The organism is Polyangiaceae bacterium (assembly GCA_016715885.1).
GTDB lineage: Bacteria > Myxococcota_A > Polyangia > Polyangiales > Polyangiaceae > Polyangium.
The window spans coordinates 115,343-173,013 of sequence record JADJXL010000002.1 but is presented as its reverse complement, the minus strand read 5'-3'; the positions used below and the strand labels follow the sequence as shown (position 1 = coordinate 173,013).

Sequence of the window (57,671 nt, the reverse complement as noted above, 5' to 3'; positions counted from 1 at the left end):
GGCCGATGCAGCGGCTGTCGATGAAGCAGCAGCCGGCTTGACGATGTTCGGAGCCGCGGGACGCAAAGCGACGGGGGCGGGTTTGGCTTGGCCAATAGGTTTGGCGAGGCCGGGTGACGCGGGTTTCTTGTCCGCCGCGGTTGCTGCAGGAGATGCGGGTTTGGCAGGTGCGTCCGCTTTGAGCTTGGGGCCGAGCGGCGCGGGCACTCGAATGGGCGCCTTGGGCGCAACTGGCTTGGGCGCGATTGGCTTGGGCGCGGCAGGCCCGAGCGTGGCTGGTTTGGCAGTCACCACTGGTTTCGGTGCGATCGGAGCCGCCCCGAGCGGCGCGCCAGTTTTGGCGCCTCCGAGCGTTGCAATGGGTTTCGGCGCGCTCGGCGCGGCAACTGCCGGCTTTGGAGCTGCTGCCAGGGTTTTTCCTGCCAAGCTTCCGGCGACGGGCGCTGGTTTCGCTGCTTCCGCCGCTGTCGGTCGTGCCGCGTCGGCGCCGAAACCTGCGGCTGCCGCCTGAGGCGGCAAGTCGACCGTCGTTTCTTCGATGTTCGTGTCGGATTGCGCATGCCCCGGTGGCAGATCCGCCGTTTTTTCATCCTGCGCAAAAGGCGCTCCGAGCATGGCCGGAGGCATTATCGGCGGTGGAGGTTCCGGGGGTGGAGCAACGGGAAGCATTGCTGGGGGTGGCGGAAATACGCCTTCCGGCGGCGGAGGAGGCAAATACCGCTCCTCCACGGGTGGCGGCAGTTTTCCCTGGAACGGCATGTCGGGACCCCGCGACTGCTCCATGGGCGCGGACAGCGTGCCCAATCGCCGACCGCCGCCTGGAACACGCAATGGCGCGGGCGGAATTGCCGGAAGCGGTGCATCGGGCGCTGGAGCTTGGAAAGGCAATGCGCGTAGGATGCTCGATTCACTTTGATTTGCAGGTGCGGCAGGATAACCGCCCGAAGCGGCAGCATCCATTTCGGGCAGAGCCATCGTGTCGCCTTTGGGCGCGGCGAGCACCGTGTCGTAACGCATTTCGAGCGGATGCCTACCGTCGTTCGATTCGCCTTCGATCGGTTCGCCATTTCGTAAAAATCGTTCGATTCGATCGGCGCGGATTTTCTTACCGGCCGAATGCGCTGCCACGACGATCGTGCCCGCACTGGCTCCGTCTTGCGCGTCGACATCCGCGATGCCACGGAACGTCAATATCAAGAGTCCCCGCGGCGCATCGATGCACAACGTGTCGCAACGCAAAATGATTTCGGACGCTTTTCCAGATTGTGGATGAATACGAAATGCCTGAGGTTTTCGCTGCGGCAAGATCGTCTCGGCGCGCGCGTGACCGGGCAAAACGTCACTGAGCACGAGCGGCGAGCCTGGTCGCAAGAGGTCGATCCGTTGCTCGCGCTGCGCCACGTGGAAGAAACTGAAATCGAATCCTTCGGGAGCCGGCCCCGCTGCAATGGCTTCGCCACGAAGCACTGCTGCGGCCCACGCGAGCCCCGCTTCACGCAAAAGCAATCGCCGCGCCGGCGCATAGGGCGGAATGGGACCTCGCGCAGGCATCACGCACGACGATACCTCCACGGTCGCCGTGTCCTCATTGGCACCTCGAAGCACGAGCACATCGACACGAGGCTTGAGCGGCGACAAGTCTTCGATGGCTGCATCCGAATCGTCGGCAAACGCTGTGACTGGCGCCTGCACGGGCGCGACCGTCGCTTCGCCTCCAACGACAATCGTGAAGGTTGCCTTGACGACGACCGTCAACGACCACGCGTTCGGCGCCGACTGCCACGTGAGCGCACCGGCACGAAAGGGACATAGCGACAAGACTTCCACGGCCCGCGGAGTGTAGCGAAAGGGGATTGGGTTGTGGGAAGTTCTTGTTGGTTTGAAAGGACGCACGTCCAGCGCGTCTGCCAAGAGACTACTTTGGGACCTTCACCAAACCCCCGAGCCCAATCGCTTTGCCCTCGCGTTCGATTCGACGCGCCTCGTATTCCTCCCACGTGAGCGGCATCGGAGGATCATCCGAATTCAGGAGAACGCGTTCACCTGTCACGCGCACATCATCGTTCGCCCGTAGCTCGATTCCCCCTGGACGCGCTTCTACGCCAACGTGTCGCGCGACCGTGATCACGTCGCCACTTGCAGCGCGATTGACCGATCCTCCCACTCGCTCCTGCAAATCACCGCCCACATCGATTGAGGCGCCACCCGATGCACGCAGGTGAAACTCTTCGCAATCGAGTGACAAACGCTTGGCCGCACTCACTTCGAGCGACGCACCTTCGACGCGCACGACGGGACCTGCATCGGTGAGATGAATCGTCAGGACACACGCACCGCTCGGAGAACGAAAACGAAGCACGTCGGCGTCCGCCTGCGACTGCACTTCGATCGACCTTCCCGAAGGAAGCACGACCGCACGCGGCGCAAGAGGAGCCGCGCCGCTTTCATTCCCTTGTGATTCGTTCTCGTCACTCATGGCCGGATCCAAGCCGAAGCATCCCGCCCGATCCGAGCGACGCGCTTGCACCTTCCAGCTCGCCGTCACCCTGCACCGCAGCCGCGTCTTCTCGCGCCCGCTCCGCCGCCTTCGAATACGCCACCGAATATCGCATCGATAATCGATACTTCTCCGCCGCCGCGATCCTTTGCCCAGGCGCCGATGCTCGCAGGACTTCGTCTTCGATCCGCTCCGCCCATACTTTTTTTGCATTGCAGAAACGGTCTTCGTCCATATCGAAGCGGCCGAGGACCGCGTCGCGCGGCTCGTCCACGAACACGGCCAAATATGCTTCAATTTCAGCCGTTTGCTCGAGCGATACGCCTTCCGGCGCGTCGTCATCGCCTGCTGCGTGCTCGTCGACTTCGTACTGTCCGCCGGATCCGTGCGTGTCGTGCTGGGACATTGCGAAGGCGAGTTTACCGAGATGCGTGTGGAAGTGAACTCGTATGACGACAACGCGTTCGAATTCGTGGCCATCCGATGTCGATGCAGCTTCCCGTCGTTCGATTCTCCTGAGATGATGTCTGTGGGAAGGACGTCATGGCTGACTACGATTTCCGCTTTGCTTGGGAAGGCGCCGATGGAGCGCCGTGGTCGCATTTGCTCGTGGCTCAGGTTCGTGCGCGTGAGCAAATCTCGTCGCTGTTTCGTTACGAGCTCGTGGTCGTGGCCAAACCTCCGGCCCCCGAAGTCGATCCGACCGATCTCGTCGGACGCCACGGCACGTTGCGCATCAGTACCACGACAAACCCTCCGTGCCGCGTGGTTCATGGCGTCATTTCGGAAGCCGAGGAGCTGTATCCGGTGCCCGAAGGCATGCTCATGCGCGTGGTGCTTTCTCCACCGCTCGTCCGAGCTGCTCATCGCAAGCGATCGCGGATTTTCCTCGAGAAGTCGCTCCGTCAAATCATCGAAGCGGTGCTCGAGACCGACAAGCTCTACAAGCAAGCTCCGGGTATGGTGGTGTCGCCGGATGACGGGACAAACCCTGATTTCTCTGCGGCTCTCGCGCGCTACTCGCTGCGCGTTGCCGACACGACGCGACTCGACGACCCCACCGTTCGTCCGTACGTCGTGCAGTACAACGAGACCGATCTGGATTTTCTTTCGCGGCTCCTCGAAGAAGAAGGCATTTCGTATCATTTCGAGAACGGCCTTGGCATAAGCCTGCTCGTGCTCAGTGATGCCGACGGCGGCCGCGCGCGTCTCGATCCGTTCGATCCGTGCGGCTCCGGCATCATGGGGCGCGATGTGTCGACCATGAAGATCGGAGCGCGGCTTCGTCCGAAGAAGGTTCAGCTCGACGATTTCGATTGGCGCAAGCCGAAGCTCATGCTCGCCACGAACACCGTGGCGCTCGCGGACGACCTCATCGAGCATCACTATCCGGGCGGCTACCAAGATGCGCCCGTTCGCGGCGAGCCGCTCGCGAAGTTCCGGCAGGAACGCTACGGCGTCGAGGCCGAATACGCGGTTGGTCACGGCAAACTCCGGATGCTCGGGGCCGGATCGATCTTCCAGCTCGAGCACAACAAGCCGCGTTACGAAGGCGAGTATCTCGTGACGGCGATCGACATCACGATCGAACAGTCAGGCGTCGCGACGATCCCCGGACAGCCGCAAAACGTGCCGTACGAAGCGACATTCGAATGCGTTCGCCGCGGCAAGGACGGCGTGTCGCAAGAGAGTCGGTACCGGCCGCCGCGCATCACACCGAAGCCGCGAATCGTTGGATCTCAAACGGCTTTCGTCACGGCCGCTCCGGGCACCAAGGGCGTCGAGATCCACGTTGGAGGTCCGCAAGATGGCGAGATCGGCTGCGTGCGTTTGCGTTTCCACTGGGATCGCGACAGCGAGCGCCACAAGAGCGAACCCACTTCTTGCTGGGTTCGTGTGAGCCAAACCTTTACCGGCGCGGGCCTCGGAGCCGTATGGCATCCGCGCGTCGATTCCGAGGTGGTCGTCGAGTACATCGATGGCGATCCCGATCGTCCCATCATCACGGGGCGCGTCTACAACGGTGCCAATCTTCCTCCCGCGCCATCCGTTGGTTCTCCAACGATCAGCACGTTCAAGAGTTTGTCGAGTCCTGGTGGCCAGGGCTATAACGAGTTCATGTTCGACGACGCCGCGGGCGCCGAGCTCGTGCGCATTCACGCCGCGCGCGATTGGAACAGCGAAGTCGTTCACGATCGTAATGAATCGGTCGGCAACAACTCGAGCTCGAGTGTGAAAAACAACCGGACGGAAACGACCGGCGTCAATCGCTCGACCACCGTCGGCTCGAACAACACGGAAATCGTCGGCGCGAGCGAATCGATTTCGATTGGGCAGAACCAATCGACGTCCGTGGGCGTGAACCAGGCCCTGAGCGTCGGGGTCAATCAGAGCACGGTTGTCGGGGCAAACCAGATCACGACAGTGGGGGCAAACCAGACGGTGAGCGTCGGGGCAAACCAAACGACGTCGATCGGCGCATCGCACACGGTTTCAGTCGCTGCTGCACAAACGATTTCCGTCGGCGCATCGCAGACGGAAACGATTGGCGCATCGCACACGATGAGCGTTGGTGGTGCCGACACGGTCAGCGTCGGCGGCGCGCAAACCATCAGCGTGGGTGGAGCACAAACGATGAGCGTTGGCGGCGCGCAAACGCTCACGGCAGGCGGAACGCAAACGCTCACGGCGCCGAATCAAGTGCTCGATGCAGGTGGTTCGGTCACGATTTCCGGCGGCGCCGCGATTACCGCGACGGCACCGTTCACGGCCATTACGGGCGACGGAATGCTGACGCTCACGGGCGCAACGACGATCATGACGGGCGGGTCGATCACCGTCCGTGGTGGCACCATTGCCATCAACGGCGGCGCCGTTTCGATCAACGGCAGTCCCGTCACGGTCAACGGCGGCCCGAGCGTCGACGTATCGGCTGGCGTCATCAAGCTGAATTAGTCCAGCCAAACGATTTCCCCACCAGCAAGCTCAATTCGCTGAGCTCATTCTTCTTCCGGCATCATCTCGCTCTCGTCATGCATGTCGTACTTGCGTGCGACGTCAGGATCCGTTGTCACGAGATACGCATAATCGTCTTCGGTGCCCCCTTTTGGATCGAGCACGACGCCATCCGTCAACATTGCTTCCAATCTCTCCGCCGCTTCTTTCAAGCTCGCGATCATTTCTGGTAGCGTCTTCGCATCAGCCGTGAGCCACTTGTTGCGCCAAAGCAATATGTAACGCCTTACTGCGCCGCGAACGCTGCTCCAAAGCTCTTGATACTTCTCGCGAACATACGGATTGAGCTGATGGGCAAAATCGGAAGACAAGCCTAGAAGCTTGATGAGTTCTTGCACGTCGGTGAGGTCCTTCAACCGATCAGGACTGGTCATGCCCGATGCCAACTTCAATTCGACGAGCGTCGGCAATTGCAGGACTCGAATTCCATCTAGGTCGATCGATACCTGGGATGGTTCCGGAAACACGACGGGCTTGGGTTTGCCGTCCCCAGGATAACCACCGCTCAGCAGGAATTCGATACGAACTTTATTCTCGGTATCTCGCAAATTCTTACTGCGCTCGAACGGAGGAAGATAGCCACGCCCCTCGAGTGCTTCATGAATTCGCTTGATGTCTTCCTTCGAAACGAGGATGTCGACATCCACCGTCATGCGCTGGTAACCGTGCATGAATAATGCCATTCCACCGGCAATTGCGTACGGAATTCCCAACTCATCCAAACGCCTCGCAATCCGGCGAAGCGATTCATGGACCGCACTCTTTTCCTCGAAGTGTAGACTCCCCTGCTTCAATGCCCACCCCAAATCTTCATTGAGCCGATGCTCATATGGCTCGTCCGGCGCTTCACGAAGAGGCAGATGCTTCGGACGCGTAAGCCCTGCCTGATCATCGGAAACCGACTGCTCTGCGAGTCGTCGCGCCATGTGCATGCCTATATAGCAGAAACCGGAAAGTTTGTCACGACCCAGCTATCATCGCCAAGGGCCCCCCGCGTCACCGCTTCTTCCACACGACGCCCAATTCCACGCGCTCGATGAAACTTCGCAGCGCCGGGGCCATCAGGGGAATCACTGCGCAATACGTCAGCGATATGCGCTGCTCGTCCGGCTCGATGCGCACCGTTTGCATCACGGGCGTTAGTTCCAACGCTTTCACGTCCGGCGGCTTCATCGTCATCATCGGCCATTCATTCGGCAGCGTGAATTCGATTCTCGGTGCCGTTTCGTGCAAATTCTCCAGAATCACCAATTCATTGCCGCGCAAGAGCTCCACCGCGAGCCCCGGGGCCGCTCCCGAAAACGCACGCGGATGAACGCCCGCACCATTTGGCGTCCACGATTCCAAGAGGTCCTTTCCATCCGCAAAGCTCGCCTCGCGAATGGGCCTTTCCGGCGGCGCATGCGGCACCATCGATCCCACCATCCGATGCATGCGCGGGTAGTTGCGATGATTGACCCACCCCATCGACGCCGATATCGGTGCGTCAATCCATTGTTTCACCGTCGGAACGAACAGTCTGTCCGGCAAAACCGGATCGCTCGGATCCTCGATTTGTGGCAATGCCGCCCCATCGGCTCGAAATCGATCCACATCGACAAACCAACCCACGCCCAAGTGGTTGCGCGGATATGCATAGAGCCCAGTCAGCGGCTTCGGGACGCTCGCCGCAAGACCTCGCGGCACCGGGTCGAGCCGCTCTTGCGCCCACACGTCGTAACCACCGTACGCGACGCGCGGCGACAGCGGAACACGCGTGAACGATTCGGTCGGCGTAAAGCGCACGGTTCCATCAGGACCAACCTCGACACGCCGCGGCCCGATGACCGACAAGCGCCGCGCCATCTTCCCCACGGCGACCGATACGAACGTCTCCTTTGCTCCAGAAGGCGCGTGCGCATGGCCCATCACGACCACATCGGTTGCAACCTTCTGCGGAAGTAGATCCGTATCGTCCTGTAGCTCCGTCGGGCCCGTGATGTCCATCAGCGGCACTTCACGAAGCGGCACCTGCACATCGGCAAGCTCGAGGCGCGAGCGCGCCAACGCCGCGAACGAGTAGGTCCGTTTTACCACGCCTGCAAGGGCAAACGTCGTGTCGGCCTGCCTGACGAGCGCTACTTTTTGCTCGAATGATCGCACCATGAATCAATTGGCTGCTTGGTTGATCTGTTGCTGTTCGGCACGCAGGTCCATCGCGTCGCCAACGGGTCCCGACACCGGGACGAACTTGTTCAGCACGGTTTGTCCGGCATCACCCCAGTTCCAGTTCATCGAAGGCAAACCATCGCCGGCCATGACGCTCTTGAACGTCTCGCCAAAGTCGACGCCGAAGCCATCTTTGGCCGTGTTTGCCGCAAGCCCGAGCCATCCGAATTTGCTGCCCGGCGGATCGAAGAAGAGCGCGCCGACGAACTCGTCGCGAACGCTCTTGTTGATCGCGTTCGAGATGTTCTGAAAGCCCTCGCGGCCAGCCGTTTCGATGCCCTTGTCGCGCAGCTCGCCGACGATTTCATTCTGAAATTGCCTGTACGCGGGCGCGAGACCGCTCTTCGAAAACGCGATGGGTCCGTCGCCAAACCCTCCGGTCGCGAAGAAGATCACGAGATCGATCGCGGCTTCCACGAGGTACCGAATGACGCCTGCTTTGTAGTCTTCCGGCGATGGTGTCGTCTGCACCGTACCGTCCTGAAAAACCAGCGACAGCGGCAGCATGCAGAATTCCCAGCACTCGGTGTTGATCGAGATCGGTCCCGTGATCGCCGTGGGGGCTGCTGGAGTTCCGCAGATGTGCACGGCGAGGCGCGGGAGCCAGCACTTCTGTTCGCCGAAGATGATGTGGATCGGCGTGAACATGTCGAGCGGATCGGGACTCACGCCGATGTGCGGCCACAAGAACTTCGGGTTGTGTTGATCGACGACCGATGGTCTGCCGCCGTTCATCAACACCGTCGGTTGCTTGTTGCCTCCGAGGATGAAGGGATGAACCGCCGTGATGCTCACGAAGAACGTCGACACCACGAGCGGTGGAAAGTGAAGGCCGACATGGCCATCGACACCGACGACGTAGAGCCCCGCTTGATCGTGGAAGTTGTTGGCCATGGTTTTACCTCGATGCTTCTGCCTGCGCGCGCGGCGGATTCGGCACTTCGGGAAAATGATCACTTGGTTCGAGAAAGACTTCGCGTCGTTCGTGCTGCACGAGGCCGAAGCGGAAGCTACAGCGATACACCATCCGCACTTCGGCAGCTTCGGCGTCGATTTCGACCGTGTCGAGACGCGGCTTCAGTCGAAAGAGCGCTCGTCCGAGGATCGCGCGAACGCTCACGGGCACTTCTGGAATGACGAACGCGAGCGTTTCGCCTTTCGGTCGCATGCCCGTCAAGACGATGTTCGTTCCCGGCTCGATCGCTGGAAAAATGAGCCACGGGGCCGCTCGACACGTCAGCCGTCCCATGCGGTTGAGGTCCACTTTGTCGCCGTCGTTCAGCACCTGCGTGCGCAGTCCGCCGTTCATCGGGTACGGTGCGAAGCACACGGGCTGCGGTTTGTCGTCCCAATTTTTGATGGGCATGTCGGGGTGCTCTAGCTGCGGAAGCGGCTTCTCGATGGCTTCGTGGCGTTCCAGGTAAAACCCAAGGCCATCGGCGTTGAACGGATACGCCGTCGTGAACTCGGGCGCGAGGCATTGACGCCCGTCACGTTCGATCATCGATGTTTTGCGTACCAACATTCCGCCATACGCGGCTTCCCAAGCCATCGGCACGCGATCGAAGGGCAAGGGAGCGGTTGCCGAGAGCGCTCCAAACATGCCGTCGCGCCACACGCGCGGACCGAAAGCACGAACGCGACGCGTTTCGCTTCCCACGCTGATCGTTGCGTCGGCTTTCGTGGCTTTTCCCGATGGCGCGTACACGAATCCCGACGCGGTCACCGAAACGCCTTGTCGGATGAAGATGTCGTCGGCCGGCTCGATCCTCGCCTGCCCTCGTTCGAGCGGCTTTTGTACGTACGAAAGGCGCAGCGTCGGCCCCGCCAGAGTTTTTCCTTCTGGAACGGGGGTGATCGCGAACGTGACGCCTGCCAGCACCAAGGCCGTCAAATCGTCACCGCCTTCGGCGCATGGAACGAGCGCGCTCGGCAGAGGTGTGTGGTTCACGAAGCGCATGGGGAAAAGATCGCCGCGGAAAAAAAGGCGCAGCACCGGTGATCCTAACCGGGTTTGCTCGAAACCCCACTTGCTTTTCTTCGTCCCCGTTATCGCGTTACTATCGCCTCGTGACGTCCTCTGCGCAGCCCGCCACCGAGGCCGCGATCTGGCTCGCCTTCGCTCCCGGATACGGCCATTTCACCGCCGTTGCAATTGGACCGCGTCACTTGCTCACGGTCGCAAGCCTCACGGAGAACGCTCCGTACGTGAAGCTCATGCGCGCCGGCGAGCAGGTGCGCACGGCGGAGCTCGAACGCGTGTGCGCGCCAGAAGAAGGAGATCTGGCCGTCTTGCGCGTCGACGACGAGTTGCCGCATGCGCTCGAGCTCGTTGCCCCGGACGAAAGTGGAGCCACCCAAGAGAACGTCGACGTCGAGCTCGTGGGGTACCGCGACTGCTTGGACAACGCGCTCGAGAAGCGCGCCGTCGTGCTCCATTGGACGAGCGCCAAGCTTCTTCCGGACGAAGAGGGTTTGGCGCCGCAGCTCTCGGAGCCGCTTGGGAACAACGAGGCTGGTGCCCCCATACTCGATGCGCGTCATCGCATTGTTGGGATTGCGTTCCAAGGCGAGGATCTCGAAACGTGTTTGGTTTTTCCCATCAAACGGCTTTACGAGCTGAACCGAAAATGGAAAATACCCGTTGGTTCGGCGGCGCAGAACGAAATCAAGTCGCCAACGACTGCGCAATCGCTCGCGCTCATGCACATCGTCGCGGCACAACACGACGAACAGCGTGATGGCAATCCCGCCGAACGGATCGAACATTACCGCGGTGCATTGCGACTCGATCCTCAATGCGGCGCCGCGCATCTCGGCGTTGCTCGCGACAAGAGCCGCCTCGGCGAGCTCGACGACGAGGTTTTCCATAGTTTGGGACGCGCGTGCGAATTGCTTTCGGCGTCGGAATGGTCACCCCAATGCCGCGATCGAAGCTTGGCGAATCTGCTGTGTTCCTCGAAGCACTTGCACGGCGTCGTCACGGCGGTGCGCGCGGATCTCAAGAAAAACTTGCCGCTCGCCGGATGGGCCGCTCTGGGGCGCGCCATCGATGATCTCGTACAATACCACTATGGCCCCCAAGGAATGCATTTTGCCTCCGAAAGCGAGGACGGCGGGGCCGAAATGCCACGATTGCCAGAAAAAGCGGCTGGCCGTGTGCTGCTATGGACGGGACAGCCGCGAAGCGTGATTGCGATTCCATCGCATGATCAGCCCGACATTCTTCGCGCTGCGGCATTCCTCCTCGTCGACCACGCCGAGCAAGCTCTTTTCTGGCTCGACGATCCCGAAGGCGGCGAGAACGTCGAGGCCAATCGGTTGGAAATGACCCAGCAGCTCGTGGCCGCGATGCGCTGGATCGCGCGGTGCCGCGAACGCATGTACGACAAACCGCTCGAGCGGGAAATTGCCGAAAAATATGCCTCCGTCGTCGGAAAGCTCATGCCGGGCGGGGACGTCTTGTCGTGGCATGCCAATGCGCTCGCCAAAGTCGCGCATGGCGATATCGATGGCGGTATCGAGGATCTCGATCGGGCCATTCGAGGTTTGTCGCCCATTGCACTTCCTGGCCGTTGGTCTCGTGAATTTCCAGGGCTTTTACCGACACCGGCCCAACTCGTCGCCACCTTCGGTGAATTGGTATTGGCCCAGGACAAACCCGAGCTTGCACGGCGGGCACTCGAAAAGCTCCCAATGCCGGCGACGGATGACGTCAACGCGCCGGATTTCACGCGCATCGAGGGAGAACTGCGCGAACGTTGCGGCGTCGAACCGGATGCCGAAGTATCGGCCGACCGAGCTCTCGCACGGGCAAACCGGGAACATCCACATGCCGTGCGGCTCGCTCGAACCCTGGCGTATTTCGCGGTCGCTCCACTTCCGTGTCAGCGTCTCGGCGACTTTGCCACCGCGCTTCCGTACCTCATCAAGCTCGGGTTCATGCACGAAATGAACTACAAGCCCTGGTACGATCCTACGTTCCGCTTGCGCGTGCAGGAGCTTTGTACGGCCGAACAGCGCACGACGGCGCTGCACGATGCGCTCGAGATCATCCTGGCAAACTATGCTGAAAACACATCTCGCGAGCGAGCAGAGCTTCTCCCGCACATCCTCGAAGTCACGCGTGTGGCGGCCGAGCACGAGGTGGATCTGCCGGCGGTGACCGACCTCTTGGCACGCGCAGGCAACCAACGGGCGCGCGAGCTCGCGTACGCCGACGCGCGCGACCTGCTCGAACGCGCTGCTGCGACGGCCGTGCGCGCTTCGGCAAGTTTGGATCTGCGCGCCGAGATCGACATGGACCTCGGATGGGTCGAGCTTGCATCCGGTGCGTTTGTCCCGGCACGCGACTATCTGGAACGAGCGCTGCGCTTCTATACGGAGCTCGCTACGAGCACGAACGATCGTATGCCGTATCGACGCATGGCGCGCATTCACTACAGCCTTGCCAAAGTCGCGCTCGGTACGAACGACACCGACGCCGCTCGCACCCACGCAGCTCGGGCCCTCGAACACGCCGAACGAGGCTTCGATCCTGGCTCGCGCAAAGCGGTCCAGATGTACACGACGCTCACGCACATGTTCATCCAGCTCGGCGATGCGCCGCGCGTGCATCGAGCACATGCGCGCATGCCGGGACGTGAATCGAGTTTGTCGATCGAGGCGTGATCCACGCGGCGTTTGACATTTCGCCGCATACGCGCCATCCCCTGGCCCATGGCCAAGGTTCCGATCGATCAAGCGAAAGTCGACACGTGCCGCGCGGCGGCAGGTTTGATTGCCGATGATGTTCAGCGCTTCATCGACAAACACACGACGGTCGGAGTCGAACGAACGGTTGCACGCGCGTATGGCGTGACGGGCGCGGATCCTCAAGGAACGCCGCTGGCGAATGCGCTCGTCGATCGGATCCACCAGGCTGGTTTGACGGGCATGGGTGTCGCGTACTTCCTGGGTCGAGCGCTCGTCGAAGGAGCGTCGTCGGTGCAAGAAGCGGCCGAGCAGATTGCGTATGGCGGCGCGCCGATCGTCGTGGACGACCAGGTAACACGAGCGGCATGCGCGGCGGCGCTCGAGCAGGAAACCAAGCGAGCGCTCGAACGCATCGACGAAGCGCGCAAAGTGCGTGAAGAGCGAAAAACTCGCTATCCCGCACCCCAAATTCCTCTCAAGTACGTCATCGTGGCGACGGGAAACATCTACGACGACGCGGTGCAGGCAAAAGCTGCGCGTTTTGCGGGCGCCGACATCGTGGCGGTCATTCGAGCCACGGCGCAATCGCTCTTGGATTACGTGCCCGAAGGACCCACGACGGAAGGGTATGGCGGGACATACGCCACGCAGGAGAATTTCCGAATCATTCGTCGAGCGGCGGACGAAGCGAGCGACGAGATGGGCAAATACTTGGCCCAGACAAACTATTCTTCGGGTCTTTGCATGAGCGAAATTGCGTGGATGGGCGCCGTCGAACGGCTCGACATGCTGCTCAACGACGCCATGTACGGCATCTTGTTCCGCGACATCAACATGGAGCGGACATTCATCGATCAATACTTCTCGAGGCGCATCATTGCTCGCAGCGGCATCGTCATCAACACGGGTGAAGACAATTATCTGACGACGGCCGATGCCGTCGAAAAGGCGCATACGGTCCTCGCATCGCAATTCATCAATGAAGCATTCGCACTTCGAGCGGGTCTCGCGGAAGAGCAAATGGGCCTGGGACACGCCTTCGAGATCGACCCTTGGCGCGAGGATGCATTCTTGTTCGAAGTGGCGCAGGCGCAGCTCATCCGGCAAATCTTCGATCGACACCCGATCAAATGGATGCCTCCCACCAAGTTCAAAACGGGTGATGTTTTTCATAGTCACGTCCACGACGCCATGTTCAACCTCGCGGGCGTCATGACGAACCAATCCATCGCGCTTCTCGGGATGTTCAGCGAAGCCATTCATACGCCACTGCTCATGGATCGGTATTTATCCTTGAAGAGTGCTCGCTACATCTTCGATACGGCACGGCATTTCGGCGACGAAATTCAGTGGAAGCCGGGTGGAATCGTCGAGCGTCGTGCAGCGGAGGTCTTGGATAGCGCCACCGAGCTGCTCGAACGCGTGCGTACCGACGGCATTTGGGATGCCATTGGCTGGGGCGCCTTCGGCGACGTCAAGCGCAAACGAAATGGCGGCAAAGGACACGCGGGCGTGGTCGCACGTCATTCCGAATATTTGAATCCAATCCTTCAAATGCTCGAAGGAGGCAAGTGAAATGGCAAAGTGGCTGCGCGCTTATGGCGACCGCGAAGGCGATGGGATGGTCCAAATGACCTTTACGCTCGCGGTTCTTCCGGGTGATCGAGCCAAAGAGGCTGCGAAGCGATTTGCCGAATCGCATGGCCTTCGCGAGCCGCTCATTACGGCGATGGAACAATGCTCGCAACAGCACACGTATTTCGTCGTGTATGGGCATTCCGATCACCGCGTCGACCTTGACGCAATCGACGTTGCCGAACTTCCACGAAAAGAGATGTCGCGCGAAGACATCGAGAACATTGGGAAAAAGCTCGGTCGCAAGATCGTCGTCGTGGGCGCGTGTACGGGCTCGGATGCACACACCGTCGGCATTGACGCGATTCTGAACTACAAGGGGTTTGCGGGCGAAAAGGGGCTCGAAAGCTTCAAGTGCTTCGATGCGCACAATTTGGGCGCGCAAGTCGAAAATGCAGAATTGCTAGAACGTGCCAAGGCGATTGGAGCGGATGCGATTTTGGTGTCGCAGGTGATCACGCAGCGCAATTGCCACAAGGAGAATGCCGCAGCGCTCGTGGATTTGCTAGAAAAGCAGGGCCTGCGGCGCAACGTGCTGCTGCTGCTCGGAGGCCCGCGTATCGACCACAAGCTGGCGCTCGAATTGGGATACGACGCGGGATTCGGCCCGGGGACGAAGCCGTCTGCCGTTGCTGCTTTCATTGCGTCGCATGTGTACGAGCGAGCGCGGGGCGAAGCCCCCAACGGGCGTGCAGCCTCGCGAAAACACCCCCCTACCCCCCCCCCCCCCCGGCCCCCCCCCCCCCCCCCCCCCCCCCCCCCCCCCCCCCCCCCCCCCCCCCCCCCCCCCCCCCCCCCCCCCCCCCAAAAAAAACCCCCCCCCCACAACCAACCAAAAACACCAAAGGACTAGCTGAAAGTTTTTGCGGAGTTGAGCGAATTTTGTCACTTCGCCTGCCCATTTTCGGCCGTCGCTTTCGTGCGATCGTCGACTGATCCGACGCTCTGACTCGATTCTCATTGCGGCACGAGCATTGCACTCGCGCACGCGCATGAGTTACCCCAACCGCCGACGTTTTCTAGCTGGCCTTGGCGCGACATTGATAGCTGCCCCCGTGCTCGGAACACTATCCCGAGACACGCGTGCGGCATCCGTGGCTCGCCGCTTGGTCGTCGTATTCTCTCCCAACGGAACCATTCACAAACATTGGCGCCCGACTGGAAGCGGCACCAATTTCTCGTTTCCCGCCGGCAGCATTCTCGAACCTCTCGCGCCGCACAAGAGCCGCGTCATCGTCTGCGATGGTCTCGATTTCGTAGGCGCCGAAAATCACGAAGCCGGTATGGCCCACATGCTCACCGGCGGCGGCGGTCTCGGTACTGCCACCAATGGCATGAGCCTCGACCAATACGTGGCCAAACAAATTGGTCAAAGCGAACGATTTTCTTCACTCGAATTCGGCGTTCAAACGAGCGCGTGGGGTGGCGGCGTGCAAACCCGCATATCCTACTCGGGCCCGGGGCAATACGTTCCCCCGGACGACAGCCCGAAGAGCATGTATACCCGCATGTTCGGCGACGCCGCGGGAGGCCCCGGACAGCTCGATGCAGCCCTGGCGCGCAAAAAGAGCATCCTCGACCTCGTCGGCGGCGAAATCAAAACGCTAAGGTCGCGCGTCGGCGCCGATGAGCGCGCGAAACTCGACGAACACCTCGAAGCATTGAAAAAAGTCGAAAATGGTCTTCAAGGGCCTTCGTGCACGGCCCCCGTGGCGCCTCCGAGCGTGAGCGTGTACGACAACGACTCATTCCCGACCATTGGGCAATTGCAAATGGACTTGCTCGTCATGGCCTTGACCTGCGGCATGACGCGCGTCGCTTCACTGCAATGGAACCACACCGTCGGCCCGGTCGTCATGAGCTGGACGGGCGTATCGGAAGGGCACCACGGTTTGTCCCACAGCGACGACGGCAATGCGAAGGGCGTTGCCGATTTCGTCGCCACCGAACGCTGGTATGCCCAGCAATTCGCGTACCTCATCGACAAACTCGCCACGACGCCCGATCCCGACGGCGGCAATTTGATCGACACGACCGTGGTTCTATGGTGCAAAGAACTCGGCGACGGGCGCATGCACGACTGCAAGTCCGTTCCCTTCGTCCTCGCGGGCGGCGGCTTGGCCACAGGCCAATACCTGAATTTCGGCGGCAAATCGCATACCCACCTCTTGGTATCCATCTGCCAAGCTTTGGGTTTGTCCAACACCTCGTTCGGAGATCCTGCAAAAGGCTCCGGACCGCTCGACCAACTCTTTGCGTGAAACCCTGGCAGAAAATACGAGAGGACCAAACCCATGCGTACTATCTTCCGCTCTGCCAAACCCTTGCTCCTCGGAGCTGCCGTCACGCTCGCCGCATTCGCCGGTTGCTCGGATGACGATAGCGGTACGAACAACCCCGGTCTCAATGCAGGTTGCCCGGACGACCTCGAGTTTTTCCAGGCCAATGTCTACGAGCCTCTGCTCGACAAGTATTGCTTCTTGTGCCACCGCGAAGGAGGCCTTGCCGGCAATAGCCGCCTCAAGCTCGTGCCGAAAGACGAAGCCGGCGCGCTTCAGAAAAACTTCGATATGGTCAAAGCATTGGCCGCCGAAGAAGTCAATGGCACGTCCATCATGGTTCTTCGTCCGTCGGGCAAACACCCGAATGGCCATCCCGGTGGCGTCATCTTCCAACCCGGCAGCCCCGATTATTCGACGCTGTCGCTCTTCGTCACGCGCGTCACGCGAGGCCAAGGGTGCGCGGCGCCCGTCGAAACCTGCACGTCCGTCGAACCTGGGCCGCGCGTCTTGCGTCGCCTTTCACGCGAGGAATACGACGCGACGATCAAAGACCTCTTCGGCATCGAATCGCATTGGGGGCACGCATTCGTTCCCGACATCGTCATTGGAGGATTCGACAACAACGCCAATGCTTTGCGCGTGAGCCCATTGCTTGCCGACCAAATCGCTCGCGCCGCAGAAGAAATTGCCACCGAGGTCATGAAAAACCCGGCGAGCGTGCTCCCGTGCGATCCGGTGGCCGAAGGTCCCGTGCCTTGCGCCACGAAGCTCATCGAAACCGTGGGCAAACGAGCATTCCGGCGTCCGCTCGCCACGACCGACGTCGATCGCTACCTGGCGCTCTTCCAAAAAATCTCTGCAACGGAAGGGTTCAACGAAGGCATTGAAGCCACCATTGCCGCCATGCTGCAATCGCCGCATTTCTTGTATCGCGCCGAGCTTGGCGATCCAAACTTGGCGGCTTCGCCTTCACGCATTCGCCTCACGCCGTACGAAATTGCCACCGAGCTATCGTACATGCTTTGGGGCACGATGCCCGATGCGGAGCTCATGGCGGCCGCCGATCAAGGCAACCTGGAAACGGAAGCTCAAATTGAAGCGCAAGCCAAGCGGCTCTTGCAAGACCCGCGTAGCGACGCCATCATCGAGCGGTTCGTATTGGGCTGGCTCGAGCTCGATAGGCTCGATGCGTCGCCCAAGGATGCCGCGACGTATCCCGAATGGAACGAGCAGCTCCGCAATTCGCTGCGCACCGAAACGCTCACGTTCGTGAAGCACGTGATTCGTAATGGCAATGGGACGCTGCCCGAATTGCTCGATGCAGCCTACACCTTTGCCAACACCGAAGTCGCGGCGCATTATGGAATCCCGGCCCCCGCGGTGCCTCCGGGCGAGTTTGGCCTGGTCGACCTTACCGGGACGAATCGAGCCGGCATTCTCACGCACGGGAGTATTCTGGCGACGCACGGAAAGCCCGCCGGGTCGTCGCCGGTTCATCGAGGTAAGGTCATTCGCGAGCGTCTGCTTTGCCAGCCGCTTCCTCCGCCGCCTCCGGGTATCGTCGCGCAGCCTCCGCCCATCGATCCGACGAAGAGCACGCGTGAGCGATATGCGGCGCACACGACCGAATCGCTCTGCCGAAGCTGCCACGAGCTTGCCGATCCCATTGGATTTGCTTACGAGCATTTCGATGGCATTGGTCGCTACCGTGCTGACGAAAATGGTTTGCCCATCGACGACACGGGTGAAATCCTTTCGACTTCGAGCACCAACACCAAATTCGAAGGCGCACCGGCGCTGGCGACGATTCTTGCCAACAGCCCCGACGTGCAAGGATGTTACGCTCGGCAATGGATTCGATATGGCTACGGGTTGCTCGACGAAGGACCGCTGTCGTGTCTTTCGAACAGCGTCGCGAATGATTTCCAAAGCGGAAACCTCAAAGTGCTCGACTTGCTCGTAGCGCTCACCAAGACGCCGCATTTCTTGGAGCGACGCGCCGATCCCATCGATCCGGGTTCGGTCGATCCGACGGGCGGTGCTGGCGGCATGGGCACTGGCGGCGCTGGATCTGGCGGCGAAGCAGGCGCTGGTGGCGATCCTGGTTCCATGAGCCCCGTTGCGTTTTCGACCAATGTCGATAACGATTGGGGCACCGGCTATCAGCTTTCCGTGCAGGTGACGAACATCAGCTCGGAAAAGATTACGTGGACGGTGTCCTTCAAGGTCGATGGCAAAATCGACAATTTGTGGAACGCCACTTCCACCGTATCGGGCGACGTGACGACGTTCAAGGGAATGGATTACAACGGCACGCTCGAGCCGGGACAATCCACGTCGTTCGGATTCGTCGCCACCCGCTGATATTCTGTACCGCCCTACCAATCACCTACCCTTCTTGAAGCGTACGCCATTGAGCGTGTGCGTGCAGCACATGCAGGTCGGCGTCAGATCCTGCGGCCCGAGATCAGGGTCGACCATCTGTAGAATGCCGCTTTCGTCGACGAATAGCCCACTGTAGTAGCTCGTGTCGCCAATCAAAACGACGGCACGTCGTTCCTCTTCGCGCAGCGCGACGAGCCAAAAGATAGGCTCTGTGCGGTCCAATCGAGCAACGGCCTCACGATGGACGCTGTCCCATTGGGAACCTACCTTCGACAGGAGGAACATGAACAGCGGCGTATAATCGAGGCCGCGCTGCTGTTTGCCGTGCATGGAGCCTTGGCTTCGCTCGGGCGATTCCTGCTTGGCATTTCGCTCGTGGCGGAAGTCGCCGCCAAAGCGGTGATGAACACCGCGCGCCGTGGTGTTTTTCTTTCTATAGAGCGGCTGTTTTCGCGTGCGGTCCACCATGCGATTGTATCATGCGTCGTGCGGCATGAGCGTTTCTCGCGTCATGCCTTGCAGCGCATGGTCGACGAGAAAGACCCTGCGGCCGAGAAGATGGCAGCCGCGATGCTCGTGCGCCGACGAGAAATCGATCGACGAAATTCCGTCGCAGGTGCATCATGGTCCCTGCCCCTTCACATGCCACTGCCCTTCGAGATTCTCCTTCAAGCTGACCACAATATCCTCGTTCGGACGGGCGCGGCGATCGTTCAGGTGCGAAATGGCCCTCTGACCTTCGGCGTAATGGAACGCATGGAGCAACAGTTGCGGCTTTGGCGAGCACGTCAATCGGGTCCAATCGTGTTCATCATCATACTGGAAGCGGGGGCGCCACCCGCGACGGGTCCACTTCGCGAACGTCAGCGTGAAGCCATTCAGTCAATGATGAGTGGAGATCGAACCTACATTGCCACGGCGCTTCTGGGATCAGGGGTCATCTTGTCCCTGCAACGTACCATTGCGCGAGGATTGGCCAAGACGAGCCCGAGAATCAACGTCACCGGCTCGGTGCAGGATGCAGTGCGTTGGGTCGTCAAGACGGTACCCGGTGGTTTCGAGGAAACTCGGTTGCGCGAAGTCGCCGAGGAGGCTCGCGCGTTGCTTCGGGATCGCGATCCACCCGTGCCATTGAGTACTCGGGCGCTCATCGAATGATGGGCGGTGGCGGGGAATGCGTCGAGATGCGATTACGTGTGATTTGCGAAAAAAGCGAAGATACGCTGCCAAGCTTGTTCGCGAATACCAGCGTCCCGAACGGGGTCGACGTCGAGGAGCGCACGCGTGAAAAACGAAGCGATGGGGTGATTGCCATCGCATAAAAAGGCGTGTCCAGCGCTCTCGAATACGTGCACCTCGGGCTCGACGCCGACCGCGGCGAGGCGTTCACGGAGCAGATTCGGGGCTTTGCGGAAGGCTCGGTCGCGCCCGGCATAACAGCCGATGGTCGGGCCAATGCCGCGCAAAACTTCGGTGGGGGGAATGTCGCCATAGTTGGTGCTCACGGCGGCGAAGGCGTTTCCCACGGCCAATGCGAGGCCTCCGCCGAGGCAAAACCCGATGACGGCGGTTTTTTCGCGCGGCGTGCCGGCACATTTGGCGACTTCGTCACCTGCTGCGCGCAATACATCGATCATTTCGCCACGGCCCGCCGCGAGCTCACGCATGGCCTGCGAGATGCACAGCGGCTTGAATCGTTGCTCGAACAAGTCCGGCATCAATGCGGCATAACCCTGCTCGGCGATTCGCTGCGTCGCGCGTTCGATTTCCGGTGCGCGCCCGAATATTTCGTGCACCACCACAATGGCCCCTCGGCATTGTCCAGATGGCATGACGAGGTATCCGGTCCGCGTTCCGGATGGCGTGGAAAAGCGGATGTCTTTCGTCGTCAACATACACCCATTTCCTTCATCGGCAGCAATTCGTCACGCCCCGAGCTTATTTTTTCTTGCCAATCGCTCGCGCCAGCTCTTCTCTATCGATGGTCGCATTCCACGTTTCGATGCGGTACATGTTCGCGTCACGCAAGATGGCGCCACGTAAATTGGCATCGCTGAGCGATGCGCTCGTCAAGTTCGCATTCTCGAACGATGCGCCCACGAGACGTGCATACCGAAGACTGGCGCTCGTGAGGTCCGCCTGAGCGAAGTTCGCGCGTTCCGCAATGGTGCGCTGAAAACTCGCTTTCGCCAACTTGGCCTCGCGAAATTGCGCATCGCCGAGCGTTGCGCCATCCCACACGGAGCTCACGGCATCGATACGCTGAAATGATACGCGATTGACACGCATGGCATCCGCATGCGCGCCCGTCATGACGGCATCGTCGAACGTGATGCCTTCACCCGATACATCGTAAAGCCATGCTTCGACGAGCTGCGCTGCAATGAAAGACGCTCGATCGAGCACCGCGCCCGTAAAGTCCGCACCACCAAGCTCCGCTCGATCGAATACGGCGCGCCGAAATGCGCCGCCGGCGAAATGAGCTCGTTCGCAAATAGCTCCGACAAACACCGCACCATCACCGCGTGCCCCCGTGAGCTCGGCTTTCACGAACGATGCACCGGACAATTCCGCGCCGTCGAAGGTGGCTCCCGTCAAATCGGCTCGATCGAATTTCGCCGATGCTCCACGAATACCTGAAAAAACGGCTTCCGCTGCGTGCACTTCGGTCAAGTCGGTCCCTTCGAGCCGCGCGCCGCGCAAGTTTGCTCCGCACAAATTCGCCTTGGAGAGGTTTTTCCGGGATAAATCCAGGCCCGAAAGATCGGCATCGCGAAGGTCGAGCCCCTCGAGCGATTCGCCTTGCGAAAGACGCATTTCCACGCGACGTCGCGCAGTCATCGTCGGCGCTTGTTCGCGCGCCGGAGCAAACGGAGACGCATCGGGTTTGCCCGCCGCAAACAATTCCGATTGCGACATGATGACCGTACGCTCTTCCGTCAAAGCCGGCTGCGCCGCGGGCGTCGTCGAATGCCCCGGCGGCAAAGGATTCGATTCGACGTAGGCCGGCATCGGCTGCGTGCCAAACGCTCCTGCCGGCGGTCCCGCGGGCGATGGAAACCCTTTCAGCGTCGTTTTGCGCTCAAACAATGGTTTGGCCGGTGCAGGCACCTTGACCTGCACTGGTTGCGTTCGCGCGGCAGCCGGCGCGGGCCGCGGAGGCGCAGCGGGAGGCGGCGGAACCGATGCGGGACGAGGCACCGCGGGCATGGTGCCTGGCACTGTGGTGATCTGCTTCCTCGAAGAAGTATGGGCGATCGGAGGAGGTGGAGGCACCGATGCAGGACGAGGCACGGTGCGCTCGGGCGTTCCAACACGTGCAGCAATCGGTGCCGGAGGAGGCGCTGCAGCGGCTGGATTCATCGCTGGAACGGGCGGCGGCGGAGGCACCGATCCTCTTCGCGGCGCGACCTTATCATCCCCAACCTTCACCGTCGGAATGGGAGGCGGCGGAGGAACGGAACCTCGGCGAGGCACGGGGATCGTGGGCGGCTCGGGCAAACTCTCCGGCGGCGAGTGCTTTTCGGTGATTGTCGGAAAAGGACGCCTCACGGATGCAGGCATCGGCACCGATGCAGGCATCGGCACCGATGCAGGCGGCACCGACGCAGGCGCGGGCGTTGAAGGCGGCGGGCGATCAAAGGGCTTGGTGATGGTGTTGCCCGATAGCTCGCGACGCTCGTTGTACACTTCGATCGCGTCATCCGACACGTCGAGCGTGGGTTCATCCAGGATGAACCCTCCACGAGGCATCTTCACCGCGTGCGCTCCTGGCTTTTCGTGCAGCGCCGCTGCCCAGGCATCGCGGCTCAGAACCGTCGTCACCGCTTCGAATGCAGCGTCGTCGTCTTCGTCCTCGTCACCCTGCATGCGACGTCGAATGTACCGCGCAAGCGACGCGATCGCCAAGGTCGAATTTTTGTTTTTCGACGGTGGAAAGTCCGTGTTTGCAGAGCCCAAATCAGCGATGCTGTCATGGGCTCGCTTTCGCGAATCGACGATTGTTCACGCCTTACTTTCTCGCTCGAGGTGCACAATGAGCGCAGTCAAACCCATCGCCGCACTTCTGTTATCGCTCCTCCTGGGATGCTCGGGCGGCGCATCTGCATCAGGTACCGATGCAAATGACATCGATCCGAACAACCCGGATCCGACCAACCCCGACCCGAACAATCCTGATCCCAACAATCCGGATCCAAACAATCCGGACCCGAACAATCCTATGCCGAACGCGTTGTGTCCGGCAGGCGCGGGAGGGATCACGGTGGCTGGAGACAAACGTTTTCTCTTCGGCATGAACTACGCGTGGGTTGATTTTGGCGCCGACTTTGGCGGGATCGCGAGCTGGGGCCAAAGCGGCGTATCGAGTCGCGCTGGCGAGCACGCGAAGAATCTCGAGACGATGCGTGCAAACGGCGCGGGCGCTGTGCGGTGGTGGATGATGCCGGACTTCCGCGGTGATGGTGTCGTGTTCGATGGGAGTGACAAACCTTCGGGGCTCGGCGGCACGATGACGAAGGATCTCGAAGAAGCGCTACGTATCGCCGACGAGGCCGATACGTACCTCATGCTCTGTCTCTTCTCTTTCGATGCGTTTTTCCCGACGCGCGACGTTGGAGGTCAAAAGATTCGTGGAATCTCGCCCATCGTGCGTGACGCATCGTCGCGTGCGATGCTCATCGACAACGTGATCCGGCCGCTCGCGAAGGTCGTGAAGAGTAGCGCATACGCGCATCGCGTCGTTGCTTGGGACGTGATCAACGAGCCTGAATGGGCGATGATGGGTTCGAATCCGTATGGGGATCCGAACTACGATCCGATGTCGGGCATCGATCCTGTGACGCACGAGCAAATGGAAACGTTCGTGTACGAAGTGACGAAGGCGCTGCATGAAGAAACGGATTCGCCCGTGACGGTGGGCAGCGCTGCGGTGAAATGGGCGAACGCTTGGAAAAACGTGGGGATCGATTTCTACCAGCCGCACGTCTACGACTGGATCGATCAATATTGGCCTTACGACAATCCGCCATCGGTGTACGGGCTCGACGACAAACCCGTCGTGATTGGTGAATTCCCCGTGGAGGGACTTTCGAGCGCTTCGCTCGGGACGATGCTCGAAACGCTGTATCAAGTGGGTTATGCGGGGGCGATGCCGTGGGATTTTCATCTCGCAGGGTCGCACGACTGGACGACGATGTCGGCATTCGCCGCTAAGCACGAATGTGGTGGGGTGATGAATACCAATCCGGACCCGCCGGAAGAATGTGTCGATGTGCCCCCGGACAACATGTACACGTGCGAGCAGCAGGCGGGTTGGGGCAAGTGCAACGAGCCTTGGATGCAGGGCTTTTGCCTCGAAACTTGCGGCAAGTGCATGTAGCGGTCGTTTTTCTTTGGCCAACTTCTTGGCCCTCGGTGCTTGCGGCTGATAACAGCCGGGCGCATGCCGAGCCCCCTGCCCGTTCTACCAACGTCGTATAGCGGCACCCTTTTTGTCGGGGACAATCTCGACATCATGCGCCGACACTTACCGAATGGTTCGGTGGATCTGGTCTACTTGGATCCTCCGTTTCAGAGCGGGAGGACGTACCACGTGTACACGGGGGTGACGTCGAAAGTAGCGGGTGCGATGGCCTTCGACGACACGTGGACGTTCGGGAAACACACGAAGCGAGCGCTCGATGTTATGGTTTCGGACGACGAACCCATTGGCCGTGCTCTTTCGGGTTTGTATGGTTTTCTGGGTCCTTGTGACATGATGGCGTACATCACGACGATGGCCGAAAGGATGGTCGAAATACGACGCGTTTTGCGCCTGACGGGGAGTGTGTTTCTACATTGCGATCCGACGGCGAGCCATTACTTGAAAATCGTCATGGACGCGGTCTTCGGGCCGGATTGTTTTCGTAACGAGATCGTATGGCGGTATCGTCGCTGGCCTGCGAAAGCGCGAAGGTTCCAGCGGATGCACGACGTGATTTTGTTTTATAGTCGCACGGCAGAGAACCATCACACGTTTCATACGCTGTATGGATACGAAGAGCTCGCCGAATCAACAAAAAAAACGTTTGGCAATAAAAAACAACGCGCGGACTTTTCTGCTGGGCATCGTAAGCCGGGGTTGTCGGATGAAGCGACGCCTGGGCCTCCGCTTTCCGACGTCTGGGAAATTGGCGTCATTGCGGCCAAGGGCAAAGAGCGGCTGGGATACCCGACGCAAAAGCCCGAAGCGCTGCTCGAACGGGTGATTTTGTCCGCGAGCAACGAAGGTGACGTGGTGCTGGATCCATTTTGCGGATCGGGCACGACGCTCGGGGTCGCGGAACGATTCGGGCGAAAATGGATTGGCATCGATCGCAGCCTCGAAGCGCGACGCACGGTCGAGGAACGCATGAAACGGTCGTTCGGCAAAACGCCCCGATGGATCGTCGTGGACGACGCCGCGACCAAGACGCCGCTGCGACCGCTCGCGAAGATTACAAGTTCGAGCGTACGAATTACGAGCGAAGTGGCTTGACATGGCGGGTGCACTTCGGGAACTGTTCTTGGCATGCGCGTCACTGCATTGGCCACGGGAGCGCTTTTTGCCGCGTTGATGGCTGGGTGTTCGGGAACTCCGGCTGCGCGACCGTACCCGGTTTGTCCGCCGCCTGAAGCACCCAAAACGACGTCGGCACAGACGCCGGCTGCTTTGCCCTCAAAGGAAAAAAGCGAGCATCATTTCAACATCATACCGGCGCTGCACAAAGGCGGGATCGATGTGACGGTGACCGTTCAGCCATCTCTTTCGGCGAGAGCGCGTTCGTATTCGATTCTGACGCCGGATGAAGGGGCTGTACAAATCAAAGGCGCAAAGGACGCTCGTGGAAGCATTGAAATGCGCGAAGACCGAGCGCCCGATCGGGTGACGTGGACGCCTGTTCGTGCGGTGAGTGGGGAGCTGTCGATTTCGTATTTTGCTCAGTCGCGCATTGCAGAGGGCAAGTTGCCGTGGATGGTGTCCGACCCGGATCGGCTGGAAATCATGGGCGATGCATTGCTCATGCCCGACATCGACGACAATGAAAAGATCAAGGCGTCGGTGCATATCGATTTGTCCGTGTATGGAACCACCGAGCAAGGAGCGTCCGTCAGTGGTGCGGCATCGAGCTTTGGGATTGGCGGATCGCGTGAAATGCAGGCGTCGACGAAGGAGCTGCGGAATGCGGTATTCGTTGCGGGACGGATGGGGACGGCGGTATTCGACACGCTGGAGGGGCACGACGAAGCTGCGTGGTTTGGTTACACGGCGTTCGATCCGCGTCCGGTTTCGGCGGATACGGCGGCATTTCGGACGGCTGCGGCGGAGTTTTTCGGGGAACGTAGCTCGGCGCCCCAAACGCTGCTCATCGTGCCCGTGGCGGGCCCAGCCGGAGCATTCGTTGCGACGCGTCGCACGCATAGCGTGCTCGTACATGTAGCCGTTGCGGATACGTGGTCGGGGCCGCTGCGTATTGCGACGGCGGTGGAGACGCTGCACGCGTGGATCGGGGAGCGATTGTGGATTGGTCCGGAAGAGCCGTCGCGCGTATTCGAAGGCTCGTGGTTTGCCGATGGATTTGCCCGCCATTTGGCGCGGGACATGCTTTTCCGTTTTGGCCTCGTCACGCCGCTGGAGGTTGCTGCGGAGGTCAATTCGCTGGAATCGACGCTGTCGATGTCGCCTTTTGCGAATGAAACGAACGCAGCGCTTGCGTCGCGCACGCGTGAAGCGGGCGTGGTGCAGACGATCGTCGCGCGCGGGGTGCTTTACGCACTGCACGTCGACGCAGCCATTCGGCAAAAGAGCAACCAGAAACGAACGCTGAACGACGTCATCCGCGCGCTTTATGGGAAAGCGAAAGAAAAGCGGGGACCCCTTTCCACGAGCGCTTGGACGGAGGCATTGCAGGCAGAAATTGGAGCTCGCGGGCCGGAAGCATTCGCGGCGATCATTGAAAAGGGTGGCGCCATTGAATTGCCGAGCCATGCGCTGGGGCCGTGCTTTCGTAAAGAAACGAGGCGCTACGCGCAATACGATTTGGGATTCGACGACGTTGCATCACGCGCGGCAAAACCACCCAAGGCGGTCGGCGTGCGCAAAGATGGCCCGGCTTATCGGGCGGGATTGCGTGACGGTGACGAGATCGTCAACGTGCAACGAACGGCGGGGCGAAGCGACGTACCGGTCACGGTGATTGTCGCGCGAGGCGAAAAGAACGAAGCGCTTCGATATGATCCGGCAGGAAAAGCGGTCACCGGTCGAGCCTGGGTACGCGTCAAGGACGTGCCGGACGAGAAGTGCACGAAATGAGTGACGATTCGAAATTGGAGAAGCCGGTCAAACTGGCGCTCATCCGGCGCAATCCCTGGATACTTGGCATTTCCGCATTGCCGCTGCTCACGGCGTTCGCTTTTCTGGGCATTGGGCTCTATTCGACGCAATGGATTTTCTTGCTGCTCATCCCGCATCTGCTCATCATGGCCGGAGCGCTCTTCGCCATGTTGTGGATCCGCAATCCCCGGCCGCGGGAAGTGGAGGACGCGGTCAGCGTGAGCAAGGAGGGAGTTCGATTTGGTCAAACGTTGGCGCTACCTCGCGAGCGGATCGAAGCTGGGTTTGTCGTACCACGTCCGGGCAAACGACCCATCGTACGTATCGAAAAAAAGGGAATCGGCCTGCCCACCGAGATTCGGGTCGAAAACGAGGACGAGGGTCGCGAAGTGCTTCGCGAGCTTGGGCTCGACGCGTCCCAAACGATTGCTTCATTTGCATTGCCTTCCAGAATTCATGCTCGCATTCGCACGCAGAACATTTTCGCGGGCATATTCATCATTGCTTTCGCGCTGCTATTCTTGATCATATTGATCACCGGGTCGAAATTCAACACGGTTGGGCCATTCCTTGGAGTGCCTGGGTTTGCATTTTTGCTTTTTGCGTTGTTCACACGCACGCATTTGCGCGTAGGTGCCGATGGCGTTGCGCTGCGTTGGTTTGGACGTGAGCGCTTCATTCCGTACGACGAGGTTGCCGCGATCGAACCGTATGAGGAGCAACGAACGCAATGGCGTCACTGGGCAGGTGTGCACTTGAAGCTGCGTTCTGGCGAGGTGATCACGTTGCCCATCGCGTCGGTGGGTGACGTTGGTGGTCCGCGTACGCGCCTCGTCACGCGCCGCTTGCAGGAGGCGCTCGCGGACCATCAGCGAGGTGCTCGCGCGTCTGCGGAAGCACGTCTTGCACGCGGCGAGCGCCCGATGCTCGCTTGGGTGCGCGAGCTGCGTCAAGCGGGCTCGGGCGCGGCTGCAAACCATCGCGTCGCGCCCGTGCCGACCGATCGGCTGCTCGAGCTTGCGGAGGATCCGCGTGCGGATCCGGTGACGCGAGCAAGCGCGGCGGTGGCGCTCGGGGCTGCCGCCGAAAGCGACGACATTCGGGATCGGTTGCGTGTTGCTGCTCGAGCGACGGCGGCGCCGCGACTGCGCATCGCAATCGAAAGAGCGGCCCTTGTCGATGACGAGGCACAGCTTGCCGAAGCGCTGGCTGAAGTCGAGGCAGAAGCGAAAAATTCGGATAAAAATCGACGCGTTACGTACTAGATTGTAGAACGACCTGTATTCGTGCAATATAGAGCGTTCCTGTTCCCATGACGCGTCTCGTTCAACATCTCGTCGAATCCCCGCGCCCGTGTTCGTACATTCCACCCGAGCTCGCATCGCTCGAGCATCGCATCATGGTGGATGTCGACTCCGAAGAGCTCGACTGGTTGCTCGAGCATGGGTACCGTCGATTTGGCCCGGACTATTTTCGCCCCGCGTGCTCGATGTGCACGGCTTGCATTTCAACGCGGATCGTCGTGGGGGAATTCGAGCCGAGCCGCAGCCAGCGTCGAGCTCGCAATCGTTCGGCGCATTTACGGATCGAGGTAGGTCCGCCGCGGATCGACGACCAGCGCTTGGCGCTTTATCATGTGTGGCATTCGCAGCGCGAGGTGGCGCGCGAATGGGCACCTTCGACGCTTGGTTCACGGGAATATTTTTATCAATTTGCCTTTCCGCATCCGTCGGCGCGCGAGGTTGCGTATTATGACGACTCGGCCGGCGGGCGGCTCGTAGCGATTGGCATTTGTGATGAAACGCCGCTGGCATGGAGCGCGGTGTATTGTTTTTACGATCCGGCTTATGCGCGTTTGTCTCTCGGAACGGCCAACGTGCTCACGCTGGTCGAGCTTGCCCGAGAGCAAGAGAAGCCGTACGTGTATCTTGGTTTTCGCGTGAATGCGTGCCCATCGCTACGTTACAAGGGGACGTTTCATCCGCAGGAAGTGCTCGTCGGAAGGCCGCTCGATTTTGAAGAGCCTCGCTGGGAGCGGCGAGCGGCGATGTAGGGATTCACGGCGTTCGGTAGAGCAGCCCTCAATCGATGGGTCTCGCCGACGGGTCCGGCGTTTTGGGATATGTTTTTCTCGTCATCGGATCGGCTGCGGTCAGCGTGACCAAGAGGACGATGAACAGAAATGTCACGATGACGATCAGTCGATTGGCGAATCGCTGCTCGATGAGGTGCATGAAGATGAAGAGCACGATGAACGTCTTCACGATGGATATCGTGAGCGCTGCGGCGAGCTCGGCTCCTCCGGTGAGCCCCACACGCGAAATGCCGAACGATATGAACGTCAGCACGAGCAAGGCAATCCATGAGACCAGCATTTTGGTTCCCGTCACGTGCGCGCGAATCATGTCGTTGCCTCATTTCACCAGGTAAAACAGTGGCCAGAGGAAGATCCAAACGATGTCGACGAGGTGCCAATACAGGCCCGAGTTCTCGACGATGATGAATCGGTGTCGACCATAACGGCGCCGAGCGCATCCTATGGCCGCGACACCGAGCATGATCATGCCGGCGACGACATGCAGGCCATGCAGCGCCGTCATGAACCAATACAGCGTTTGTCCCATGACGGCGCCTGCCGGCGGGGCATTGGCCATGGTGTACATTCCCGCTGGAAGCGCGTGGTGGTGAATGTGATCAGCATACTCGACGAATTTCACCACCAAAAATGTCATGCCGAATGCCACGGACAAACCGAGCAAGAGGGCTGCGAGACGCGACTTGTCTTCGCGCACGTAATGCACCGCGAGGGCCACGGTAAAACTCGACGTGATGAGCACGACGGTATTGACCGTTCCGAGCACCGTGTCGTTGTGCGCAAGTGCCTGGTGGAAATCGGCAGGGTACATGACGCGGTACGCCGCATACAGGGCAAAGAGCCCAGCGAAGAGCAGCGTTTCGCTTCCCAGAAAAACCCACATCGCAAGGCGAGCAGCATGTTCCTGCTTCTCGATGGTCTCGAATTGCTCAGCTAGCTCGACTGCGCGCACGGGCATCCTCCTCGCTGAGGTGGTAATCGTAGGGCGTTCGTTCGATGATTGGCGTCACGTCGAAGTTGTGTTTCGACGGTGGTGAGCTCGTAATCCATTCGAAGCTGCGTGAGCCCCATGGGTTTGGCCCAGCGCGACGGCCCCATTTCAATGCAACGACCAAGTTGATGAGCGCCAAGATCAGCCCCGCTCCCAAGAGCCAGGCGCCTCCGGTCGATAGAACGTTCAGCCATTGGAAATGAGGCGGGTAGCTGTAGTAGCGTCGCGGCATGCCCGCATTACCGAGCAAAAATTGCGGGAGAAACGTAAAGACGAATCCGATGAACACGGCCACGGACGTGAGGAGTCCGACGCGTTCGTCGTAGAGTTTACCGAACATTTTGGGGAACCAATAATGCGCCGCGGCCAGGAAGGCCGTGAGGGCGCCGCCCACCATGATGAAGTGAAAATGGGCAACCACGAAGTAACCGTCGTGCCAATGGACGTCGAGCGATTGCGTTGCGACGGCCACGCCCGTCATGCCGCCGAACACGAAGAGGAACAAAAACCACAGGAAGTAGAGCATCGGCGTGGAGAACGCAATGGATCCGCCCCGTAGCGTCGCGACCCACGTAAACACCTTGATGGCGGAAAAGATCGCCACGAACATCGACAAACCGCCGAAAACGCCGGCATCCCATTCGCTCATGCCCGCCACGAACATGTGGTGGCCCCAGGTAAAGAAGCCGATGAAGGCGATGCCGAGTGACGAATAGGCAATGGCTCGGTAACTTGCGGGCGGCCTTTGCGAAAAGGTGCAGACCACCTCGCTGATCACCGCAAACGACGGCAGGATCATGATGTAAACGGCCGGATGCGAATAGAACCAAAAGAGGTGCTGGAAAAGCACTGGATCGCCGCCATAGCGGGGGTCGAAAATGCCGAGACCCAAACCGTGATCGGCCGCGACGAGCAGGAGCGACAAACCGAGCACCGGCGTCGCAAATAAAATGATGATGCTCGTACCATAAATGGCCCAAACGAATAGAGGCAGCCGGTGCCAGCGTAATCCCTGCGCCCGAAGCGTATGTGTCGTAACGACGAAATTCAGCGCCGTCATGATCGACGATACGCCATTGACGAAGATCCCAATTCCCATCCACGTCACGGCGGTGGGCGACGTCGAGCTATAGGGTACGTAGAATGTCCATCCCGTATCCGCACCGCCAAGGACCATTGCGGTGAGAATGATGATGGCACTCGCCACATAGACGTAAAAACTCGCCAAGTTGATGCGCGGGAATGCGAGATCCTTTGCCCCCAGCATGAGCGGCAAGACGAAGTTCCCAAATACGGCCGGAATGGATGGGATCAAGAAGAGCCACACCATCGTGACGCCGTGGAGCGTAAACATTTGGTTGTACGTCATCGGATCGATGATCGTGGTTTCGGGTGTGAGCAGCTCGGTGCGCAGGATGAGTGCAAAGATTCCCCCGAGCATCAAGAATGTGATCACGGCGCCGTAAAACATGAGCGCAATGCGCTTGTGGTCTTTCGTGAGCAGCCACGATCGCACGCCGCTTTCGGCACGCATATAATCCGGATGCGTCGCGCCGACACCTCGAGGGTCCATTGCCGCATCGCCATCCATCCCGATCGTCGCGTCGCTCATGGTTTTACCTCCGGAACCTGCTCGATCGTGCCATTGGGCGTAATGACGATTCCCCCGGGGAGCCCACCACCAGGCGGGGGACGAACGTCTCGCAAGCTTTTGATCAATTCGACGATGGCCGCTGATTCTGCAGGTCGCATGCTACCGAAATAGCTCGGCATGATTGGCTGAAAGCCCGCGTGAAGCTTGGCCATGGGGTCCATGATGGATTCCGTGATGTACGCCTCGTCCACGAAAACGGTGCCACCTTGGGCCAGGGGAACGGTCGAACCGTACATCCCCGCCCACGTAGGACCGAGATGCTGGCTGCCGTCGAGGGAATGGCATCGCAAGCAGCCCAGTTGACTCGCGGCAATTTCGCCTTGACGCACCATACTGATCGGCTCGGCGGGCGAGTATCTGCCGACGATGGCCGGTCGCTCGGCGACTTGGCCGGCCAACTGCTGCTCGGGAGCCGCACCGCGAAGCCAGCGCTCGTAATCCGCTGGCGATAAGACGACGACCTCGCCGCGCATCGTGGAATGACTCACGCCACAATATTCAGTGCAATAAATATCGTGCCTGCCGGGTTCTTTTGCTTCGAACCACATTGTCGTGAGCCGACCTGGAACGGCGTCTTGTTTCACTCGGAAGTCGGGCACGAAGAAGCTGTGAATGACGTCCCGAGAAGCGAGGATCAGCTTGACGGGCCGCCCCGCCGGCACGTACAACGTCGAAATTGAATTGGCGCCCTCTGGATATGCGAATTTCCACATCCATTGTTTTCCCGTGACATAGATTTCGAGCGCTCCTTCGGGCGCGACGCGTAAGCGCATGTATTGGCGAAACCCTATCACCCACCACGTGATGAATATTCCGAAGAGCCCAACGACGACCATCACCTCGGTCCAAAATGGTATTGGGCTCGGAGGTTTGCGGTGGGTGCCCACGATTCGCCCAAATCGCCTTCGATAACGAATGAGGAAATACCCGCCGACGAGCGTCACCGCCACGGCTCCGAGCATCGTCACGATGATGACGAAGTAATGCAGTCCGTCGATTTCAGCGGCGACGGTGGAGGCTTGAGGTGGCAAAAACAAAATGCGACGGAGCAATTCGTTCATGGCGAATCCTTCCCGCTGTTGCGCCGGCGCTCGATGCGCCAGAGCAGGCCGAGGCTGGTGCCAACGACACACAGAATCAGCAATGATCCAATGCGGAAGAAGCCAGCAATGTAAGGACCATATCGGCGCGTTGCAGGATCGAATCGGTAACAGGTGACGATCACGCGATCGACGATGGTGCCAATCTTGCCATCGGCCGCTTCGAGCAATGCGAAGCGCAAGTCACGCGCCGATGGCTCGACCCCATAGAGATAACGCGATATTCGTCCACCTGCAGAAAGAACCGTAACGACGGCCGGGTGGGAATATTGCGAGCTCGAAGAATCGTACCCGTAACGAAATCCAACCGCATCCGCAACGGCACGGGTGGCTTTTTCGCTCCCGACGACGAACCGCGCCCCGGCATCGACATCGGGCCCCGCTTTCGCAATCAACGTTTCTTTGCGTTTTTTTGCGTCCGTCGGCGTATCCTCGGGATCGATGCTGACGGTAACGAGTCGGTAGTCTTTGCCCATGACAAACCCGGCATCCTCGAGGCCTTTGGAGACGCCGCGGAGCAAGATCGGGCAAAGCATGGGGCAACGGTAATAGGCCATGACGAGGACGACGGGCCGGTCGCTCCCGAAAAGCTCGCCGGTCGTTACGTCTTTTCCGGATTCGTCCTGAAGTGCGATATCGGGCGGAACGAGCGCGCCGAGGTGTTCTTCCACGTCCGCCACGGGAGTAACGGGCGGAGGCAATCGGTCTGCGCCGTCAGCCATCGCTGCACTGGACGCCAAACTTACCGATATCGCGATGGACCAGCCGACTCGAGTTACCATTGCCCCCCCAGGCGTCGATTCAATTTACAGCGGCTTTACATTGCGCTCGCTCAGTGACCGGCAGAATGCACATGAAGCTCGATGGCCGTATCAATCGGCACCCGAACGACGCGTTTCTGCTGATCGACCCATTCAAAACGTTCGAGGGATTGGCGCCCGGCGCGCGCGTCGACCTGACCGAACCCGATGTTACCAAAGAGATCCTCGTACACGTTGGAGCGTTCGACGATGGGTCCCAGTGATTGCTCGGGAAACTTGCCGCTCGGCCTCAATACCTGCTCGCGCGCGCGCAGCATGCCGTGCGAAATGCCCACGAGCAAGAGGGAAAATGCGGTCGCGGCCAAGATGACGTAGAGGATCAACCGGGGCGGCAAAATGTCCTCTTCCTGGCGCACGTTTTCGTGTATCTTGGTTTCGTTCATATCACATGCTCTCGTAACGGAATGCCGCATCGATGGCCGGGTCGTTTTTCGGGAATATCGAATGGCCACGGAGTCGGTATGCACCGAATGCAAACGCCGCGCCCCCAAGGCAAACGAACGCGGCCACGTCGGTCCAATGAATCACGGGACCCATGGGACGAACCGCAGGCATCACGAGCCATTCCATGTCGACCCAATGCGCGAGGAGCACCCAAGCCGCAATGGGAGCCAGCGTTCTGGGACTCTGTTTGACGCGGTACGACAGGAGCACGAAAAACGGCAGCACGAAATGAATCACCGCAAGGGCAATGCTGAACGGAAGCCATTCCTTCGTGGCCCGCATGGTGTAAAAAACGACTTCCTGTGGCTTGTCGGTAATCCAAATGAGGAACAACTGGAAGTATGCTGCATACGCCCAAAAGATGGTAAATGCGAGCATCAACCGTCCGAGGGCGTAATAATGCGATCGGGTGACTCGCGCGAGCATACCGGCTTCTTGCAAGAATGCCGTGACGAGTACGATGAGCGATATGGCGCCGACAAACCCACCGGCAAACCAATACACTCCAAACATGGTCGAATACCACGACGGAGTCAGGGACATGAGCCAGTCGAACGATGCGAACGTGAGCGCAAGGCTGACGGGAAATAGCGCCACGACCGAAAGAATACGCGAACGCGTCTTTTGCTCGATGTTCGGCGCCATGTCTTGACGCAGCGACCATTTCCGGAGCAGCATCCCAGCGCCTATCCATAGGGCGAAATACAAGGCTGCCCGTACGAAAAACGATGGAGTGTTCAAATACGGGCGTTGATGCTCGAGAAGCTCGTGCATGTGCGCGTCATGCGCGGCCTCGGGATGTGTCCACGGAAAGATTCGTTCGACTCCGATTGCGATGGGTATGAAGAGCACGATCGTCAGAGGGAGTATGCCGACGATCGATTCGACGACGCGCCGAATGGCCACGGGCCACTTGGCGTCCATCGCGTGTACGATCATCAGAAAAATGAGCGCTCCGAGTGCCGTGGACAAAATCCACGCAAAAGCCGACAAATAGGCGTGGTACACGTATTGTGGTCGGGTCAAAGCGCCGAATACGAGCGCCGCGCCGCCGAGAACGAATGCAACGAGGCCCCCGGCAATGACGCGGCCACCACCGTAAAACACAGTTCGCTCGGGATTCATTTCAATGCTTCCTCCGCCCGAGCTCGAATGGGCTCCGGCAAGCGATCCATCGGAACTCCAGCGGCGTGAAGGCCGAGGGCTCGCACGTACGCGACGACCGCCCACCGCTCCACGACCTCGAGCTCTTGCGAATACGTCGGCATCAAACCATATCCTTCCGTAATCACCCGATAAATTCTTCCATCGGGAAATTGCTGAATGCGGTCCGAAACGAGGCTCGGCGGCGGGCGCAACGTCATTTTACTTGCGACGACACTGACGCCATTTCCGAGCACACCGTGGCACGAACCGCAGAAAACTTCGAATCGATTTCGGCCCATTTGAACGAATAGCGGCGTCAGCAAGACCGGGTTTTTGTCGACATACGCGCCGTTTACCATGCCTTGCTCGAGGGCCTCAGGCATTTCGATGCGATCGGCGGGCATCGTCCCCTCGGGTGGATGACGCATGGCGCGGCCATCAGGAAAGAATTCGCTCGGCTCGTAGTATTGGTAATAGGGCTGATTCACCATACGCTCCAAATCGCGGCTGGGACCGGAGTTTTCGCATCCCAGGTGGCAAAGCGAAAGCCCAGCTAGGCCCACCATCAGGTATATCGAGTGGTTCACGTGTGGCCTCCCCAAGCATGTTTTTCCGTGAGCCCTGCGGGCACGACGCGCAATGCACCGAGCTCGAAAAGGAGCTGCGGGGTCAACGTCGGGTGGAAAGCCACGTCCTCTTCCGATATCCAAAGGAAAAAACGATCGATGCTCGCACGCTCGAACCCCTGCACTTCGAATACCGGCTGCCAAAGCGCGGGCAATTTCGACCACACGGCGAGCGTGATGACGGCCGTGAGCGCCGAGAAGAGCACGGCCATTTCGAATGTAATGGGAACGAAAGCCGGAGCTGCATGCGCGGGCCTTCCACCCACATTGAGGCGATAATCGACGGCGCTCGTCCACCATTGAAGAACATAGGCCCCGGTTGCTCCCATCAGCCCGCCTGCAAAAGCGAGCCAATTGATGGGCGAACGCGGCATTCCAAGGGCGCTCTCCAATTCTCGCATGGGATACGGCGTGTGCGCATCGACCTTGACGTACCCCTCGGCACGCAGCTCGCGGGCTGCATGTACGATACGTTCGTGCGTATCGAATTCTGCGACGATGCCGGCTTTCAGCTTCGCGGCCATTTCAATGTCCCTCCTCATGCGACATTTCGTGCTTCATCTCTTTGACTTCCGTGAGCGGAACGAAGGGGACGAAGCGTAGAAAGAGCGAGAAGAGAAGGAGGAAGAACCCTATCGTGCCAAGGAAAATGGACCAATCGGTCGGTGTCGGGGTGAAGACGTGCCACGCCGAGGGCAAATAGTCACGCTGGAGGCCAATGACGATGATGACGAACCGCTCGGCCCACATGCCGACGTTCACCAATATCGACGCAAACCAGAGCACCCCCAAGCTGCTGCGTGCCCATTTCGACCAAAACACTTGCGGCACGAGCACGTTGCAGATGATCATGGTGTAAAAGACCCAGGCACCAGGACCGTGCAATCGCGCCTCGAAAAACTGATAAATTTCATATTCATCGCCGCTGTACCAAGCGACGAAGAATTCGAGGATGTACGAGTAGGTCAATATCATGCTCGTCACGAGCAGCATCTTGGCAAGGTTGTCGAGGTGTCTCTTCGTGATGACGTTCTCGAGCTTGAAGAGGCTTCGCACGGGTATGATGAGCGTCAGAACCATTCCGAATCCGGAAAAAATGGCTCCGGCGACAAAGAATGGCGGAAAAATGGTCGAATGCCAGCCGGGCACGAGCGTCGTGGCGAAGTCCGAGCTGACGATCGAATGGACGGACAAAACGAGCGGCGTGGACAAACCCGCGAGCAATCCGTATACGATGCGGTAATGGCGATACGAGCTCGCGGCGCCGGAAAAACCGAGCGCGAAGATGCCGTAGGCGATTCGCTTGGCGCGCGTGGGAGCTCGGTCGCGCGCGGCCGCGAGATCGGGAATCAATCCGGTATACCAAAAGACGAGCGATACCGTAAAATATGTCGTAATCGCAGCAGCGTCCCAGGGCAGAGCGCTTTTGAACTGCGGCCAGACTTGCATGGTGGAGGGATACGGAATGATCCAATACGCAAGCCATGGACGACCCAAATGCAGGACGGGAAAAAGCGCCGCCTGCAAAACCGCGAACAACGTCATGGCCTCGGCAAATCGATTGATGCTCGTTCGCCACCGCTGCTCGAGTAACAAGAGAATGGCGGAAATGAACGTGCCTGCGTGGCCAATACCAATCCACCAGACGAAGTTGATGATGCCAAACCCCCAGCCGACCGGAATGTTGTTTCCCCACATTCCAATGCCGTATGTGACGGTAAGAGTAATTCCCGTCACCAAGGAGATCGCTCCGGCAATACCAATGAGATAAACGATCCATCCCAATTTGCGCCATGGCCGCCAGGCCGTTCCGAGGAGCTGATCAGAAAGCTCGGCGTCCGAGGGCCGACCGATGAGCACGCTTTCGGTCGTCATCATGCCATCTCCGGATTCGGGTTCTTGATCATCGCCAAGTATTGGACGCGCGGCTGGGTACCGAGCTCGTGCAATACGGAATAATTCCTGGGTTCGTCACGCCAAAGGGTCATGGGTGTTTCCTTGTGCATGAGGGATCCGAATTGAATGGCGCGCGTCGGACATGCACCGGCGCAAGCCGGAACCACTTCGCCAGGACGAATGCTCCGACGTTCGATGCTCGCTTCGATCTCGGCTCGACGAATGCGTTGTACGCAGAATGTGCATTTTTCCATGACGCCTCGTTCGCGTACGGTGACATCGGGATTTTTTTGGAGTTTTCTGACGTCGCCATTGAGCGACGCACGTTCCTCCATCCAGTCGAAAAAGTTGAACCTGCGCACCTTGTAGGGGCAGTTGTTCGAGCAAAACCGGGTGCCGATGCACCGATTGTAGACCATCTCATTGAGCCCGTCGGGGCTGTGAACGGTCGCATTGACGGGACAAACGTATTCGCAAGGCGCTTTCTCGCAATGTTGGCAAAGCATCGGTTGATGTACGACCGAAGGCACTTCGGGTGCGCCTGAAAAATATGTGTCGATGCGGAGCCAATGCATTTCGCGACTGAGCATGACCTGCTCGGGACCGACGACGGGAATGTTGTTTTCCGCCTGGCAAGCAACGACACACGAGCTGCACCCGGTGCATATGGATGTGTCGATCGTCATTGCCCACTTTTCGCCGTTGGTCTCGACGGCGGGGAGAATCGAAAGCACCCGTCCCCGATGATGCGCGGTGAACGCTGGATTCGACTGATATTCTGGAAGCGTCGCCGACAAGACGATGGGGCGGCCGTGCATGTTCCAGTGAGTCTGCGTCAATGCGAGGTCGACGTGGCCTTCTTTGCGTCGCGCCACGATTCCGCTGCGAATATATCCATCACCCGAACGTAATGGTGCGACGTTGGTCCCAACCCCCACTGCAATGGGGCTACCCACCTTTCGGCCATAACCGAGCGACAATGAAATGGCGCCGTCGGCGTGACCGGGAACGACGAGCGCAGGCAATACGATGCTCGGTCCCGTCGCGTCCGCACCCGGTGCGACGATGCTCGGTGCATGCGCCGCGGCCAATTCGACGAGGTCACCGTTTGTCACGCCAAGCTCGCGCGCCGTTTTCACGCTCATGCGCGCCGCATTGCCCCACGTGAGCGACGTCATCGGCTCGGGCAATTCCTGTAGCCAGGGATTGCTGGCGTAGCGACCATCGAATACTCGATGATCGGCACGGAACGAGACTTCATACGTTCCGGCAGTCGCGTGAGCGCTCGCTGCAAGGGCTTCGATCGTCGCTCGACCAGCACCGGCTTTTACTGTCGCCAGGGTCCGCGGTGCCGCCGTCCCCACGATGACACCTCGACGCAATGCAGCTTCCCAATGCGAATCGAAATTGGCTGCGCCAAACCTCGACCGCCACGTTTCTCGAAGAATATTGTACCCGTTCGGCGTTAGATTCCCCGTGAGCGCAGCCAACATCTCTGCTGAAGTATGTCCACCGAAAAGGGGTCGAATGAGTGGCTGTACAATCGATGCAGTGCCATCGAAGGACCGAGCGTCCCCCCATGATTCGAGGTAATGTGCTGCTGGGACGAACCATGTCGCAAGAGCGGCGGTTTCATCGACATGCATTCCGAGGTGAATCGTGTTCGGCACGCGTCGCATGGCGTCGGCAAAAGAAATGTCGCCGGACGCCGAATAGACCGGATTTCCATCCAAAATGACGAGCGTGTCGACACCTCCGCCCTTCATTTCGGCAACGAGCTCCGCGAAGGTTTGTTGCGACGCACCCATATCGACGTGCACGGGCGCCGTGGTGAACATCGCGCCGCCGCCATTGCCAAGTGCCGCGTTCATGAGCGCGCCGAGCGCATGCACGTGCGCGGGCTGCTCGTCCCCCACGACGACGACGCCGCTTGCACCGGCGCGCCGCAAATCGCGCGCAATGGGCCGAATGACGGCCCGATCCTCGCGACCTACAAACGGCCTGAGCGCAGCAATGGATTCGCCCGTCGCCATACCCCCTGGCGCGCCTTCCCCGAGCACGATCTCAGCCGCAAGTGCAGCAGCAAAAGTCCCGATTTCACTCGGAAGCCGACGAATTCGATGATCGGCGATGCTGCCCGTCGAGCTGATGTTGCTTTCGACGACATACAATCGATTCATGGTCGGATTTGGCCAGCTCGGCCTACGCCGCTGCGCGAAGTCGTTCGCGTAACGCACGTGCATGGGCATCGACGAGAGAAAGTCCCCATCGAGGGAAACGATCACGGATGCGCGCGAAAAGTCGTAATGCGTCTGAAGACGCTGACCATACGCCATCGCAGCTCCATCGATGCTCGCATTCACGTGGATTGGCGAGTAAAACGTAATGCGAGCTCTCGGGTACCGCTGGAGCAGCCTCGTGAGAAGCTCGCCGGTGAGCGGCGAAGCCGTCGGTTCGAGCAAAATTCTGAGGCCAGCACCGCCATCGGGTCGCGGGCTCGCAAGAAATGCTGCAATCTCGTCCCATGGCCGAAGCTGACCTCGATGCAAACCGCCGCGCGCGCGATGCGGATCGTACAAATCGAGAATCGACGCTTGCTCGAATGCGCCGGTCGCACCAAGGCTCGCAGGATGCAGCGGATTGCCCTCGATTTTGATGGGGCGCCCTTCACGACTTTCGACGAGCAGGCCCGTCGCGTACCCGTGCAACGTCATGCTCGTCGCGTAATACTGGGATACGCCCGGAGTCACTTCGGGCGGCCTCACGGTATACGGAAGAATCTTTTCAATGGGATCCTTGACGCAACCGGTCACGCCGGCGAGCGCCATGCTGGCACCGATCAATTCGAGAAAACGACGCCTGGACGGTTCGTCCGGACGACTGTCTCCGCCCACGGGAAATTCGGCGCGCCCATCAGCCGAATTCTCACCTGCGAGATCTCCGAGCGCGCGCCAATATTCGCGTCTGTCATTCAAAACCTGCTCGGCCTTTGTGGGTGCGCCTTTGCCCAACGTAACCTCCTACCGGTGACAAGCGGTGCAAGTCGTGAGACTGCGAATTTGGTATTGATTTACGAGCGAAGGGCCCAGAACAGCTTGATTTTCAGCCACCCAGGTCATGTCGGTGATCTTGTCGAGCGGGCGGACGAATTTTTCCGGGTTTCGGTGGCAATCGAGGCACCACCCCATGGACAGATCCGTCACCTGATAAACGCGACCCATGAGATCGACACGCCCGTGACAAGTGACACATCCAAAGCCCTTGTTCGTGTGAATGGCATGATTGAAGTACACGAAGTCTGGGACGTCGTGCACGCGATTCCACGGAATGGGCATTCCCGAAAAGTAACTCCGCCGAACAGGCTCGAGCATGGGACTCTGATTCCAGATCTGGTTATGACAACCCATGCAAAGATCCGTCGATGGAATACCCCCGGTTGGAGATGTCGTGGCCAACTTGTGGCAATAGAGGCAATCGATTCCATCGTCCTGCACGTGATGCCGGTGATCGAACTCGACCGGTTGATCGATGGGATCGAGCTGTCCACGCCATTGTGGCGTGCGCACCCATATCATCGGCGCAGTGACTGCGCCGACAATGCCGAGCACGGCAAGACCGAGCACGACTCGAAATGCAGTATTGGACCAGGGACGAAACAGTGCCGCCATCGTAGGCTCACCTAGACAATCGCGCGAATTGTTGATCGACGCGCGTCCGGAAGCTTTGATGCGACAGGGCGAAGGGGGTTGCCGAGGGAAAAACGGACGAGGAACGTCAGCCGACGAGAGACGGCCAGTCGGTGTGTACCGGACCAACGTCGGGTTTGTCCACCCGCTCGTAGGTATGCGCCCCGAAGAAGTCGCGTTGCGCCTGCGTGAGGTTCTGGGGCAAACGAGCCGAACGGTAGCTGTCGTAATACCCAAGGCTTCCCGCGAATGCGAGGCACGGAATGCCAAGGTTCTGCGCGAATGCGACGGCTCGACGGAATCCCGCTTGAGCGTTCGTCATGGCGTCACGAAAGCACTCGTCGAGGAGCAAGCTCGGCAAGTCTGCACGTTTGGCGTAAGCCTCGCGAATGCCGTCGAGGAATTGCGCACGAATGATGCAGCCACCTTTCCAAATGCGCGCGATTTCGCCGAGACGCAGATCCCAATGGAAGGCGTCCGAGGCCGCTCGAAGAAGCGCCATGCCTTGCGTGTACGAACATATCTTCGCCGCATAAAGCGCGTCATGCACCGCGGCGACGATTTCTTTCTCGTCTTGCTGCGCTGGCGGCGCGATCGGACCAACGAGAACGCGCGACGCTTCCACACGTTCGTTTTTGCGCCCGGAAATGAGACGCGCCATGATGGCCGCATCGATGGTCGGAATGGCAACGCCGAGATCGAGCGCCACTTTCGATGTCCACAGGCCCGTGCCTTTTTGCCCCGCCTTGTCGACGATGAGATCGACGAGCGGCTGGCCCGTTTCCGAATCCTTGGCGCGGAAAATCTTGGCCGTGATCTCAATGAGAAACGATTGCAATACGCCCTCGTTCCACTCCGCAAAAATGTCCGCCAAACGATCCGCCGAATACCCGAGCCCCCGATGCAAAATGTCGTATGCCTCGGCGATGAGCTGCATGTCGCCATATTCGATTCCGTTGTGGACCATTTTGACGAAATGACCCGATCCGCCGGGACCGATGTACGTCACACAAGGCCCATCATCGACCTTGGCCGCAATGGCCTCCCATATCGGACGAATCTCCTCGTACGCGTCACGCTCGCCTCCAGGCATGAGCGACGGGCCCAAGAGCGCCCCTTCCTCGCCCCCGGACACGCCCGACCCAATGAACCGAATCCCCACCGCCTCGAGCTCTTTCTGACGCCGCTCGGTGTCCTCGTACCACGAATTGCCCCCATCGATGAGGATGTCGCCCGGTTCGAGATGCGGGCGCAACTGTTCGATGGTCCAATCGACGGGCTGTCCAGCCTTGACGAGCAGCACGATTTTTCGCGGCCTTTCGAGCAGCCCTGCGAGCTCGGCAGCCGTCTTCGCCCCAAAGAATTGAAGACCTTTGGCTCGAGTTTCGAGAAGGCGGTCTATTTTGGCGGGATCCCGGTTGTGCACCGCGATCGGAAAACCATGCCGTTCGATGTTGAGTGCGAGATTTTCGCCCATGACAGCGAGCCCCACGAGCCCGATTTTCGCTTGCGTCACGACCTCGACCTCCTCTGGACTCCGAGCACGATGGGACATCGTTCCCCCAACTCGGACCCGCAAAGCGCCGACTAGCACAAAGAAGAGCGCGCGAGAACCATCCATCGACGAGTGAAGCGAAAATGATGCAAGCCGCCTCGGTTCGTCGCAATTCCATGATCGGACAACCAATGTCCTATCTAATGAAGTTTTCAGGTGACGAGTTCGTCCCAAGGATGCATATTGAGTTCGTCGGTGATGACGACGGTCACGACGGGGAGCGGAGGAAAAACCGCCACGTATTCCCTGGCTCGTTGCCGATCGAAGCGACCGATGTTTCTTTGATGAAACCGAAAACCCGGCGTAAGGAGGCCGGTCGGGTAGCTTTTTGCCGCCCGAGAACCATAACGACATGCCGCGACGAAACATGCCCGATCCGTACGCACAGCAAGTAGGCGCCCGCATTCGCGAACTTCGCCTCGAGCGCAACATGTCTTTGGCTGGTCTGGCCGATGCGAGCGAATTGTCGAAAGGGCATTTGTCGAGTGTCGAGCACGGGCTCGCTGCCATCACGATCGGCACGATTCAGCGTCTCGCGCGCGGATTCGACCTGCCGCCCCTTTACATTTTGGCCTTTGCCGCCGAAGACGAATACTCCAAAATTGTCGAGCTTCTGCGAGCCCTGCCGGTTGCCGAAGTGAAAAAGGTGCGCCGACAACTGCAAGCCCAAGCGGGCAAGAAACGGTAAAAGCGCTTTCTTGGCTTGCTTATTTCGTTTATCGTGGACGCCATGCCCACGAACCATCCGCTTTTCCGCCTCGCGTTTTGCGCTGTATGCCTCGTAGGCTGCGGCGAAACACCCCCGGCCGAAACACCATCCAAAATCACGCCGCCCTCCGAATGCAACGGCCACGCCGAGCTTTGCGATCGCCCGTTCAACGAAGTCGCCTTTCCCGCGACCCACAATGCCATGTCGAACTTCGAGCTTGGCTGGGCCGCCGCAAATCAAAACTTCAGCATGAACCGGCAGCTCGATGACGGCATCCGCGCTATGCTCATCGATACGCACGAATGGAACGAGGATCTCTACCTGTGCCATTCCGTGTGCGGGCTCGGCAATACGCTCCTCGTCGACGCGTTGAAAGACATCCGCTCGTTTCTCGATGCCCACCCACACGAAGTGTTGACATTCATCATTCAAGACGGCATCACGCCCGCGCAAACGGAGCAAGCCTTCAAAACTGCGGGGCTCGCAGACATGATGTACCCACACGAAGCGGGCTCGCCGTGGCCAACGCTGCGCGAAATGATCATGAACGGCAAACGTATCGTCGCAGGCGCAGAATCGGAAGGTCCCCCACCCGCTTGGTATCACCATTTCTGGAACATCGCGTGGGATACACCGTACTCGTTCGCCAAGCCCGAAGATTTCACGTGCGCACCCAATCGAGGGACGAAAGGCAACGATTTGTTCTTGGTGAATCACTGGCTGTCCGACCCGCTGTCGACACCCGAACGCGCGCAAGTCGCCAATGAATACAATATGCTTTCGTCGCGTGCGAAGCAGTGCCAAACGGAAGGCGGGCAGATCCCGAACTTCGTCGCCGTGGATTTTTACGATATCGGTGCGCTCTTCCAAGTGGTGGACGAGCTGAACGGATTGTAATCGATCTTCAACTTTCCGTCGGCTTTTGCTCCGAGGCTGAAGCCGGACGCACACGCAACGTGGCCGCCACGAAAACCATCAAGCTCGCAGCGATTGCGCTTCCAATGAATGGTGCAATAGGCGCGACGTGCCTATACATGAGGCCCCACGCTGGCGGCCACACCGTACGCGCCCAACTGCCGGACGACTGCGCATATCCGAGCGCAACGCCTTGAAACTGAGGCGGCGCCACCTTGGACGCGAGCGCGGAGATGACCGGGTTGTTGATCGCCACGCCCATGCCAATGAAAATGTTGCCCACCACGAGCATCCACGGACGCGTCGAACCTGCGGACAGTAGCATCCCGGATGCAATGAAAATCCCCGCCGCCGTCACCAAGGAGACGTCGGAAAAGCGAGCCACCAGGCGCTTCATCAAGAAGCCTTGAATGACCACCGAAATCACGCCGAACACGCCAAACATGCGCGCGACGTCTTCCTCGTTCCACCCAAATCGCTCGTGCGACAAAAACGGGAAGGCCGCATTGAGGCACGTCATCGCGGTAAACGTCAAAAAGAAGAGCCCAAAGACCGCGGCCATGCGACGATCCGCAAGCAGATCCCAAAGCCGCACGGACTTCGCTGGTGATGCGCCGTCGGATGGTGGTTGCTCTTCACGAAATTGACGCGTCTCGGGCATCAGAATGGCCGCGAGCACCACATCGAGCAGCGCCATGAGCGCCGCTACGACCGGCGGCGCCCAAGGCGCCAGCTTACCCGTTTCACCTCCAAGGAACGGACCGACGATCAGGCCAAGCCCAATTCCTGCGCCAAGCCTGCCCATCGCGGCCGCGCGTTCACTCTTATCGGTCACATCGGCAATTGCAGCTTGACACGCGCCAAGATTTCCCGCCGTCACACCTGCAAGAATGCGAGACACGAAAAGCAGCGCCAGCACCTTGTAGTGCACCGCAAGCGCAAAAAGAATCATGCTCGCCGCGTTGCCGAGCAAGCTGACGAGGATGACGATACGACGACCGTACCGATCGGACAAACGCCCGAGCCACGGCGTCGCCAAGGACTGCGCGAGCGAATAGCTGCCAATGAGGAGGCCCGTGACGTCCGATCCCGGTCCCGAGACGGACATCGATTTGACGTAAAATGGCAACAGCGGGATCGTGATGCCAAACCCGACGAGATCGAGAAAGGCCGTCAAGACAACAACGAGAAGAACACGATCACGCACCTGCTCACGGGCAGATGCAGTGGGCTTGGTCATGGGTGCTCCCGGATGGGGCCGAAGTCAACGTCGCGCCACCGTGCCAGAAGATTGGGCAAATGTCACCATATGACGTCTCGAAACGACGCAGCAAGGCCGAACGTGCAGCCGAAGTGCTCGAAAGAGCGCCACTTGACGACATCGCATGACTCGCGGATCGCCGCCTCATTCATGAATGATGACCGTCGTGCCCTCGCCGAATTCCTCGCCCGTGTTGATTGCATGCCACTCATCGGGCACGGGCGGATCGGTCCAAAGAAATACGCGATGCGCGTCGACCGGAGAAAGATTGACGCAACCATGGCTCCGCGGCGTGCCGAAAACATCGTGCCAATAGGCAGCGTGGAGCGCATAGCCACTCTCGAAATATTGGATGTACGGAACGTCCCTGAGCTGGAACGTACCCTCGCCGCGACGCTTGGTCACGCCATATTCGCCATCGCCCTTGCGCGGAACTTTTGCATCGGCGGCAGGTTTGTCCTTACCAGACGATTTGGCCGCATTCGCGACAGGTTTCGCGGGGGTTTTACCAGGGGTCGGTTTCCCCTTCTTCGTCGATGCTTTGCCTCCACCATCGGAAGGAGACTTGGCCGACGCGACCTGCGCCTTGCCACCCCCAACGCTGGATCCTTCATTCGAATCCATCGTCGCCGTGATGTGTTTGTTGCGAATCTTGAACACACCTCGCACCGTGGCCGTCGTCTTTTTCGGATCGTCGAGCCCCGCTTGACCCGTCGAAACGAGCGTCACGTAAATCGGACGCTTGCCCTCCCACATGACGAACGTCTGATTCGCAATCGAAATCTCAATCCACTTTTTGCCCTTCTCCGCATCGGCCGGCCACGACGCAGGAGGCAGCGCCAAACCCACGTCGAGCTGGCTGAGCCACCGTTTGTCCTTCGTGCGATAATATTTGACGCCCTCCACGTTGCGCATGGTCCCCACGAGCGGATGCGCACTGCGAAATTCGAGGTCATCGGTCGCAACGGCCTTGCCCTTCGATATTCGATATGCCTTCGCACCCTGCGTACGAACGAACGCAATGGGCAACGTGTATTCGTCCGTGAGCTCGATGCCGTGCCACGGTGAACCCGTGTCAGGCTTGATTTTGGTATGCGGCGCCATTCGCAAATCGGTCGTTATCGCAAAACGCCGCTCGAGCGATTCCGGTCCCGTCGGAAACGACCCCACGAGCGCCAGCCCCGTGTGACGACGCGCGCGATCTGCAAAAACCGCATATTCGGGCACCTTGAAGTCACTGATGTTCGGAATCTGCCGCTTGCCCTCCGCCAACCAAAACGGAATGGGATCCGCATCGGTATCACCACCAAGATGCTGCCCAAGGCTCAATTCTTCGGAGTTTTTCCCGAGCCCGAGCTCACCCAATTGTTTGCCCGGAAGCGGCACACCTCGATCGTCAATGGCTACGTCCCATGCACCGAGACGAACCTTGTCCGCCGTCGCGCCATTCTCTTTGTACCAATCGAGGTGCTCTTGTAGCTTGAATTCCGATTTCTTCTGCTCCTCCGCCGAGGGCACTCGAAGATAAAGCGGAAGTACCGCGCGAACGAACGCATAACGATAAGGCAGCGCCGTCTTCAAATTGGGACGACGCGAAGCCGCTCGAACGGTGGGATCCTCGAGATCCAGCGTGGCATCAGACCCAACACAAATGTATCCTTTTGGAAAAATCCCATACCAACCGCCGGGACATCCTTTGGTGCCCGCTGGTTCTTCACTTCGCGCCACTTTCGCGCCCACGCGCAGGTAACCTAGCTTCTTCGACGTATCGCGAGGTTCGGCATACACCGTGGCCACGAACGACGTGATGCCAAGCATGGGCTTGTCCTCCGGCTGATGCTCTGGCACCGAGCTTTGGCCTTGCGTCGCAGCAGGGGCCGCATCACTCGCAGCATCCGACGCTACGCCGCCGTCACCCGCGCCAGAACCTCCCGATCGGTTGCACGCAGCGACGAACGCGGCGGTCGCGAGAAAAAGGAACGGCGAAAGACTCGGACGGGCGCGCATGGGGCATGGATGCCAAAGGAATCGCCGTCGTGCAAAGAAAAGCGACGCTGGTCAGGCGAGAATTCCCTTGAGCGGCCCATTGCAGTAGTCGGGATTGCCAAACGTGGCAACAGGTACGCCCATGGAGTGCGAAAGCGCGATGAGCAGATCGTTGTGGTAATCACCTTGGTACTTCAAATACCGCCCCGCTGCGAGCGCTCCGCCTGCGCGTCCTGCCAATACGAGCGGCATGTCACGCCGCACGTGGCTTTGGCCAACCGCAATGTCCGTGCACCAGAAGATGGCCGTGTTATCGAGCACCGTGCCATCACCTTCCGGCACGCTATCGAGCAATTGGCAAAGATACGCGAGCTGCGTTGCATGCCAATTGCCAATGTCGATGAGCATCTGCCGACGCACGGGATCCTCGGTACTGGAATGCGACAACGAATGATGCCCCTCGGTTTGTCCCAGCCACGAAAACACCTTGCCTCCCTGACGCACCGTGGCGAATTGAATGCTGGCGACGCGCGTGAGATCGCAAATCAGGGACATGGCGAGCAAATCGAGCTGGCATTTGGCGATGAGCGGGTAATTGTCGTTTTGCAGCGGTTCGACGGGAACGCCAAGGTTCGGCGGATTGCATGCTCCACCGATGATTCCTGGCGCATCGAGACGTTTTTCAATTTCTCGCACGGCATCGAGATGCGCGTCGACCTTTTGCCTGTCGCTTGCGCCGAGGCGCTGGGAAAGTCGGGCATAATCATCGCTCACGTAATCGAGCACCGTCTTGCGTTCGGCGCGAATTCGCGCGATTTGTGCGGGATCGGCTCCAAGCTCGGCGAAAATGCGCTGATATGCTTGGTAAGGGTCGTCTTCCGGCGGCACGGGTTGCCCCGGACCGCGATACGAAATGCGTGCCGATACATCGGCATATTGAACCTGAACGCCAAACTCGAGCGACGGGAACTTGGTAGTTTGTCCAATTTGATTGGCGAGGAATTGATCGAGCGAAATGCCTCCGCCCCAACCCACGGCTTTCCCCGGACTACACGCGTACGGAAAAAGCTCGCCCTCCTGAAGCTCGGCGCCCGTGAGCGCGTGCCCCATGCCGAGCTGATGAGGATCCCCGGGGCCGTGATGAGCCGATTCGTAATCGATTCCCTCGAGCACCATGAGCTTTTTCTTGTAGGGCTCGAGCGGTGCGAGAATGGGGCCGAGGGTAAAATCGGTTTCCGTGCCTTGAGGAACCCACGCGTCCTTGACCGTGCCAAGGCCCGAGAAAAACGCGACGAAACGTTTGGGAAAGCTTCCGGCGCGCGCCGAATCGCTCATTGCACCGAGAAAGGGCAATCCGATGGCCACCCCGCCCATGCCCCCGAAGGACTGCGCGACGACTTAGTTTCTCGAGTTTCATGGCGTTTGCACCGTAACCGCCCGGCGATACCGGAACGCATCCGTTTGAGTAAGCGCAACGAGAAGCTCTTTCACGTCGAAACCTTTGGCTGCAAACGTTTTCTGCAGCATATCCATGGAACAATAGTCGTCCGCGCCTTCGACTCGGCCATACGCATAACGGAACCATTGCGTCGCCACGCATTGCCGCGCTTCTTCACTCTCGGCGAGCTTCTTTCCAAGCTCGACCACACCCTCGAAAGGACCGTCGATGTTGCGTGTGTCGACGAGCTCCCCGCTGTCGTCGATGGGCAAATTGTTTTCGGTATCCCGCCAGAGCCCAATCCCATCGTAATGCTCGAAGCCGAATCCAATGAGATCCATTTTGACGTGACACCCCGAACACGCTGAGTTTTTGAAATGTTCGGTGTAACGTTCCCGCGTCGTCAAGTTGGGGTCGACCGGCGGCGGCGTAACGACGACGTTGTTCGGAGGAGGCGGCAAAATCTGACACAAAAGCCGCTCGCGTACGAATTTTCCGCGATGCACGGGCGAGCTTTCAGCAGGTTTGCTCGTCGCCGCCAATACGCCCGCATGCGTCAATATGCCTGCACTGCGCTCTGGATCGAGCTCCACGCGCTCGAATGCATCCGTCGATGGACCACCCGATATGCCGTAAAACGCCGCAAGCTCGGCATTCATGACGGAATGCGTTGCCGTAAACATCGTCCCCACGTCGCCCGCGCCTTCGAAAATCACATCCTCGAGGAACGCGAGCGTTTCGGCACGCCATAGTGGACGAAGGCCTTCGTCATACTTGGGATACGTCGTGGAATTTTTGGTGATGTTGTCAAGGTGCGACAAACCGAGCCATTGGGCATTGAAGTTTGCGACGGCTTGTCGCGCGCGCGGGTCGTCGAGCATGCGCCGCGCCTGCATTTCGATTTCTTCCGACGTCCCGAGACGCCCCTCGTCCGCCGCCGCAAAAAGCTCGGCATCGGGCATCGATGACCATAACATGTAGGACAGGCGCGACGCGACCTCGTGCGGCGACAAGAGCACGATGTCCTTTTCGACGATGTCCGGCATACCGAACTCGACACGGTACAAGAAGTGCGGAGACTGAAGCATTGCCTGAAGCACGAGCTCGATGCCTCGCGTAAAACCCGCTTCGGTAAAACCCCACTCGTACACGGCCAAAAGGCGCGAAACTTCGTCGCTCGAAAGCGGCCTTCGATAGGCACGGCGGCCGAATTGTTCAATGAACGCTGCGGCGCACGCTTTTTCTTCACCCGCGACGGGTTGACAAGGCAAGAGCGTATCGAGCTTTTCCACGGCGCGCGCCGCAATTTTTTCGCTTGCCACCATGTACTGCTCAGCAAGAATCTGCGTGACGCCAAGCGCAACGGCCTGGTTGTCGAAGCCCATGGCTTCTTCCTCGGGCACGAAATTCGCCGCAGGCTCCGTATCGTCCCCGAGCAAATCGCGAACCGTGTTGTTGTACTCGAACCGGGTCATTCGCCGAATGGGCGATTTGCCAGGAACGATTCCAACGCACATTGGCGCCGCGGCTTCGGACAACGTACCGGGCGGGTCACCAATGTGGCCCGAACACGACACGAGGGCACCGAGAATCAGCGAGCCACTAGCAACCTGTAGAATCATCTGCTGCGCGCCCCGAATCGTCGGTCGACATCGCTCATAATCCTGCGGGATTACTCGCTCCGTCGCCCTAGCTTCGGCGCGCTCGCTACGATGCTTCCACAGGTTGCTCAGAAACCGAGTAGATCGGGCAACGTGGGTCATGTCGTTCACAAGAAAGGCGGAAAAGCCCGCGCAGACGCTGCAAGAATAGAGCAAAAGGCATGGGGCGTCCAGGTGAATTTTTGTTATGTGCACCAAAGGCTCGACGCGCGGCCGAAGCTCGCTACTGTACCGCCGTGCGCCGCTCGCTCTTCGTTGCCCTAAGCCTCCCGTTGACATCGCTCACCAGCGTCGCGCACGCACAAAGCACCGCTGAATCACCGCCGAACGTGGGCTACTCGCTACGTGCAGGGATCGAACTCGCCGCGCGCTCATTCGCCTACTCGGACCCGCTCGTGATTGCGACAAACCTTCGGCCGTACGACGTCGCTGGCGTGCCGCTCGTGACTTTCGGAGGCGACATCCGACCCTTCGCCTGGTCCCGCGTGCCCGTCCTCGAACACGCCGCGCTCGGCTTCGATTACGCATTCGCTCCTTCGCTCACGTCCTCCACCGACGATGGCAACGACATTCGAACGAGTTGGGATCACGGCGACCTCGCGCTCCGTGTCCCGGTTCGTCTCGGCAAACATGCCCGCGCTCCGCAAATTGCAATGACAATCGGCTACGGATGGCTCGGTTTTTCCTTCGCCGAAACCGGACCCCTCGCAGCAGAAATCCCAACAGTTACGTACCGTTTCGTAAGAGTCGGCGCGAGCGGTGAAGTCGCGCTCGGTAAGCGGTTGTCGCTCATGGCCGCATTCGATTACTTGGCGCCGCTGTCGGACGGCAGCGTCTATGAACGATTTCGCGATCCAACGATCAACGGCATCGACGCGCGACTCGGGCTTGGACTGGGCATCGCCAAAGATACGCGATTGCATTTGATTTTCGATTATACGCGTTTCTTTTCCTCGTTCGTGCCGATTCCAGGCGATGCCTACGTGGCCGGTGGTGCACTGGATCAATTCGGCAGTGTCAAACTCGGGATCGAATATGGGCGATAATCATTCACTCCTCACACGCAAGCTGCTTCCCGCATGCGCCATCGTCTGCGCAGGATTATTGTTTTTGGGTTGTCCGGGAGAACTCGAAAACCCCGAACGATTTCTCGATGGTGGCGCTTCGGGAACGTGCCCCGACATCCATGAACTGTTCGTGCAGCGTTGTGCCGGATCGATTTGCCACGAAGGGGCGAATGCAGCCGCGGGCCTCGACTTGATTGCGCCCGGCGTAGAAAGCCGAATCGTGGACAAACCGGCGCGAGATTGTCCGGGCCTATTGGCAGACCCGGTTCTCCCCGAAGCGAGCTTGATCTACCAAAAGCTCTTGCCGCTACCGGATTGCGGATCACCCATGCCCATCGGCAAACCAGCCTTCAATGGCCTGGAGCTCGAATGCGTGCGCGAATGGATTGCCGGGCTTTCGCCCACCAATCCTTGATCCCGTTCATTCGCAAACGATCGTGGCGTCGTCGATGGCCCAGCCGCGGTAGCTCTCTTTCGTGCGATCGGGACCACCGAGATCAATTGCACGCAAATTGCCCTTGACCCGCATGGCTCCCGAACATTTCACATCCTGCCGCGAAAGCACGATGATCTGATTGCCCTCGGATGTTTCCAGGTAGCTCTGATGAATCGTCGGCTGATCGCCACCGGGAGGGCTCAAAGGCGCCAGCACGGGGTGCTGATTGACGAACTTGGGCGCTTGACCGCGAATGTCCACGAGTTTGCCCACGCACGCGTTCCACGTGTCCGACTTGCCAAGCGGACAAGCATTCGGATCGGCCGCTAGAGCCGCTTGGTCGGGCGGCGTCGTTGCTTCAGGCGCCGTCGCTGCGGGCGAAGGAGGCGGCGTCGCGTCGGTGGGTGCGGAAGACGTCGCGCACGCGGGAAAAAGGAGGAGAGCGGAGAGCAAAACGGGAACGAACGAGTGCATGCGCGCACGTTACTACGAGCTCGTACCAGTTGTCAGCTTTGTTTTGACGTCATCGACGCAGCCCACGAGGCCACGATTTGCCTTGCGGCAGGTCCAAGGTCGAGCGCATCCGCGACGAGGGCATCGAGCTCGGTTTGTTCCGACGCAGCGATACCGGCATTACGTTCACCAAGGCGACGACCGATGTTTTCGATGTTTTCGACGAGCGCTCGGGTGGGCGGCGCCGGAAGCGCCCGCAGGTGGGCAATCTTGACTTGCGGCATTCCTTGGCGAGCGTCACGATTTTGCGTGTAATGATACCAGCGAATGGGGGACGAATTGAGCCATGCGAGCAGGAAAAACTGGCTCCACGTTTCGGAAGAAAAACCCGCCAAGATCGAATTACGAAATGCACCGCCGTCGGATGGCGCTACCATGGGATATCGTGCCGTCTGCCGAACGAAAAGCCGAACGCTGCGCCATTCCGCGTCGGGGCGAAAACGTGATCCGAAAACTCGTGGATCGCAATAAAATTTCGGCGGCTTACGCAAAAAAGGCTCGATGTCGCCTCCCACGCGCACGCCCGTACGCAATGCGCCGGAGGGCGCGTCTTGCGCGTGAAGATGATGGATATCGTCCCCCATGGATTGAAATCCCCGTTCACCAAAGAGCTCGGGCGGAAATTTTGGCAGTGCCGCAAGTCGCGCGAGGAGATTCACTGCAGCCTCATCGAGGTCCGCTCGATGAATGGGCCATGGTTTTGCCATTTCGACTTCAATGGCCGCGGGACGCCGCGTCGAGAGCAAGGCCATGCTGGGTTGAAATACGTCGTCGAATACGTCCCCGAAATCAGGAAGGTCGTCGTCGCATTCGCAGAGCCGTTCGTGCGCGCGCCGCGTGGGCGCATACCCGCCCAGCTCGGACATGGACGATGGCAATACGAATCCCAACCGCCCGGAGGGACGAAGCATGGTCGCGCATCGCCAAACGAACATTCCTTGCAAGTTACGATATCCGGCGAATGCCGGATTCGTTTTCATGTAATACTTGCGCAAATCGTCGTCGAGCGGCTGCGCGGCACGACCAGCATACGAAACCCACGGAGGGTTCCCGACGAATGCATCGAAGCCTCCACGGGCAAACACGTCGGGGAATTCCCGCTCCCATACGAATGGTCGATGCCTGCGATGAAACGCGTCCGCAAAACCACGAGAAAACTGCAATTGCTGCGCTGCCGCATCCACGAGCGAATCACCGGATCGAAGATGTTCGTCGAGGAGCGGCAACTCGAATGCGTGGCTCGACGTGAGCAACCACAATGCCCAGCGCGCAAGCTCGGCGGCGCGAGGGTTCTTGTCGAGACCATACAAGCATTTTTGCGCGACGAGGCTTCGTGCGTAAAGCGTGACGTTCATTCCAGGACAAACCGAATGCGTTTGTCCCGATCGATCCCACGCAAGCACGAGTTTTTCGGCGAGATACCTGCACGCTTCGAGGAGAAATGCGCCCGAGCCCATTGCGGGGTCGCAAATACGAAGATCGAGCAGCGCTTCGGGCGATGAATCCGATGCAATGAGCGGCGCGAGCGCTCGGTCGACGACGATACGTGTGATGACGCGCGACGTGTAATGAGCACCGAGCCGCCGACGTGCATCGCCTGCGGCTTCGCGAAGGTCGACTGCGGCAGAAACATCGTAATGGCTCGTTGAATCGGCAGCGTCGAAAGCCATGAGGCCTTCGTAAAACGTGCCCAAGTGCTCGACATCGAGCTCGGCAAAGTCCACGGGCGCGCCGTCGCCGAGGAAAAGCGCGTCGAGCGTTGAAAAGACCGCAGCGTCGGAGAGCGGGGCGGCCAAAAATGGCGTGAGCGCCGGATCGAAGAGCGCAGCGGCTTCCGGCGAGCGCTTCGACGATGCGTGCATTCGGCGAAACGCATCCTGAATACGCAGCCACGCGTCGCAGCGCTGTTCGAGCGCCGCGCTTGCCGCGAGAAGGCCGTGGAGCTCCCGTAGCGTCCCAGGCATTTTGGCAAGCGCTGGAACGGCGCGAGATTCTGCAAAAAGGACGACGACGAGACGCAGGACGGCGGTAACGATGCCTGGGTAAATGGCGTTTTCTTGGCCGCTGGAGAGAGCGCCTTGGGCTTTTCGATCGGCGTCTTGAAAGCCCGAAAGAAGCGCACCGAACGCCTTGCGAGCCCGCGCGCGCAGGGAACTGGCGATGCGGGTGTCGGCGTCGGTTTTACCGGACGAAGGGGTTTGTTTGGATGAACGGGAGCTCAATGTTTCGACGAGCGGAATCGACGGCGGAGCGAGCCGATGGCAATGGCGAGGAATGCCAACGACCAACGCGAAGTGGACGACCCGACGGGATTGGTTTGGCACAGCGGACCGCCGCCGTAAAGAGCCATGTCAGCGGGGGGCGGGGGCTCCACGCATTTGCCATTTTCGCAGATCTTCGTGCCCTTGGCGCAAGGCGTGCCATTCGGCACGAACGCGTCTTCGGGGCAAATGTCCTCGCCACCGCAGAATTCGATGGCATCGCATTCGGCATCGATGCCTGTTTCTGCACCGGCGGGGCGACACGGAATGTTGGTCTCGACTTTGGAGTCGTCGGGGCACGTCGGGTTTTTCCCGTCGCACGCTTCGGCAAGATCACACGTACCGAATTGCTCGCGGCAAATCGTGCCTGCGGGGCCGACCTGGTCTGCGGGGCATTGAGCGCTTTGGCCGGTGCAAGCTTCCGGAATATCGCAGATTCCTTCAGCGGGACGGCAGAGAATACCCGCCGAGGTGAGTTGGTCCGCTGGGCAGGCATCGCTCACGCCATTGCACGCTTCGGGTTCGTCGCAGAGCCCTTTGGGTGCGCGGCAGAAAACGCCCGCTGGGGTCTTCAGGTCGGGCGGGCAATCGTTGGTCGCGCCGTCGCAGAATTCGAATTCGTCGCAAAGGCCCTTGGGCAAACGGCAAACTTGGCCAAGCGGGAGTTTCGTATCGGGCGGGCAGGCATCGGTCGATCCGTCGCACGTTTCGGCGTCGTCGCATACGCCGGCTGCGGCGCGGCATTGCGTGCCTGCAGGGAGCTTCGTATCGGCGGGGCAAACGTCATTGGTGCCGTCGCACGTTTCCGGTTGGTCGCAAACGTCCGCAGACGCGCGGCAAAGGACACCGGCTGGCGATTTCGTATCGTCGGGGCACTTGTCGCTCGAGCCGTCGCACGTTTCCGGTTGGTCACAAATGCCGGCAGAAGCTCGGCACAAGGTGCCCATGGACAGTTTGGTATCGGTCGGGCATTCGTTGCTCGTGCCATCACAAGCTTCCGCGCTGTCGCAAGCACCTATGGAAGCTCGGCATTGCGTGCCCGAAGGGAGCTTCGTATCGTCGGGACAGGTATCGCTCGTGCCATTACAAACCTCCGGAGCGTCGCACGCACCGGCGGAAGCTCGGCATTCCACGCCTGCGGGGAATTTATTATCGGCGGGACAAACGCCACTCACGCCGTCGCATACTTCGGCGGCGTCGCAAGGGCCAACGGAAGCGCGGCATGAAGTGCCGGACGCAACTTTGCCATCGGGTGGACATGCTGGAGCAATGCCGTCGCATGTTTCAGCGATATCGCATCCACCAACGGAAGCGCGGCATTCGGTTCCAGCGGGAGCCGCCGTGTCGGACGGACAATCGTTTGTCACGCCATCACAGCTTTCGGCGACGTCGCAGAGATCGGCGGCCGCACGGCATTGCGTACCGGCAGCGACTTTGCCATCGACCGGGCATTCCGTATCCACGCCGTCGCACACTTCTGCCGCATCGCAAGCGCCTGCGGATCCACGGCAAGCAAATCCGGCTTCAATGGGGGAACACGTGCCGTCGACGGATCCGCCAGCGGCTTTGCTGCACGCTTGGCAATCGTCCGTCTTGCCGCCACCGCATTGCGTGTCGCAACAAACGCCGTCGACGCAGGAACCGCTGCAACAATCCGTCGTAGCGTCGCAAGCCGTTCCATTCGTAGCGCATTCGACGAAGATGTAAACGGAGCCAGGATTCGTGGCCTTGTTTGGCTCGTCGAACGGAGCGCCCACGGCGACCGTATTTCCGGAAATACCGACGGTCCAGCCGAAGTTTTCATTGGCTATGCCGGGCGAAACGGGCAAACTATGTCGCAAAGTCCACGTGGGACCATTGCGATCGTACCAATAGGCTGCGCCCGAGTTGGACGCGGGTGCATCGGTTTGCTGAGCGCCAACGACGGCACCATTGCCTGAGACGGCCACGTGCGAGCCGAACAAATCGTTCGGCATTGGATTGGGTGCCGTCAATTCCTGGAGGAAATTCCAACTGCTCGCGCCTTTGATGAATACGTAGGCCGAGCCGGAATCGACAATGCCGCCATGGTCGTGCGTCGCCGCGGAAACGAACAGCGTATCGTTGGAGATCGAAGCCCAATAGCTGAAGAGGTCCCCTGCGGCACCATCAGGTGCAGTCAATTTTTGCTGCTCGACCCATGTGACGCCATTCGATCCGAAAACGTAGATCGACCCAGACTCATTACCTTTATCGTCGTCATACGCCGCACCGACGACCGCCGTATCCGACGAAAGGGCAACGGTGACCCCGAAAATATCGAACGTCGAACCATCGCTTGCGATCAGCTTTTGCTGCTGG

45 protein-coding genes and 1 pseudogene (2 of these 46 running past the window's edge) are annotated in these 57,671 nt (G+C 59.7%); 16 read left to right on the top strand and 30 right to left on the bottom strand.

Annotated features, from left to right (window positions below; genetic code table 11):
* From IPM54_04145 to IPM54_04135, 3 genes are all read right to left on the bottom strand, one after another.
* Positions 1–1,827 carry the 5' portion of a DUF2169 domain-containing protein gene (locus IPM54_04145; protein ID MBK9259005.1) on the bottom strand. 498 nt of this gene lie to the left of the window's left edge, so 1,827 of the gene's 2,325 nt are visible here — the first part of the coding sequence; its start codon is at positions 1,825–1,827; its stop codon lies beyond the left edge, outside the window.
* Between the two features lie 88 nt (positions 1,828–1,915).
* Positions 1,916–2,476 carry a hypothetical protein gene (locus IPM54_04140; GenBank protein ID MBK9259004.1) on the bottom strand — a complete coding sequence of 187 codons (561 nt, stop codon included), beginning with the start codon at positions 2,474–2,476 and terminating at the stop codon, positions 1,916–1,918.
* Positions 2,469–2,903: a hypothetical protein gene (locus IPM54_04135; protein MBK9259003.1), complete on the bottom strand. Its 435-nt coding sequence runs from the start codon at positions 2,901–2,903 to the stop codon at positions 2,469–2,471. The genes IPM54_04140 and IPM54_04135 overlap by 8 nt, the downstream gene beginning before the upstream one ends.
* Positions 2,904–3,040: 137 nt before the next feature.
* Between IPM54_04135 and tssI the strand changes: the two genes are divergently transcribed.
* Complete coding sequence (tssI, locus tag IPM54_04130; GenBank protein ID MBK9259002.1) at positions 3,041–5,452, top strand: type VI secretion system tip protein VgrG; 2,412 nt, start codon at positions 3,041–3,043, stop codon at positions 5,450–5,452.
* Positions 5,453–5,496: 44 nt separating this feature from the next.
* On the opposite strand, the gene IPM54_04125 is transcribed toward tssI, so the two are convergent.
* From IPM54_04125 to IPM54_04110, 4 genes are all read right to left on the bottom strand, one after another.
* Positions 5,497–6,438 carry a nucleotidyltransferase family protein gene (locus IPM54_04125; GenBank protein MBK9259001.1) on the bottom strand — a complete coding sequence of 314 codons (942 nt, stop codon included), beginning with the start codon at positions 6,436–6,438 and terminating at the stop codon, positions 5,497–5,499.
* Positions 6,439–6,508: 70 nt separating this feature from the next.
* A complete protein-coding gene (locus tag IPM54_04120; GenBank protein ID MBK9259000.1) occupies positions 6,509–7,657 on the bottom strand; it encodes a DUF2169 domain-containing protein in 1,149 nt (382 codons plus the stop codon).
* 3 nt (positions 7,658–7,660) lie between these two features.
* A complete protein-coding gene (locus tag IPM54_04115; GenBank protein MBK9258999.1) occupies positions 7,661–8,614 on the bottom strand; it encodes a hypothetical protein in 954 nt (317 codons plus the stop codon).
* A gap of 4 nt (positions 8,615–8,618) precedes the next feature.
* Positions 8,619–9,671: a DUF2169 domain-containing protein gene (locus tag IPM54_04110; protein MBK9258998.1), complete on the bottom strand. Its 1,053-nt coding sequence runs from the start codon at positions 9,669–9,671 to the stop codon at positions 8,619–8,621.
* A gap of 119 nt (positions 9,672–9,790) precedes the next feature.
* On the opposite strand from IPM54_04110, the gene IPM54_04105 reads away from it, so the two are divergent.
* The 5 genes and pseudogenes from IPM54_04105 to IPM54_04085 all read left to right on the top strand — a co-directional run bounded on the left by IPM54_04105 (position 9,791) and on the right by IPM54_04085 (position 18,696).
* The gene (locus tag IPM54_04105; GenBank protein MBK9258997.1) at positions 9,791–12,391 is read left to right on the top strand and encodes a trypsin-like peptidase domain-containing protein; all 2,601 of its coding nucleotides are present in this window, start codon (positions 9,791–9,793) and stop codon (positions 12,389–12,391) included.
* A gap of 48 nt (positions 12,392–12,439) precedes the next feature.
* Positions 12,440–13,990 (top strand): lysine 5,6-aminomutase subunit alpha, encoded by a 1,551-nt coding sequence (locus IPM54_04100; GenBank protein MBK9258996.1) that lies wholly within the window; start codon positions 12,440–12,442, stop codon positions 13,988–13,990.
* 1 nt (position 13,991) lies between these two features.
* A pseudogene (locus IPM54_04095) lies at positions 13,992–14,693 on the top strand (cobalamin-dependent protein).
* Positions 14,694–15,042: 349 nt separating this feature from the next.
* Positions 15,043–16,311: a DUF1552 domain-containing protein gene (locus IPM54_04090; protein MBK9258995.1), complete on the top strand. Its 1,269-nt coding sequence runs from the start codon at positions 15,043–15,045 to the stop codon at positions 16,309–16,311.
* Between the two features lie 33 nt (positions 16,312–16,344).
* Entirely contained in the window at positions 16,345–18,696 is a 2,352-nt protein-coding gene (locus tag IPM54_04085; GenBank protein ID MBK9258994.1) for a DUF1592 domain-containing protein, read from the top strand.
* Positions 18,697–18,717: 21 nt separating this feature from the next.
* Here the strand turns inward: IPM54_04085 and IPM54_04080 are convergent, their stop codons facing one another.
* Complete coding sequence (locus tag IPM54_04080; protein ID MBK9258993.1) at positions 18,718–19,185, bottom strand: hypothetical protein; 468 nt, start codon at positions 19,183–19,185, stop codon at positions 18,718–18,720.
* A gap of 57 nt (positions 19,186–19,242) precedes the next feature.
* Here IPM54_04080 and IPM54_04075 point away from each other — a divergent pair, with 57 nt between their 5' ends.
* Positions 19,243–19,875, top strand: a complete 633-nt coding sequence (locus IPM54_04075) for a hypothetical protein (GenBank protein MBK9258992.1) — start codon at positions 19,243–19,245, stop codon at positions 19,873–19,875.
* A gap of 32 nt (positions 19,876–19,907) precedes the next feature.
* Here the strand turns inward: IPM54_04075 and IPM54_04070 are convergent, their stop codons facing one another.
* Both IPM54_04070 and IPM54_04065 read right to left on the bottom strand, forming a co-directional pair.
* Positions 19,908–20,612 (bottom strand): dienelactone hydrolase family protein, encoded by a 705-nt coding sequence (locus tag IPM54_04070; GenBank protein ID MBK9258991.1) that lies wholly within the window; start codon positions 20,610–20,612, stop codon positions 19,908–19,910.
* A 43-nt stretch (positions 20,613–20,655) separates the two neighbouring features.
* A complete protein-coding gene (locus IPM54_04065) occupies positions 20,656–22,626 on the bottom strand; it encodes a pentapeptide repeat-containing protein (protein ID MBK9258990.1) in 1,971 nt (656 codons plus the stop codon).
* A gap of 127 nt (positions 22,627–22,753) precedes the next feature.
* Between IPM54_04065 and IPM54_04060 the strand changes: the two genes are divergently transcribed.
* The 5 genes from IPM54_04060 (at position 22,754) to IPM54_04040 (ending at position 29,123) form a co-directional block, all read left to right on the top strand.
* Positions 22,754–24,097, top strand: coding sequence for a hypothetical protein (locus IPM54_04060; GenBank protein ID MBK9258989.1), 1,344 nt, complete (start codon positions 22,754–22,756; stop codon positions 24,095–24,097).
* Between the two features lie 135 nt (positions 24,098–24,232).
* Positions 24,233–25,234, top strand: a complete 1,002-nt coding sequence (locus tag IPM54_04055) for a site-specific DNA-methyltransferase (protein MBK9258988.1) — start codon at positions 24,233–24,235, stop codon at positions 25,232–25,234.
* A gap of 33 nt (positions 25,235–25,267) precedes the next feature.
* A complete protein-coding gene (locus IPM54_04050; protein ID MBK9258987.1) occupies positions 25,268–27,049 on the top strand; it encodes a hypothetical protein in 1,782 nt (593 codons plus the stop codon).
* A complete protein-coding gene (locus tag IPM54_04045; GenBank protein ID MBK9258986.1) occupies positions 27,046–28,335 on the top strand; it encodes a hypothetical protein in 1,290 nt (429 codons plus the stop codon). The genes IPM54_04050 and IPM54_04045 overlap by 4 nt, the downstream gene beginning before the upstream one ends.
* A gap of 47 nt (positions 28,336–28,382) precedes the next feature.
* Positions 28,383–29,123 carry an arginyltransferase gene (locus IPM54_04040; GenBank protein MBK9258985.1) on the top strand — a complete coding sequence of 247 codons (741 nt, stop codon included), beginning with the start codon at positions 28,383–28,385 and terminating at the stop codon, positions 29,121–29,123.
* Between the two features lie 28 nt (positions 29,124–29,151).
* Here IPM54_04040 and IPM54_04035 read toward each other — a convergent pair whose 3' ends face one another.
* The 13 genes from IPM54_04035 to gndA form a co-directional block, all read right to left on the bottom strand.
* Complete coding sequence (locus tag IPM54_04035; protein MBK9258984.1) at positions 29,152–29,475, bottom strand: cytochrome C oxidase subunit IV family protein; 324 nt, start codon at positions 29,473–29,475, stop codon at positions 29,152–29,154.
* 9 nt (positions 29,476–29,484) lie between these two features.
* Positions 29,485–30,123: a cytochrome c oxidase subunit 3 family protein gene (locus tag IPM54_04030; GenBank protein MBK9258983.1), complete on the bottom strand. Its 639-nt coding sequence runs from the start codon at positions 30,121–30,123 to the stop codon at positions 29,485–29,487.
* Positions 30,095–31,729: a cbb3-type cytochrome c oxidase subunit I gene (locus tag IPM54_04025; protein MBK9258982.1), complete on the bottom strand. Its 1,635-nt coding sequence runs from the start codon at positions 31,727–31,729 to the stop codon at positions 30,095–30,097. The genes IPM54_04030 and IPM54_04025 overlap by 29 nt, the downstream gene beginning before the upstream one ends.
* Before the next feature lie 35 nt (positions 31,730–31,764).
* Entirely contained in the window at positions 31,765–32,871 is a 1,107-nt protein-coding gene (gene coxB / locus IPM54_04020) for a cytochrome c oxidase subunit II (protein MBK9258981.1), read from the bottom strand.
* Positions 32,868–33,632: an SCO family protein gene (locus tag IPM54_04015; GenBank protein MBK9258980.1), complete on the bottom strand. Its 765-nt coding sequence runs from the start codon at positions 33,630–33,632 to the stop codon at positions 32,868–32,870. The genes coxB and IPM54_04015 overlap by 4 nt, the downstream gene beginning before the upstream one ends.
* A 110-nt stretch (positions 33,633–33,742) precedes the next feature.
* Positions 33,743–34,114: a hypothetical protein gene (locus IPM54_04010; protein ID MBK9258979.1), complete on the bottom strand. Its 372-nt coding sequence runs from the start codon at positions 34,112–34,114 to the stop codon at positions 33,743–33,745.
* A gap of 1 nt (position 34,115) precedes the next feature.
* A complete protein-coding gene (locus IPM54_04005; protein ID MBK9258978.1) occupies positions 34,116–35,300 on the bottom strand; it encodes a hypothetical protein in 1,185 nt (394 codons plus the stop codon).
* Positions 35,297–35,896 (bottom strand): cytochrome c, encoded by a 600-nt coding sequence (locus tag IPM54_04000; GenBank protein ID MBK9258977.1) that lies wholly within the window; start codon positions 35,894–35,896, stop codon positions 35,297–35,299. The genes IPM54_04005 and IPM54_04000 overlap by 4 nt, the downstream gene beginning before the upstream one ends.
* Positions 35,897–35,904: 8 nt before the next feature.
* Positions 35,905–36,459, bottom strand: coding sequence for a DUF3341 domain-containing protein (locus IPM54_03995; GenBank protein ID MBK9258976.1), 555 nt, complete (start codon positions 36,457–36,459; stop codon positions 35,905–35,907).
* Between the two features lie 13 nt (positions 36,460–36,472).
* Complete coding sequence (gene nrfD / locus IPM54_03990) at positions 36,473–37,825, bottom strand: polysulfide reductase NrfD (GenBank protein ID MBK9258975.1); 1,353 nt, start codon at positions 37,823–37,825, stop codon at positions 36,473–36,475.
* Positions 37,822–40,854 carry a Fe-S-cluster-containing hydrogenase gene (locus IPM54_03985; GenBank protein ID MBK9258974.1) on the bottom strand — a complete coding sequence of 1,011 codons (3,033 nt, stop codon included), beginning with the start codon at positions 40,852–40,854 and terminating at the stop codon, positions 37,822–37,824. The genes nrfD and IPM54_03985 overlap by 4 nt, the downstream gene beginning before the upstream one ends.
* Before the next feature lie 9 nt (positions 40,855–40,863).
* The gene (locus IPM54_03980; GenBank protein ID MBK9258973.1) at positions 40,864–41,511 is read right to left on the bottom strand and encodes a cytochrome c3 family protein; all 648 of its coding nucleotides are present in this window, start codon (positions 41,509–41,511) and stop codon (positions 40,864–40,866) included.
* A gap of 106 nt (positions 41,512–41,617) precedes the next feature.
* Entirely contained in the window at positions 41,618–43,045 is a 1,428-nt protein-coding gene (gene gndA / locus IPM54_03975; GenBank protein ID MBK9258972.1) for an NADP-dependent phosphogluconate dehydrogenase, read from the bottom strand.
* Between the two features lie 391 nt (positions 43,046–43,436).
* Here gndA and IPM54_03970 point away from each other — a divergent pair, with 391 nt between their 5' ends.
* Positions 43,437–43,772 carry a helix-turn-helix transcriptional regulator gene (locus IPM54_03970; protein ID MBK9258971.1) on the top strand — a complete coding sequence of 112 codons (336 nt, stop codon included), beginning with the start codon at positions 43,437–43,439 and terminating at the stop codon, positions 43,770–43,772.
* 42 nt (positions 43,773–43,814) lie between these two features.
* On the top strand, positions 43,815–44,690 hold the full coding sequence (locus IPM54_03965; protein MBK9258970.1) for a hypothetical protein: 876 nt from the start codon (positions 43,815–43,817) through the stop codon (positions 44,688–44,690).
* 7 nt (positions 44,691–44,697) lie between these two features.
* On the opposite strand, the gene IPM54_03960 is transcribed toward IPM54_03965, so the two are convergent.
* From IPM54_03960 to IPM54_03945, 4 genes are all read right to left on the bottom strand, one after another.
* Positions 44,698–45,948: an MFS transporter gene (locus tag IPM54_03960; protein MBK9258969.1), complete on the bottom strand. Its 1,251-nt coding sequence runs from the start codon at positions 45,946–45,948 to the stop codon at positions 44,698–44,700.
* A gap of 165 nt (positions 45,949–46,113) precedes the next feature.
* Complete coding sequence (locus IPM54_03955; GenBank protein ID MBK9258968.1) at positions 46,114–47,787, bottom strand: L,D-transpeptidase; 1,674 nt, start codon at positions 47,785–47,787, stop codon at positions 46,114–46,116.
* Positions 47,788–48,027: 240 nt separating this feature from the next.
* On the bottom strand, positions 48,028–49,329 hold the full coding sequence (locus IPM54_03950) for a DUF1552 domain-containing protein (protein ID MBK9258967.1): 1,302 nt from the start codon (positions 49,327–49,329) through the stop codon (positions 48,028–48,030).
* A 39-nt stretch (positions 49,330–49,368) separates the two neighbouring features.
* Positions 49,369–51,015, bottom strand: a complete 1,647-nt coding sequence (locus IPM54_03945) for a DUF1592 domain-containing protein (protein MBK9258966.1) — start codon at positions 51,013–51,015, stop codon at positions 49,369–49,371.
* A gap of 434 nt (positions 51,016–51,449) precedes the next feature.
* Here IPM54_03945 and IPM54_03940 point away from each other — a divergent pair, with 434 nt between their 5' ends.
* A complete protein-coding gene (locus IPM54_03940) occupies positions 51,450–52,100 on the top strand; it encodes a hypothetical protein (protein MBK9258965.1) in 651 nt (216 codons plus the stop codon).
* On the top strand, positions 52,090–52,536 hold the full coding sequence (locus tag IPM54_03935; GenBank protein MBK9258964.1) for a hypothetical protein: 447 nt from the start codon (positions 52,090–52,092) through the stop codon (positions 52,534–52,536). Before IPM54_03940 ends, IPM54_03935 begins: the two co-directional genes overlap by 11 nt.
* A gap of 6 nt (positions 52,537–52,542) precedes the next feature.
* Here the strand turns inward: IPM54_03935 and IPM54_03930 are convergent, their stop codons facing one another.
* The 3 genes in view from IPM54_03930 to IPM54_03920 are tightly spaced (at most 32 nt apart) and all read right to left on the bottom strand, a layout consistent with a single transcriptional unit that may run on beyond the window.
* Positions 52,543–53,031 carry a hypothetical protein gene (locus tag IPM54_03930; GenBank protein ID MBK9258963.1) on the bottom strand — a complete coding sequence of 163 codons (489 nt, stop codon included), beginning with the start codon at positions 53,029–53,031 and terminating at the stop codon, positions 52,543–52,545.
* A gap of 32 nt (positions 53,032–53,063) precedes the next feature.
* Positions 53,064–55,292, bottom strand: a complete 2,229-nt coding sequence (locus IPM54_03925) for an N-6 DNA methylase (protein MBK9258962.1) — start codon at positions 55,290–55,292, stop codon at positions 53,064–53,066.
* Positions 55,289–57,671: the 3' portion of a hypothetical protein gene (locus IPM54_03920; protein ID MBK9258961.1), read on the bottom strand. It continues 1,325 nt past the right edge of the window; 2,383 of the gene's 3,708 nt are visible here — the last part of the coding sequence; the start codon falls outside the window, past its right edge; the stop codon is at positions 55,289–55,291. Before IPM54_03920 ends, IPM54_03925 begins: the two co-directional genes overlap by 4 nt.

What these genes read in the sequence shown, in the direction of transcription:
- IPM54_04140 (MBK9259004.1), bottom strand. Translation starts at nt 2,476, where the DNA reads ATGAGTGACGAGAACGAATCACAAGGGAATGAAAGCGGCGCGGCTCCT.
- IPM54_04135 (MBK9259003.1), bottom strand. Translation starts at nt 2,903, where the DNA reads ATGTCCCAGCACGACACGCACGGATCCGGCGGACAGTACGAAGTCGAC.
- tssI (MBK9259002.1), top strand. Translation starts at nt 3,041, where the DNA reads ATGGCTGACTACGATTTCCGCTTTGCTTGGGAAGGCGCCGATGGAGCG.
- IPM54_04125 (MBK9259001.1), bottom strand. Translation starts at nt 6,438, where the DNA reads ATGGCGCGACGACTCGCAGAGCAGTCGGTTTCCGATGATCAGGCAGGG.
- IPM54_04120 (MBK9259000.1), bottom strand. Translation starts at nt 7,657, where the DNA reads ATGGTGCGATCATTCGAGCAAAAAGTAGCGCTCGTCAGGCAGGCCGAC.
- IPM54_04115 (MBK9258999.1), bottom strand. Translation starts at nt 8,614, where the DNA reads ATGGCCAACAACTTCCACGATCAAGCGGGGCTCTACGTCGTCGGTGTC.
- IPM54_04100 (MBK9258996.1), top strand. Translation starts at nt 12,440, where the DNA reads ATGGCCAAGGTTCCGATCGATCAAGCGAAAGTCGACACGTGCCGCGCG.
- IPM54_04090 (MBK9258995.1), top strand. Translation starts at nt 15,043, where the DNA reads ATGAGTTACCCCAACCGCCGACGTTTTCTAGCTGGCCTTGGCGCGACA.
- IPM54_04085 (MBK9258994.1), top strand. Translation starts at nt 16,345, where the DNA reads ATGCGTACTATCTTCCGCTCTGCCAAACCCTTGCTCCTCGGAGCTGCC.
- IPM54_04080 (MBK9258993.1), bottom strand. Translation starts at nt 19,185, where the DNA reads ATGGTGGACCGCACGCGAAAACAGCCGCTCTATAGAAAGAAAAACACC.
- IPM54_04075 (MBK9258992.1), top strand. Translation starts at nt 19,243, where the DNA reads ATGGTCGACGAGAAAGACCCTGCGGCCGAGAAGATGGCAGCCGCGATG.
- IPM54_04070 (MBK9258991.1), bottom strand. Translation starts at nt 20,612, where the DNA reads ATGTTGACGACGAAAGACATCCGCTTTTCCACGCCATCCGGAACGCGG.
- IPM54_04060 (MBK9258989.1), top strand. Translation starts at nt 22,754, where the DNA reads ATGAGCGCAGTCAAACCCATCGCCGCACTTCTGTTATCGCTCCTCCTG.
- IPM54_04055 (MBK9258988.1), top strand. Translation starts at nt 24,233, where the DNA reads ATGCGCCGACACTTACCGAATGGTTCGGTGGATCTGGTCTACTTGGAT.
- IPM54_04050 (MBK9258987.1), top strand. Translation starts at nt 25,268, where the DNA reads ATGCGCGTCACTGCATTGGCCACGGGAGCGCTTTTTGCCGCGTTGATG.
- IPM54_04045 (MBK9258986.1), top strand. Translation starts at nt 27,046, where the DNA reads ATGAGTGACGATTCGAAATTGGAGAAGCCGGTCAAACTGGCGCTCATC.
- IPM54_04040 (MBK9258985.1), top strand. Translation starts at nt 28,383, where the DNA reads ATGACGCGTCTCGTTCAACATCTCGTCGAATCCCCGCGCCCGTGTTCG.
- IPM54_04035 (MBK9258984.1), bottom strand. Translation starts at nt 29,475, where the DNA reads ATGATTCGCGCGCACGTGACGGGAACCAAAATGCTGGTCTCATGGATT.
- IPM54_04030 (MBK9258983.1), bottom strand. Translation starts at nt 30,123, where the DNA reads ATGCCCGTGCGCGCAGTCGAGCTAGCTGAGCAATTCGAGACCATCGAG.
- IPM54_04025 (MBK9258982.1), bottom strand. Translation starts at nt 31,729, where the DNA reads ATGGACCCTCGAGGTGTCGGCGCGACGCATCCGGATTATATGCGTGCC.
- coxB (MBK9258981.1), bottom strand. Translation starts at nt 32,871, where the DNA reads ATGAACGAATTGCTCCGTCGCATTTTGTTTTTGCCACCTCAAGCCTCC.
- IPM54_04015 (MBK9258980.1), bottom strand. Translation starts at nt 33,632, where the DNA reads ATGGCTGACGGCGCAGACCGATTGCCTCCGCCCGTTACTCCCGTGGCG.
- IPM54_04010 (MBK9258979.1), bottom strand. Translation starts at nt 34,114, where the DNA reads ATGAACGAAACCAAGATACACGAAAACGTGCGCCAGGAAGAGGACATT.
- IPM54_04005 (MBK9258978.1), bottom strand. Translation starts at nt 35,300, where the DNA reads ATGAATCCCGAGCGAACTGTGTTTTACGGTGGTGGCCGCGTCATTGCC.
- nrfD (MBK9258975.1), bottom strand. Translation starts at nt 37,825, where the DNA reads ATGATGACGACCGAAAGCGTGCTCATCGGTCGGCCCTCGGACGCCGAG.
- IPM54_03980 (MBK9258973.1), bottom strand. Translation starts at nt 41,511, where the DNA reads ATGGCGGCACTGTTTCGTCCCTGGTCCAATACTGCATTTCGAGTCGTG.
- IPM54_03970 (MBK9258971.1), top strand. Translation starts at nt 43,437, where the DNA reads ATGCCGCGACGAAACATGCCCGATCCGTACGCACAGCAAGTAGGCGCC.
- IPM54_03965 (MBK9258970.1), top strand. Translation starts at nt 43,815, where the DNA reads ATGCCCACGAACCATCCGCTTTTCCGCCTCGCGTTTTGCGCTGTATGC.
- IPM54_03960 (MBK9258969.1), bottom strand. Translation starts at nt 45,948, where the DNA reads ATGACCAAGCCCACTGCATCTGCCCGTGAGCAGGTGCGTGATCGTGTT.
- IPM54_03955 (MBK9258968.1), bottom strand. Translation starts at nt 47,787, where the DNA reads ATGCTTGGCATCACGTCGTTCGTGGCCACGGTGTATGCCGAACCTCGC.
- IPM54_03950 (MBK9258967.1), bottom strand. Translation starts at nt 49,329, where the DNA reads ATGGGCGGGGTGGCCATCGGATTGCCCTTTCTCGGTGCAATGAGCGAT.
- IPM54_03945 (MBK9258966.1), bottom strand. Translation starts at nt 51,015, where the DNA reads ATGATTCTACAGGTTGCTAGTGGCTCGCTGATTCTCGGTGCCCTCGTG.
- IPM54_03935 (MBK9258964.1), top strand. Translation starts at nt 52,090, where the DNA reads ATGGGCGATAATCATTCACTCCTCACACGCAAGCTGCTTCCCGCATGC.
- IPM54_03930 (MBK9258963.1), bottom strand. Translation starts at nt 53,031, where the DNA reads ATGCACTCGTTCGTTCCCGTTTTGCTCTCCGCTCTCCTCCTTTTTCCC.